At 64.1% G+C, this 55,221-nt stretch carries 56 protein-coding genes (2 of these 56 running past the window's edge); 25 read left to right on the top strand and 31 right to left on the bottom strand.

Annotation, left to right across the window (positions count from 1 at the left end; translation table 11 throughout):
* Positions 1-1,001: the 3' portion of a 4-hydroxythreonine-4-phosphate dehydrogenase PdxA gene (pdxA, locus tag ACHMW7_RS21265; protein ID WP_395447460.1), read on the top strand. Its footprint begins 19 nt before the window's first position; the window shows 1,001 of its 1,020 coding nt (coding positions 20-1,020); its start codon lies off the left edge, out of view; it ends in the stop codon at positions 999-1,001.
* Positions 1,002-1,101: 100 nt separating this feature from the next.
* On the top strand, positions 1,102-1,932 hold the full coding sequence (rsmA, locus tag ACHMW7_RS21270) for a 16S rRNA (adenine(1518)-N(6)/adenine(1519)-N(6))-dimethyltransferase RsmA (RefSeq protein ID WP_395447461.1): 831 nt from the start codon (positions 1,102-1,104) through the stop codon (positions 1,930-1,932).
* Positions 1,933-1,974: 42 nt separating this feature from the next.
* Here the strand turns inward: rsmA and gmk are convergent, their stop codons facing one another.
* The 7 genes from gmk to fabD form a co-directional block, all read right to left on the bottom strand.
* Positions 1,975-2,628, bottom strand: coding sequence for a guanylate kinase (gene gmk, locus ACHMW7_RS21275; protein ID WP_395447462.1), 654 nt, complete (start codon positions 2,626-2,628; stop codon positions 1,975-1,977).
* A gap of 3 nt (positions 2,629-2,631) precedes the next feature.
* Positions 2,632-3,522: a YicC/YloC family endoribonuclease gene (locus ACHMW7_RS21280; protein ID WP_395447463.1), complete on the bottom strand. Its 891-nt coding sequence runs from the start codon at positions 3,520-3,522 to the stop codon at positions 2,632-2,634.
* Between the two features lie 66 nt (positions 3,523-3,588).
* Positions 3,589-4,791 (bottom strand): endolytic transglycosylase MltG, encoded by a 1,203-nt coding sequence (gene mltG / locus ACHMW7_RS21285; protein WP_395447464.1) that lies wholly within the window; start codon positions 4,789-4,791, stop codon positions 3,589-3,591.
* Between the two features lie 106 nt (positions 4,792-4,897).
* Complete coding sequence (gene fabF / locus ACHMW7_RS21290) at positions 4,898-6,160, bottom strand: beta-ketoacyl-ACP synthase II (RefSeq protein ID WP_395447465.1); 1,263 nt, start codon at positions 6,158-6,160, stop codon at positions 4,898-4,900.
* A gap of 29 nt (positions 6,161-6,189) precedes the next feature.
* Complete coding sequence (locus tag ACHMW7_RS21295; RefSeq protein ID WP_055978681.1) at positions 6,190-6,426, bottom strand: acyl carrier protein; 237 nt, start codon at positions 6,424-6,426, stop codon at positions 6,190-6,192.
* Positions 6,427-6,622: 196 nt separating this feature from the next.
* Positions 6,623-7,360 carry a 3-oxoacyl-[acyl-carrier-protein] reductase gene (gene fabG / locus ACHMW7_RS21300; protein WP_395447466.1) on the bottom strand — a complete coding sequence of 246 codons (738 nt, stop codon included), beginning with the start codon at positions 7,358-7,360 and terminating at the stop codon, positions 6,623-6,625.
* A 56-nt stretch (positions 7,361-7,416) separates the two neighbouring features.
* Entirely contained in the window at positions 7,417-8,358 is a 942-nt protein-coding gene (fabD, locus tag ACHMW7_RS21305) for an ACP S-malonyltransferase (RefSeq protein ID WP_395447467.1), read from the bottom strand.
* Between the two features lie 428 nt (positions 8,359-8,786).
* Here fabD and ACHMW7_RS21310 point away from each other — a divergent pair, with 428 nt between their 5' ends.
* The 6 genes from ACHMW7_RS21310 (at position 8,787) to ACHMW7_RS21335 (ending at position 14,322) form a co-directional block, all read left to right on the top strand.
* Positions 8,787-10,643, top strand: a complete 1,857-nt coding sequence (locus ACHMW7_RS21310; RefSeq protein ID WP_395451398.1) for an LTA synthase family protein — start codon at positions 8,787-8,789, stop codon at positions 10,641-10,643.
* Positions 10,644-10,949: 306 nt separating this feature from the next.
* On the top strand, positions 10,950-11,438 hold the full coding sequence (gene rpsF / locus ACHMW7_RS21315; protein WP_184773813.1) for a 30S ribosomal protein S6: 489 nt from the start codon (positions 10,950-10,952) through the stop codon (positions 11,436-11,438).
* Positions 11,438-11,686 (top strand): 30S ribosomal protein S18, encoded by a 249-nt coding sequence (gene rpsR / locus ACHMW7_RS21320; protein ID WP_018427106.1) that lies wholly within the window; start codon positions 11,438-11,440, stop codon positions 11,684-11,686. The genes rpsF and rpsR overlap by 1 nt, the downstream gene beginning before the upstream one ends.
* A 216-nt stretch (positions 11,687-11,902) precedes the next feature.
* A complete protein-coding gene (gene rplI / locus ACHMW7_RS21325) occupies positions 11,903-12,481 on the top strand; it encodes a 50S ribosomal protein L9 (RefSeq protein ID WP_395447468.1) in 579 nt (192 codons plus the stop codon).
* 143 nt (positions 12,482-12,624) lie between these two features.
* On the top strand, positions 12,625-13,914 hold the full coding sequence (locus ACHMW7_RS21330) for a class I SAM-dependent methyltransferase (RefSeq protein ID WP_395447469.1): 1,290 nt from the start codon (positions 12,625-12,627) through the stop codon (positions 13,912-13,914).
* 84 nt (positions 13,915-13,998) lie between these two features.
* Positions 13,999-14,322, top strand: coding sequence for a YnfA family protein (locus ACHMW7_RS21335; RefSeq protein WP_395447470.1), 324 nt, complete (start codon positions 13,999-14,001; stop codon positions 14,320-14,322).
* Positions 14,323-14,355: 33 nt separating this feature from the next.
* Here ACHMW7_RS21335 and ACHMW7_RS21340 read toward each other — a convergent pair whose 3' ends face one another.
* Complete coding sequence (locus ACHMW7_RS21340; protein ID WP_395447471.1) at positions 14,356-17,025, bottom strand: autotransporter outer membrane beta-barrel domain-containing protein; 2,670 nt, start codon at positions 17,023-17,025, stop codon at positions 14,356-14,358.
* A gap of 403 nt (positions 17,026-17,428) precedes the next feature.
* Here ACHMW7_RS21340 and ACHMW7_RS21345 point away from each other — a divergent pair, with 403 nt between their 5' ends.
* The 4 genes from ACHMW7_RS21345 to purF all read left to right on the top strand — a co-directional run bounded on the left by ACHMW7_RS21345 (position 17,429) and on the right by purF (position 22,780).
* Positions 17,429-18,928 (top strand): replicative DNA helicase, encoded by a 1,500-nt coding sequence (locus ACHMW7_RS21345; protein WP_395447472.1) that lies wholly within the window; start codon positions 17,429-17,431, stop codon positions 18,926-18,928.
* 250 nt (positions 18,929-19,178) lie between these two features.
* The gene (gene radA, locus ACHMW7_RS21350; RefSeq protein ID WP_395447473.1) at positions 19,179-20,582 is read left to right on the top strand and encodes a DNA repair protein RadA; all 1,404 of its coding nucleotides are present in this window, start codon (positions 19,179-19,181) and stop codon (positions 20,580-20,582) included.
* Between the two features lie 28 nt (positions 20,583-20,610).
* Positions 20,611-21,228 carry a CvpA family protein gene (locus tag ACHMW7_RS21355; RefSeq protein ID WP_395447474.1) on the top strand — a complete coding sequence of 206 codons (618 nt, stop codon included), beginning with the start codon at positions 20,611-20,613 and terminating at the stop codon, positions 21,226-21,228.
* An 82-nt stretch (positions 21,229-21,310) separates the two neighbouring features.
* Positions 21,311-22,780, top strand: coding sequence for an amidophosphoribosyltransferase (gene purF / locus ACHMW7_RS21360; protein ID WP_395447475.1), 1,470 nt, complete (start codon positions 21,311-21,313; stop codon positions 22,778-22,780).
* A gap of 28 nt (positions 22,781-22,808) precedes the next feature.
* On the opposite strand, the gene ACHMW7_RS21365 is transcribed toward purF, so the two are convergent.
* On the bottom strand, positions 22,809-23,231 hold the full coding sequence (locus tag ACHMW7_RS21365; RefSeq protein ID WP_395447476.1) for a DoxX family protein: 423 nt from the start codon (positions 23,229-23,231) through the stop codon (positions 22,809-22,811).
* Positions 23,232-23,419: 188 nt separating this feature from the next.
* Between ACHMW7_RS21365 and ACHMW7_RS21370 the strand changes: the two genes are divergently transcribed.
* From ACHMW7_RS21370 to ACHMW7_RS21380, 3 genes are all read left to right on the top strand, one after another.
* Positions 23,420-24,166, top strand: a complete 747-nt coding sequence (locus tag ACHMW7_RS21370; RefSeq protein WP_395447477.1) for an SDR family NAD(P)-dependent oxidoreductase — start codon at positions 23,420-23,422, stop codon at positions 24,164-24,166.
* A 167-nt stretch (positions 24,167-24,333) separates the two neighbouring features.
* Positions 24,334-26,100 (top strand): SLC13 family permease, encoded by a 1,767-nt coding sequence (locus ACHMW7_RS21375; protein WP_395447478.1) that lies wholly within the window; start codon positions 24,334-24,336, stop codon positions 26,098-26,100.
* Positions 26,101-26,185: 85 nt separating this feature from the next.
* Positions 26,186-26,812: a hypothetical protein gene (locus ACHMW7_RS21380; RefSeq protein WP_395447479.1), complete on the top strand. Its 627-nt coding sequence runs from the start codon at positions 26,186-26,188 to the stop codon at positions 26,810-26,812.
* A 10-nt stretch (positions 26,813-26,822) separates the two neighbouring features.
* Here the strand turns inward: ACHMW7_RS21380 and ACHMW7_RS21385 are convergent, their stop codons facing one another.
* Complete coding sequence (locus ACHMW7_RS21385; protein WP_395447480.1) at positions 26,823-27,329, bottom strand: OsmC family protein; 507 nt, start codon at positions 27,327-27,329, stop codon at positions 26,823-26,825.
* Positions 27,330-27,442: 113 nt separating this feature from the next.
* Between ACHMW7_RS21385 and ACHMW7_RS21390 the strand changes: the two genes are divergently transcribed.
* Positions 27,443-28,357, top strand: coding sequence for a DMT family transporter (locus ACHMW7_RS21390; RefSeq protein WP_395447481.1), 915 nt, complete (start codon positions 27,443-27,445; stop codon positions 28,355-28,357).
* Positions 28,358-28,641: 284 nt separating this feature from the next.
* Positions 28,642-30,816, top strand: coding sequence for an AMP-binding protein (locus ACHMW7_RS21395; RefSeq protein WP_395451399.1), 2,175 nt, complete (start codon positions 28,642-28,644; stop codon positions 30,814-30,816).
* Between the two features lie 50 nt (positions 30,817-30,866).
* Here the strand turns inward: ACHMW7_RS21395 and pssA are convergent, their stop codons facing one another.
* From pssA to ACHMW7_RS21420, 5 genes are all read right to left on the bottom strand, one after another.
* Positions 30,867-31,676, bottom strand: a complete 810-nt coding sequence (gene pssA, locus ACHMW7_RS21400; RefSeq protein WP_395451400.1) for a CDP-diacylglycerol--serine O-phosphatidyltransferase — start codon at positions 31,674-31,676, stop codon at positions 30,867-30,869.
* Positions 31,677-31,756: 80 nt separating this feature from the next.
* On the bottom strand, positions 31,757-32,455 hold the full coding sequence (locus tag ACHMW7_RS21405; protein WP_395447482.1) for a phosphatidylserine decarboxylase: 699 nt from the start codon (positions 32,453-32,455) through the stop codon (positions 31,757-31,759).
* Between the two features lie 162 nt (positions 32,456-32,617).
* Complete coding sequence (locus ACHMW7_RS21410) at positions 32,618-34,516, bottom strand: ABCB family ABC transporter ATP-binding protein/permease (protein ID WP_395447483.1); 1,899 nt, start codon at positions 34,514-34,516, stop codon at positions 32,618-32,620.
* A 14-nt stretch (positions 34,517-34,530) separates the two neighbouring features.
* Positions 34,531-34,866: an ArsR/SmtB family transcription factor gene (locus tag ACHMW7_RS21415; RefSeq protein WP_395451401.1), complete on the bottom strand. Its 336-nt coding sequence runs from the start codon at positions 34,864-34,866 to the stop codon at positions 34,531-34,533.
* Positions 34,867-34,934: 68 nt separating this feature from the next.
* Positions 34,935-36,344 carry a LysM peptidoglycan-binding domain-containing protein gene (locus ACHMW7_RS21420; RefSeq protein WP_395447484.1) on the bottom strand — a complete coding sequence of 470 codons (1,410 nt, stop codon included), beginning with the start codon at positions 36,342-36,344 and terminating at the stop codon, positions 34,935-34,937.
* Positions 36,345-36,454: 110 nt separating this feature from the next.
* Between ACHMW7_RS21420 and ACHMW7_RS21425 the strand changes: the two genes are divergently transcribed.
* The gene (locus ACHMW7_RS21425; RefSeq protein WP_395447485.1) at positions 36,455-37,066 is read left to right on the top strand and encodes a TIGR00730 family Rossman fold protein; all 612 of its coding nucleotides are present in this window, start codon (positions 36,455-36,457) and stop codon (positions 37,064-37,066) included.
* A 159-nt stretch (positions 37,067-37,225) separates the two neighbouring features.
* Here ACHMW7_RS21425 and rarD read toward each other — a convergent pair whose 3' ends face one another.
* The 9 genes from rarD to cysS all read right to left on the bottom strand — a co-directional run bounded on the left by rarD (position 37,226) and on the right by cysS (position 44,992).
* Positions 37,226-38,134 carry an EamA family transporter RarD gene (rarD, locus tag ACHMW7_RS21430; RefSeq protein ID WP_395447486.1) on the bottom strand — a complete coding sequence of 303 codons (909 nt, stop codon included), beginning with the start codon at positions 38,132-38,134 and terminating at the stop codon, positions 37,226-37,228.
* Positions 38,135-38,262: 128 nt separating this feature from the next.
* Entirely contained in the window at positions 38,263-39,876 is a 1,614-nt protein-coding gene (gene cimA, locus ACHMW7_RS21435) for a citramalate synthase (protein WP_395447487.1), read from the bottom strand.
* A 202-nt stretch (positions 39,877-40,078) separates the two neighbouring features.
* A complete protein-coding gene (gene pip, locus ACHMW7_RS21440) occupies positions 40,079-41,041 on the bottom strand; it encodes a prolyl aminopeptidase (RefSeq protein ID WP_395447488.1) in 963 nt (320 codons plus the stop codon).
* Complete coding sequence (locus ACHMW7_RS21445; protein ID WP_395447489.1) at positions 41,038-41,514, bottom strand: GFA family protein; 477 nt, start codon at positions 41,512-41,514, stop codon at positions 41,038-41,040. Before ACHMW7_RS21445 ends, pip begins: the two co-directional genes overlap by 4 nt.
* A complete protein-coding gene (locus ACHMW7_RS21450; RefSeq protein ID WP_395447490.1) occupies positions 41,511-41,984 on the bottom strand; it encodes a GFA family protein in 474 nt (157 codons plus the stop codon). The genes ACHMW7_RS21445 and ACHMW7_RS21450 overlap by 4 nt, the downstream gene beginning before the upstream one ends.
* Complete coding sequence (locus tag ACHMW7_RS21455) at positions 41,981-42,475, bottom strand: GFA family protein (RefSeq protein ID WP_395447491.1); 495 nt, start codon at positions 42,473-42,475, stop codon at positions 41,981-41,983. Before ACHMW7_RS21455 ends, ACHMW7_RS21450 begins: the two co-directional genes overlap by 4 nt.
* A gap of 12 nt (positions 42,476-42,487) precedes the next feature.
* Positions 42,488-42,868, bottom strand: a complete 381-nt coding sequence (locus tag ACHMW7_RS21460) for a VOC family protein (protein WP_395447492.1) — start codon at positions 42,866-42,868, stop codon at positions 42,488-42,490.
* Positions 42,865-43,254: an endonuclease domain-containing protein gene (locus ACHMW7_RS21465; RefSeq protein WP_395447493.1), complete on the bottom strand. Its 390-nt coding sequence runs from the start codon at positions 43,252-43,254 to the stop codon at positions 42,865-42,867. The genes ACHMW7_RS21460 and ACHMW7_RS21465 overlap by 4 nt, the downstream gene beginning before the upstream one ends.
* A gap of 301 nt (positions 43,255-43,555) precedes the next feature.
* Positions 43,556-44,992 carry a cysteine--tRNA ligase gene (gene cysS, locus ACHMW7_RS21470; protein WP_395447494.1) on the bottom strand — a complete coding sequence of 479 codons (1,437 nt, stop codon included), beginning with the start codon at positions 44,990-44,992 and terminating at the stop codon, positions 43,556-43,558.
* Positions 44,993-45,341: 349 nt separating this feature from the next.
* Between cysS and ACHMW7_RS21475 the strand changes: the two genes are divergently transcribed.
* A complete protein-coding gene (locus ACHMW7_RS21475; RefSeq protein ID WP_310324593.1) occupies positions 45,342-45,497 on the top strand; it encodes a transcriptional regulator in 156 nt (51 codons plus the stop codon).
* Here the strand turns inward: ACHMW7_RS21475 and ACHMW7_RS21480 are convergent.
* Both ACHMW7_RS21480 and ACHMW7_RS21485 read right to left on the bottom strand, forming a co-directional pair.
* Positions 45,480-46,088 (bottom strand): LysE/ArgO family amino acid transporter, encoded by a 609-nt coding sequence (locus tag ACHMW7_RS21480; protein WP_395451402.1) that lies wholly within the window; start codon positions 46,086-46,088, stop codon positions 45,480-45,482. The two genes, ACHMW7_RS21475 and ACHMW7_RS21480, sit on opposite strands and share 18 nt — an antisense overlap.
* A 118-nt stretch (positions 46,089-46,206) precedes the next feature.
* A complete protein-coding gene (locus ACHMW7_RS21485; protein WP_395447495.1) occupies positions 46,207-46,983 on the bottom strand; it encodes an SOS response-associated peptidase in 777 nt (258 codons plus the stop codon).
* A gap of 114 nt (positions 46,984-47,097) precedes the next feature.
* Here ACHMW7_RS21485 and ACHMW7_RS21490 point away from each other — a divergent pair, with 114 nt between their 5' ends.
* The 4 genes from ACHMW7_RS21490 to ACHMW7_RS21505 all read left to right on the top strand — a co-directional run bounded on the left by ACHMW7_RS21490 (position 47,098) and on the right by ACHMW7_RS21505 (position 49,349).
* Complete coding sequence (locus ACHMW7_RS21490; RefSeq protein WP_395447496.1) at positions 47,098-47,520, top strand: NUDIX hydrolase; 423 nt, start codon at positions 47,098-47,100, stop codon at positions 47,518-47,520.
* A gap of 59 nt (positions 47,521-47,579) precedes the next feature.
* Positions 47,580-47,957, top strand: coding sequence for a TIGR02301 family protein (locus ACHMW7_RS21495; protein WP_395447497.1), 378 nt, complete (start codon positions 47,580-47,582; stop codon positions 47,955-47,957).
* A 133-nt stretch (positions 47,958-48,090) separates the two neighbouring features.
* Positions 48,091-48,348, top strand: a complete 258-nt coding sequence (locus ACHMW7_RS21500; protein WP_395447498.1) for a hypothetical protein — start codon at positions 48,091-48,093, stop codon at positions 48,346-48,348.
* A 176-nt stretch (positions 48,349-48,524) separates the two neighbouring features.
* Entirely contained in the window at positions 48,525-49,349 is an 825-nt protein-coding gene (locus ACHMW7_RS21505; RefSeq protein ID WP_395447499.1) for a hypothetical protein, read from the top strand.
* A 121-nt stretch (positions 49,350-49,470) separates the two neighbouring features.
* Here ACHMW7_RS21505 and ACHMW7_RS21510 read toward each other — a convergent pair whose 3' ends face one another.
* A complete protein-coding gene (locus ACHMW7_RS21510) occupies positions 49,471-50,802 on the bottom strand; it encodes a dihydroorotase (RefSeq protein WP_395447500.1) in 1,332 nt (443 codons plus the stop codon).
* Between the two features lie 71 nt (positions 50,803-50,873).
* On the opposite strand from ACHMW7_RS21510, the gene ACHMW7_RS21515 reads away from it, so the two are divergent.
* Complete coding sequence (locus ACHMW7_RS21515) at positions 50,874-51,728, top strand: YgfZ/GcvT domain-containing protein (protein WP_395447501.1); 855 nt, start codon at positions 50,874-50,876, stop codon at positions 51,726-51,728.
* Entirely contained in the window at positions 51,725-52,345 is a 621-nt protein-coding gene (locus ACHMW7_RS21520) for a hydrolase (RefSeq protein ID WP_395451403.1), read from the top strand. Before ACHMW7_RS21515 ends, ACHMW7_RS21520 begins: the two co-directional genes overlap by 4 nt.
* A gap of 53 nt (positions 52,346-52,398) precedes the next feature.
* On the opposite strand, the gene ACHMW7_RS21525 is transcribed toward ACHMW7_RS21520, so the two are convergent.
* The 4 genes from ACHMW7_RS21525 to ACHMW7_RS21540 form a co-directional block, all read right to left on the bottom strand.
* On the bottom strand, positions 52,399-54,300 hold the full coding sequence (locus ACHMW7_RS21525) for a low temperature requirement protein A (protein WP_395447502.1): 1,902 nt from the start codon (positions 54,298-54,300) through the stop codon (positions 52,399-52,401).
* 102 nt (positions 54,301-54,402) lie between these two features.
* Positions 54,403-54,786, bottom strand: coding sequence for a DUF4087 domain-containing protein (locus tag ACHMW7_RS21530; RefSeq protein ID WP_395447503.1), 384 nt, complete (start codon positions 54,784-54,786; stop codon positions 54,403-54,405).
* A 97-nt stretch (positions 54,787-54,883) separates the two neighbouring features.
* Complete coding sequence (locus ACHMW7_RS21535) at positions 54,884-55,156, bottom strand: DUF3303 domain-containing protein (RefSeq protein WP_395447504.1); 273 nt, start codon at positions 55,154-55,156, stop codon at positions 54,884-54,886.
* 58 nt (positions 55,157-55,214) lie between these two features.
* Positions 55,215-55,221, bottom strand: the 3' portion of a protein-coding gene (locus ACHMW7_RS21540) for an SDR family NAD(P)-dependent oxidoreductase (protein WP_395447505.1). The gene runs 785 nt beyond the window's last position; the window shows 7 of its 792 coding nt (coding positions 786-792); its start codon lies off the right edge, out of view; it ends in the stop codon at positions 55,215-55,217.

The raw sequence follows: 55,221 nt of genomic DNA on the forward strand, positions 1-55,221 counted from the left end.
CACTGGCGCTGACGTCAGGCGATCCCTCTGGCATTGGTCCCGAAATCGCTGTCGCCGCCTGGCGGCTGCGCAACGGGGCGGATGTGCCGCCCTTCTACCTCCTCGCGGACCCAAGGCTGATTGCGGCGCGCGCGCGCGCCCTGGGCATCGATCTCGCCATTGTCGAAACCGACCCCGCCGGCGCCGCAAAAGCCTTTGCCAACGCCCTGCCCGTCGTTCCGCTCGAAGCTGCGTTCGTCGATGCGCCGGGCCTGCCTGACAAGCGCAACGCTGCCGGCATCATCGAGGCCATCGACCGCGCTGTTGCTGATACCTTTGCAGGTCGCGCGGCCGCCGTCGTCACCTGCCCGATCGCCAAGAAGCCGCTCTACGATGCCGGCTTCCGCTTTCCCGGCCACACCGAGTATCTCGCCCATCTGGCAACGGAAAAGACCGGCGCCGCAGCGACGCCCGTCATGATGCTCGCCGGGCCTGAACTGCGCGCCGTGCCCGTGACCATCCATATCGCTCTGGCCGAAGTACCGAAGGCGCTGACCACGGCTGCCATCGTCGAGACCGTGCGGATCACCGCACATGACCTGCGGGCCCGCTTCGGCATTGCCCAGCCGCGTATCGCCATATCAGGGCTCAATCCGCATGCCGGGGAAGGTGGCGCCATGGGCCACGAGGACGAACGCGTCATCCGCCCGGCCGTCGAAGCACTCAGGGCGCAAGGCATCGATGTTTTCGGCCCCCTGCCCGCCGACACCATGTTCCATGCCCGCGCCCGTGCCGGCTATGACGCTGCCATCTGCATGTATCACGACCAGGCGCTGATCCCGGCCAAGGCGCTCGCCTTCGACGAGACGGTCAACGTCACGCTCGGCTTGCCCTTCATCCGGACATCGCCCGATCACGGCACCGCTTTCGACATCGCTGGCAAGGGCATCGCCCGGCCTGACAGCCTGATCGCCGCACTCAAGCTGGCGCGACGACTGGCTGACGTCGAGGCCACAGCATGATCCCGAAGAATGGGAACCGGTTTTCGAAAGAGATCATGCTCCAACAAAAGGACAGAGCCCCGTTCCGGTTCAACCGGAATGGCACAGGCTCCAGGACATTATGAGCACCAGCATCGACGGCCTGCCGCCGCTTCGCGACGTCATCGAACGCCACGGCCTTCAGGCCAAGAAGGCGCTCGGCCAGAATTTCCTGCTCGACCTCAACCTCACCGGCAAGGTGGCGCGCGCCGCCGGTGATCTCTCCGGCGTCACTGTCATCGAGGTCGGGCCCGGTCCCGGCGGCCTGACCCGCGCTCTGTTGATGCATGGCGCCAAGCGCGTCATCGCCATTGAGCGTGACGAGCGCTGCCTGGCGGCACTGGCTGAAATTTCAGACCACTACCCGGGCCGACTGGAAGTGGTATCAGGCGATGCGCTGAAGACCGACTTTGCGGCGCTCGCGGGCGGCGAGCCGACAAAGATTGTCGCCAACCTGCCCTACAATATCGGTACCGAATTGCTGGTCCGCTGGCTGACCGTCGAAGCCTGGCCGCCCTTTTACCAGTCGCTGACCCTGATGTTCCAGCGCGAGGTTGCCGAGCGCATCGTGGCAAAGCCGGCGAGTTCGGCCTTTGGCCGCCTCGGCGTTCTCGCGGGATGGCGCACCGATGCGCGCATCGCCTTCGACGTACCGCCACAAGCCTTCACGCCGCCGCCCAAGGTCATCTCGTCGGTTATCCATCTGGAACCGCGCAGAGAGCCGCTGACAGCCGATGTGAGGGTGCTTGGCCGCGTCACCGAGGCGGCATTCGGCCAGCGCCGCAAGATGCTGCGCCAGAGTCTGAAAAGCATGGGTGGCGAAAAGCTGCTGGTGTCAGTCGGCATCGACCCGACGCGCCGCGCCGAAACGCTCAGCGTCGAAGAGTTCGTGGCGCTGGCAAAGGCCGTCTGAGCGCAGATTTTACCCTCCCCTGTGAGGAGGCTAAAAACGGGCTCAGACCTTTTCTTCAAGCAATTTCGAAACAAAATCGAACAGGCCGGGCCGGCGGTCGCGACGCAGGCGCTCGGCCGTGACGATCGACTTGACCGAGGCAAAAGCCTTGTCGAGGTCGTCGTTTACGACGACATAGTCGTAGTCGCGCCAGTGCTCGAGCTCGACGCGCGCGTTGTGCAGCCGGGTTTCGATCACCGCGTCCTGGTCCTCTGCCCGCCGGCGCAGGCGCGCCTTCAACTCGCCCATCGACGGCGGCAGGATGAAGATCGACACGATGTCGGCGCGCATTTTTTCCTTCAACTGCTCGGCACCTTGCCAATCGATGTCGAACAGCATGTCACGGCCTTGCGCCATGGCGATTTCGGCGGGCTCGCGCGGTGTAGCGTAGTAGTTGCCGTGCACTTCGGCCCATTCGAGCAGTTCGTCGGAATCGCGCAGTCGCTCGAAGTCGCGCATCGAGCGGAAATGGTAGTGCATGCCGTCGATCTCGCTGCCGCGACGGGCGCGGGTCGTCACGGAGACCGACAGCTCGAGGCCCGGGTCGCTTTCCAGCAGATTGCGCGCGATAGTCGACTTGCCGGCGCCCGAAGGCGAAGACAACACCAGCATCAGGCCGCGGCGCCTGATGGCGTTTGAGGGGTTTTCGGCGCTCATGCGCTACTCCAGATTCTGAACCTGTTCGCGAAACTGATCGACTACGGCCTTCAGTTCCAGCCCAATTGCGGTCACTGCGGCGGCGTTCGACTTCGAGCACAGAGTATTCGATTCGCGGTTGAATTCCTGCGCCAGAAAATCGAGCTTGCGGCCGATAGCACCGCCGCCCGCAATCAGCGCCCGCCCCGAGGCGATATGCGTCTTCAGCCGGTCGATCTCCTCGCGGATGTCGGCCTTGGTCGCCAGAAACGCCGCTTCCATGTTGAGCCGGGTCTCATCAAGCGCAGGTGATGCCTCAAGCAGCAGGCGCACCTGTTCAGCCAGGCGCTGGCGGATCTGCGCCGGCTCGCGCGACGGGTCGGCTTCGGCCTGCAGCGTCAGCGTCTCGATGGTCGAGATATGGTCAGACAGCAGCGCCTGCAGCGCCTCGCCCTCGGCTTTGCGTGCATCGACGAGACCAGTGAGCCCGGCTTCCAGGCAATGCATGATCACGGCATCGATCGCCGCACGCTGCTCGTCCGTCTCGACCGCTTCCGGCACGTCGAACACGCCGCGCAGCGCAAGCAGGCCGTCGGCGCTGGCAGGCGCTGCGCCATATTGCTTGACGAGACGCGTGGCAAGCTCCGCCACGTCGCGCAGGAACACCTCGTTGATCACTGGCTGTACCATCGCACCGCCGGTGCGGCTGACGGTCAGCGTCGCCTGCACATTGCCGCGCGAAAAACGTTTTTGGATGGCCTGCCTGACGGACGGTTCGAGCCGCTCGAACCCCTGCGGCAGGCGCAGGCGCACGTCGACGCTCTTGCCGTTGACCGACTTCACTTCCCAGGCGATTGCCGTTCCGTCGTGCTCCGCCGCCACGCGGGCGAAGCCTGTCATGCTCTGCAGGTTCATCTGGCAGCGCGTCCCTGTTCTTGCAGCGTCCTTTGTACCCGAATGGTGCAAAGGCGAGGCTTGTTCTTACTTCTTGACGGCGTTGGTTGTCGCTGCGTCTTTCTTGGCCGGATCGGCCTCGTCAGCCGCCTTCTCGTCCTCGACGACCTTGCGCTGGAAGGCGCGCCAGCGGGCGACGTTCTCATTGTGCTCGTCCAGCGTCTCGGCAAAGACATGCCCGCCCGAACCGTCGGCAACGAAATAAAGGTCCTTGGTCTTGGATGGATTGGCCACCGCCTCGAGCGAGGCCTTGCCTGGATTGGCGATCGGCGTCGGTGGCAGGCCCTTGATGGAATAGGTGTTGTAGGGCGTCGGCTTGTCGATGTCGGAGCGGAAGATCGGCCGGTCGGCCGGCTTACCCTTGCCACCGAAGATACCGTAGATGATCGTCGGATCCGACTGCAGCCGCATGCCCTTGTTGAGGCGGTTGATGAAGACGGCCGCCACGCGCGAGCGTTCGTCGCCGCGGGCCGTTTCCTTCTCGACGATCGAGGCCAGCGTCACGAATTCGTTGACGTCGGCAAGCGGCAGGTCGGCAGTGCGTCGTGCCCAGATGTCTTCGACAAGTTCCTTCTGGTCGGCCAGCATCTTGTTGACGATCTGCTGGCGCGTCAGCCCGCGTGTGAAACGCTGGGTGTCGGCAGCAAGCGTGCCCTCGGCAGGCATCTCGGCCGGCATATCGCCGCTCAGTGCCTCGTTGTCGGCGATGCGCTTCCACGCCTGCTCGACGGTCAGGCCTTCAGGGATCGTCAGCGAGTACTGCACCGACTTGCCGCTCTTCAGCAGTTCCATGATGTCGTGCATCGAAGCACCGGCCTGGATCTCGTATTCGCCGGCCTTGAGTGCACCGTCATTGCCGTAGGCGCGTACGCCCATGCGGAAGACGCGCGCGTCGCTGATCAGGCCGCGCCGCTCGAGCTGGTCGGCAATGTCCTGCACGCCGGTGCTCGGCTTGACCAGGAAGGTTGCCGGCACCGTCGAAGGGCCTGTGCCGCCGAACTCCTGCTTGCCGAAATAGAGTGCCGCACCGCCTGCCAGGATGACCAGCATGACGAGCGAGATCATGAAGTTCATGAACACGACGATCTGGTTGCGCGAGGCGCGCGAGCGCTTCGGCGGCGGCGTACCGATTTCGGGTCGCAACGCTTCCTGCGCGGTCTTTGGAACGATTGGATTGGCCGGTGCGGCGCGTGGCGCACCTTCTCCCGAACCAGGCGTATTGATGCTCATCTTGCCTCGCCACTCCCTCTTGCGTCGAATCCCCGCCGGGAGACTAGGCTTGAATGTGGCAAAAATCACGGCAAAGGGCCCTCAAAGGGCCCCTTCCCACAGCCTATCAGCCGTTGAAGCGCTGGAAAACCAACGAGGCGTTGGTGCCGCCAAAGCCGAAGGAGTTCGACAAGGCGACATCGACCTGCCGGGCGCGTGGCTTGTTCGGCACGAGATCGATGGCCGTCTCACGCTCGGGATTGTCGAGATTGATCGTCGCCGGAACGATGTTGTCGCGAATGGCGAGGATCGAAAAGATCGCCTCCGCGGCACCGGCAGCACCGAGCAGGTGACCGATCGACGACTTGGTCGACGACATCGACACCTTGGAGGCGGCATTGCCGACGAGACGCTCGACGGCGCCGAGCTCGATCGTATCGGCCATGGTCGAGGTGCCATGGGCGTTGATGTAGTCAACGTCAGCCGGCGACAGCTTGGCGCGCTTGAGGGCGGCCGTCATGCAGCGGAATGCACCGTCGCCATCCTCGGCGGGTGCCGTGATGTGATGGGCGTCTCCAGTCAGGCCGTAGCCGACGACTTCGGCATAGATCCTGGCGCCGCGCGCCTTGGCGTGCTCGAGCTCTTCGAGAACGACAACGCCGGCACCTTCGCCCATGACGAAACCGTCGCGGTCGCGGTCATAAGGGCGCGAGGCCTTTTCGGGCTCGTCGTTGCGGTCGGTAGACAGCGCCTTGCAGGCGGCAAAGCCGGCAAGCGACAGACGCGTCACCGGAGCTTCGGCACCACCGGCCAGCATCACGTCGGCATCGCCGAACATGATCAGGCGGGCGGCGTCGCCGATGGCGTGCGCGCCGGTCGAACAGGCGGTGACGACGGCATGGTTGGGGCCCTTGAGCCCGTGCCTGATCGAAACCTGGCCCGAGACCAGATTGATGATCTGGCCTGGAATGAAGAAGGGGCTGATGCGGCGAGGGCCGCGTTCCTTGAGGATCAGGGCGTTTTCGGCGATGCCGTCGATGCCGCCGATGCCCGAGCCGATCATCACGCCGGTCGCGTATTGCTCTTCCGGCGTCTTGGGTTGCCAGCCCGAATCCTTCAATGCCTCGTCGGCAGCGGCGATCCCGTACAGGATGAAGTCGCCGATCTTGCGCAGTTCCTTGGGCTCAAGGAACGCTTCGGGATTGAAGCTATTGTCGCTGCCGTCACCCCTGGGGATGACGTTGGCGATCTTGCAGGGGAGATCTTCGACCTCAAACTCCGAGATACGCCTTGCGGCGCTCCGGCCGGAAAGAAGCTCCTTCCAGCCGTGCTCGTAGCCCATGCCGAACGGTGAAAGCAGGCCAAGGCCCGTGACGACCACACGCCTCATCGCAGGCATCCCTGACAATTCGCGATCGCTCAGGCCGAAGCCTTGTCGATGTACTTCACGGCGTCGCCAACGGTGAGGATGGTCTCGGCCGCGTCATCGGGGATCTCGACGCCGAATTCTTCTTCGAAAGCCATGACGAGCTCGACCGTGTCGAGGCTGTCCGCGCCCAGGTCGTCGATGAAGCTTGCAGCTTCCGTCACCTTGTCGGCGTCAACGCCAAGATGTTCAATGACGATCTTCTTGACGCGCTCTGCGGTGTCACTCATGTGGGCATCCTCAGTCTGGTGTTGTTAGGTCTTCGTTAGCGGGCGGATTGCCGCTAATCAAGCTGTAATCTGCGCTTTCCCAAGCGCTCGGGTGGCGGTCCGGTCTCGGCCCGGCCACCTGATGGAGCGCGGCAATACACGAAAAATTCTCCGCGTCCAAGGCAAAAGGCCAGGTTATCCCGGCCTATCGGCCCAATCAGATCATCGCCATGCCGCCATTTACATGGATCGTCTGGCCGGTGACATAGGCAGCCTCGTCCGAAGCGAGATAGGCGACAGCGGAGGCGACTTCCTTGCCGGTGCCCATGCGCTTGGCCGGGATCGCCGCCATGATCGCCTCTTTCTGCTTGTCGTTCAGCTTCTCGGTCATCGCCGATTCGATGAAGCCCGGCGCCACGCAGTTGACGGTGATGTTGCGCGTCGCGATCTCCTGGGCCAGCGACTTCGAAAAGCCGATCATCCCCGCCTTGGAGGCGCAATAATTGGTTTGGCCGGGATTGCCGGTGACGCCGACGATCGAGGTGATGTTGATGATGCGACCATGGCGGCGGCGCATCATCGGGTGCGTCAGCTCGCGCGTCAGGCGGAACATCGCCGTCAGGTTGATCTCGATGACGCTGTCCCAGTCGGCGTCCGACATGCGCACGAACAGGCCATCCTTGGTGATGCCGGCATTGTTGACCAGGATGTCGACGCCTTCGAGATCAGCCTCGGCCTTCTGGCCCAGCGCCTTGACCTCGTCGCGGTCAGCGAGATTGGCCGGGAACAGCTTGACGCGGTCGCCAAGCTCGTTGGCTAGCGCCTCGAGCTTCTCTATGCGGGTGCCGTGCAGGCCGACGATGGCGCCCTGCTTGTGCAGGATACGGGCGATTTCTTCGCCGATGCCGCCGGATGCACCGGTGACGAGCGCCTTGCGGCCAGTCAGATCGAGCATTTTGCTACCTTCCTTGAAGAGCGCACCCTTCACACGGGTGGGGTCGTTTGAATTGCTCAGGCGAGCGCGGCGATGGCCGCCTCGACGTCGACCGGGTTGTTGACGGCTGATGTCGCGATGTCCTTGTTGATACGACGGGCGAGGCCCGACAGCACCTTGCCGGCACCCACTTCATAGAGCGTGGTCACGCCATTGTTGCCAAACCACTCGACGGTCTCGCGCCAGCGGACACGGCCGGTAACCTGCTCGACGAGGCGGGCGGCGATCTCTTCCGGATCGGTGATCGGCTGGACCGAGACGTTGGCAACGACAGGAACAATCGGCGCATGCTTCTTCACACTGGCCAGCGCTTCGCGCATCTTCTCGGCAGCTGGCGCCATCAGCGCCGAATGGAAAGGCGCGGAGACCTGCAGCATCAAAGCGCGCTTGGCGCCCTTTTCGGTGCACAGCTTTGCCGCGCGCTCGACTGCTGCCTTCTCGCCTGAAATGACCAGCTGGCCGCCGCCATTGTCGTTGGCGATCTGGCAGACGGAACCCTCGGCCGCTGCTGCGCAGGCCGCGTCGACGTCGGCCTGTTCGAGGCCGATGATCGCAGCCATCGCGCCCTGGCCCGCCGGCACCGCCGCCTGCATGGCATCGCCGCGGATGCGCAGCAGGCGCGCAGCATCGGCGACCGAGACAAAACCAGCGGCGGCAAGTGCGGAATATTCGCCGAGCGAGTGGCCGGCGACGTAAGAAACCTTGTCCTTCAGCGACAGGCCGCGCGCTTCCAGCGCCCGGAAGGCAGCCATCGACACGGCCATCAGCGCCGGCTGGGCGTTGGCCGTCAGCGTCAACGTCTCTTCAGGACCTTCCCAGATCAGCTTGGACAGCTTTTCGCCCAGCGCATCGTCGACCTCCTCGAACACGCGGCGCGCCTCGGGAAAGGCATCGGCAAGTTCCTTGCCCATGCCGACGGCCTGGCTGCCCTGCCCCGGAAAAGTGAATGCAATGGCCATGTCGGTCTCCTGGCTACTTGCCGCATCGGCCCGAACCGGAATCGGTTTCTGAGGGCGCGATGCGCAGACTTATCACGTGGAGCGCCCCTTGCACGTTCGGGAACAAGCAGCACGCCATATCGTTGTGCCTCTGGCGCAATGGATGGCGTGAAGTCAAGTCTTGAGGGCTTTGGGGCCTGTTTGGGGCAAATAATCACAGAGAATTAATGCGAAACACGTTTTGTTTGCCCCATCCTTCTCAATTTTGCCATATGCGCTAGGTTTTCGATGACAGTTTCGTGACGGTTGCGTGACGCCGCCGTCCAGCGTTCGAGGAAGTTGAGTTGGCCAAGCTAATCGCGACCGGCAAGGCCGTCGCCAATGACGGGGAAAACGAGGCTGAATTGCTCAGCCGGCGTGCCTATGCCTTGGGCGTCCTGCGCTCGGTCATGATCACGCTTGCTGTTTCGGCAGCCCTGGTCTTTGCCATCGAGTTCGTCGCGCGCGGTTCGTTCGTCGACACCCTCAATTTCTTCCAGCAGCCGTTCAAGCCGAGCTGGACGACGGTTGCGTTGTTTGCCCTGTTGATCATTGGCTTCGATGCGCTGCTCGGGCGCCCCTACAACGGCCTCTTGATCGTCGCACCGGTGGCGCTGATGCTGGCCTTCGTCGGCCACCAGAAGTCGCTGTATCTCGGCGACCCGCTCTACCCGACCGATTTCCTCTATGCCCGCCAGATCGTCGAGCTGATGCCGCTGCTGGTGCGCGAGCGGCCGCTTGCCGGCATCGGCATTGCAGTTGGCCTCATCGCCGGCATCTCGCTGCTCGTGCTCGCCTGGCGTTACTGGCGCCGCCGCATGCCGGCGCTGTCGTTCTGGGCACGCATGTCGCGCCTGGCCATCGCCATTCCTGCCCTCGCCTTCTTCGTCTCGATCATGGATTACGCGACCTTCTCGTGGACGCGCGACCGCCTGCAGATCATCCCGATGATGTGGGACCAGAAGGAAAACTACGCTTCCAACGGCTTTGCCATTGCCTTTGCGCTCAACGTGCCGATGGCCAAGGTCAAGGCGCCGCACGACTATTCCGACAAGGCGATCGACGCCATTGCCAGGCCCGAGCAGGCAGCCGCAGTCCTGCCCGAGGAAAAGCCCGACGTCATCATCGTGATGAGCGAATCCTTCTGGGATCCGACGCTTCTGCCTGGCGTCAAGATCACGCCCGATCCGATCCAGAACGTGCGCGCCTCGCAGTCCGGCCACGTCTTTTCGCCCGAATTCGGCGGCATGACCGCCAATGTCGAATTCGAGGCCCTGACCGGCTTTTCCAACGCCTTCTTGCCGGCCGGATCGATCCCGTACCAGCAATATGTCCGCGCGCCGGTGCCGTCGCTCGCCACCTTCTTCAAGAGCGAAGGCTACGAAACCAAGGCCATCCACCCGTTCGGCGGCTGGTTCTGGAACCGCGCACCCGTCTACAAGGCCTTCGGCTTCGACCAGTTCATGTCGGAAGAAAACCTGCCGCCACTCGAAAAGCGCGGGCCGCTGGCATCCGACGCCGCGCTGACGGAAGAGATCATCCGCGAGGCGGACGCCACCGAGCATCCGTTCTTCTTCTTTGCGGTCTCGCTACAGAGCCACGGCCCCTACGAGCCGAACCGCTACAGCGACACGACCCACAAGGTCGACGCGGCAACGACGCCGTGGGCGCGTGATTCGATCCTGACCTATGCCGAAGGCGCGTCTGACGCCGACCGTGGCCTCAAGCGCCTGATGGACTGGGCGAGCAAGCGCGAGCGTCCGACCGTAATTGCCTTCTTCGGCGACCACCTGCCGCCGCTCGGTCCCGTCTATGTCGAGACCGGTTTCATGAAAGAGCCGGTCGCCAAGCGCAAGGCGCCGATCGGCGAGATGCTGGTCCAGCACGAGACACCGCTCGTCGTCTGGTCCAACCGTACCGGCCCGGCGCGCGACATCGGCTCGATCAGCCCGGCCTTCCTGCCGCTGCATGTGCTCAAGACCGCCGGCATCAGCCACCCCTATTACACCGGCTTCCTCGGCGACCTGCATGACCGCTTCCGCGTGGTCGACCGCAACATGCTTTTGCCGCGCGAGGGCGAGTCGGTGTTCGACTGGTCGCGCCAGAAGGAACTCGACCCGGCGATCCGCGATTTCCGCTGGCTCCAATATGACATGATGTTCGGCAAGCGCCGCGGCGCCAAGGGCTTCTTCCCCGAGACTGTCGACAAGGTCGTCGCCAACCGCACCCGCTCGCCGCTTTTCCTCCGCGACGAGGCTTTCGGCTGAGCCAGAACTGGCCGGAAAAGGCCGGTTTTCCTGAGAATCTCGGCCTCGCCCCTTGCCTTGGCGGCACTTAGCATGTAGACGCCCGCCATCTGCCGGTCCCAGCTGGGGGCTGAACGGAGGGCCGGAGGCTTCCTTGGAAGTCGCCGTGTGAAGCGAAAACGCTTCCGCCTCCCGTGTCTCCGCTCTCGACCGTCTCGTCGTGCTCCTTTCTTCTCCTGAGATGGCCTAGGCCTTCGATGGATCAGGGAGGTCGCAGAGGCTCTAGCCGCCGGGACCGGAAGATGGAAACGAAGAAAGGCAAAAACTATGGCTCTTTATGAACATGTGTTTCTTGCCCGCCAGGACCTCTCGCAGCAGCAGGTCGATGCACTTGTCGAACACTACAAGGGCATCATCACTGCAGCAGGCGGATCGGTTGGCCGGGTCGAGAACTGGGGACTGAAGTCCCTCACCTACCGCGTTAACAAGAACCGCAAGGCGTACTACACGCTCATGGACATCACCGCTCCGTCGGCTGCCGTCAAGGAAGTCGAGCGCCAGCAGGGCCTGTCCGAAGACGTTCTGCGCTTCCTGACCATCAAGGTCGATGCGCATGAAGAAGGCGTCTCCGCCATGATGCAGAAGCGCGAAGAGCGCTCCGAGCGTGGCGAACGCGGTGGCTTCGGCGACCGTCCGCGCAGCTTCGGCGACCGCGACCGCGGTGATCGCGGCCCGCGCAGCTTCGGCGACCGCGATGGCGGTGGTGATCGTGGCCCGCGCCGTCCGCGCGAAGGTGTTGAAGGGGGTGCAGAATAATGGTCGACATCAATCAGATCCCGACCCGTCGTCCCTTCCATCGCCGCCGCAAGACCTGCCCGTTCTCCGGCGCCAACGCTCCGAAGATCGACTACAAGGACGTGCGTCTGCTGCAGCGCTACATTTCCGAGCGCGGCAAGATCGTTCCTTCGCGCATCACCGCCGTCAGCCAGAAGAAGCAGCGTGAACTCGCCCAGGCGATCAAGCGCGCCCGCTTCCTCGGCCTGCTGCCCTACGTGGTGAAGTGATATCAGTTCCGGCCCAGGCGCTTCGTCGCTTGGGCCGGAATTTTCCTGCTCCGACGGGCGTGGCAGGTTAGGTCTCAAAATCCCGGGTTGGATTTCCCAGGAAATCCTAACTGCCGCGACAGGCAGGACAGCGAAACCGGCGGCAACGCCCTTCCCTGCTTCCTTGCCCGTTGAAATCATTTCGCTGCCTTTGCAGCCAACGAAAGGACAAGGAAAATGGACGTCATTCTCCTCGAACGTATTTCCCGCCTCGGCCAGATGGGCGACACCGTCAAGGTCAAGGACGGCTTTGCCCGCAACTTCCTGCTGCCCAAGGGCAAGGCGCTCCGCGCCAACGAAGCCAACAAGAAGAAGTTCGAAGGCCAGCGCGCTCAGCTCGAAGCCCGCAACCTCGAGCGCAAGTCGGAAGCCCAGCAGGTTGCCGACAAGCTCGACGGCAAGTCCTTCGTCATCGTGCGTTCGGCTGGCGAAACCGGCCAGCTCTACGGTTCGGTCTCGACCCGCGACATCGCCGATCTGCTGATCGCCGAAGGCTTCACGGTTGCCCGCAACCAGGTCGAGCTCAACCAGCCGATCAAGAACATCGGCCTGACCAACGTAGCGATCGCCCTGCACGCCGAAGTCGAAGTCACCATCACGCTGAACATCGCACGCACGGCCGACGAAGCCGAGCGCCAGTCGAAGGGCGAGACGCTGACAACCGCCGAAGCCATCTACGGCGACGACATCAACGAAAACGCCCGTCCGGACAGCTTCTTTGATCCGAACGAAGACGGCGAAGGCGACGAGGGCTGATCCAGGCCTCTGTCTCAATCCAGTTTTCTGGACCAAGCCCGGATGGCAACATCCGGGCTTTTTTTGTGCCAGGCGTGGAACTTGGCAGCGTCGTTCCTATGTTCAAGATCGGACTACACGACTGACCTTTTCGCGAGCACGCCATGAACATGTTGTTGCAACGCATCGTCGGGAAGCTTGTGCGCACCGGCAGCCTGACAGTCACCGGCCCCAATGGGCGGTCGCATCGTTTCGGCGATGACACAGGCGATCCGGTCCATCTCCTCATCAAGACACGGCGCGCCGAAAGCGCCATCACGCTCGATCCCATGCTCGCCTTGCCCGAAGCCTATATGGACGGCGATCTCGACATCGTCGAAGGCGACGTGCTTGGGCTGATGCGGGTCGTGTTCCAGAACCTCGGCAACGGCAGCATCGACACCGCCTGGACCAAGGCGCTCGATAAGTTCCGGCTCGCCTTCCGCCGTTTCCAGCAGGTCAACACCGCCGCCCGTGCCAAGCGCAACGTGCAGCGCCACTACGACCTGTCGGGCGATCTCTACCGCCTCTTCCTCGACACCGACATGCAATATTCCTGCGCCTATTTCGCCGACCCCGACATGACGCTGGAAGAGGCACAGATCGCCAAGAAGGCGCATATCGCCGCCAAGATGCGGCTCAGGCCCGGCCAGTCGGTGCTCGACATCGGCTCCGGCTGGGGCGGGCTCGGGCTCTATCTCGCCCGCACCTTCGAGGCCCAGGTACTCGGCGTCACGCTGTCGACCGAACAGCACGCGGTCGCGACCGAACGGGCCCAGGCCGAAGGGCTTGAGAACCAGGTCCATTTCGAGATCAGGGACTACCGCGACCTCGTCGAACGCTTCGACCGCATTGTCTCGGTCGGCATGTTCGAGCATGTCGGCGTCAACCACTACCGCACCTTCTTCGACAATGTCGCCAAGCGGCTCAAGCCCGATGGCGTGATGGTGCTGCACTCGATCGGCCGTGCCGGTCCACCGGCCTCGACCAGCGCCTTCATCCGCAAGCACATCTTCCCCGGCGGTTACATCCCTGCCCTGTCGGAGGTGCTGCCGGCGATCGAAAAGGCCGGCCTGATGGTCACCGACGTCGAGATTTTGCGGCTGCATTACGCCGACACGCTGAGGCACTGGAGTATTCGTTTCGCCGCCAATCGCGACAGGGCCAAGGCGATCTATGACGAGCGTTTCTGCCGGATGTGGGAGTTTTATCTCGCGGCATCCGAGGCTGCCTTCCGATGGCAGGACCTGATGGTCTTCCAGATCCAGCTCGCCCACCGCAACGACACGCTGCCATTGACCCGCGACTACATCGGCAAGTGCGAAAAGGCGCTAGCCATGCACGAGATAGCGCATCGCCAGACCGAACCTGCCGGCAAGACCAGCCGCCGCAGGAAGGTGGCTGACAAGGAGTAGGATCGCGCCAGCTGATGTTGGCCCTTGCGCCTCATATGGATGGCATAGGAAAAAGCCCGTCTCTCCACGAGCCGGGCTTTTTTCATGACCTATGCCATCTACGCCACTGCTGCCCTTGCCGAGATCGCCGGCTGCTTCGCCTTCTGGGCGTGGTGGCGGCTTGAGAAATCACCACTTTGGCTCGTGCCCGGCCTCGTCTCGCTGGTCGCCTTTGCCTGGCTTTTGGCACTGGTCGAAGCCAACGCCGCAGGCCGCGCCTATGCCGCCTATGGCGGCATCTACATCGCCGCGTCGCTCGGCTGGCTGTGGCTCGCCGAGGGCATCAGGCCCGACCGCTGGGACATGGTCGGCGCCGCGATCTGCATTCTCGGCGCCTCGATCATCCTGTTGGCGCCAAGAGGCGCGTGAACAAGGCGACAAGGCCGACCGGAGCCGTGTTCCCTACCATTTGACGCTGAGACCGATATTGCCTTCGAAGATGCGCTTCTTCTCGCCGCCGATATTGGTGGTGTAGTCAGCGGTGGCAAACAGGCTGGTCTGTTCGGTTAGCTTTGCGATCACGCCGCCGCCAAACTCGACGGATGTTCCTCCGGTCTCGACGGCAATCGGGTCGCTGCCGAGGCTGATGCCTCCCTCACCGTCGAATTCATGCCAGATGTTGGCCTTGAGATACGGCTTCAGCGTCGCGGCTTCGGTCTGGAAGAGACCTTGCAACCGTACACCCAACCGCCCGGTCAGCACATCGTCGGAATTGAACGCCACAGTCGAGAAGCTGTCGGCCTGGTCGTCAAGCGACAGATGCTGCCACACCAACTGGCCCTGCGGCTCCAACGTCCATTCCGGCGTCAGGGCAATGGGGTAGCCGCCCTCGAGCGAAGCAGTGACTCCAGTTCCGCCGACATCGAGGCTTTCGCCGCCGCTGGAGGTGACATCGCCACCGAACCAGGTGCCCATCAGGACGCCGTCGAGGTACCAGCCGCCGGGGCCGACATGGGTCCAACTGGCGCCGAGGCTGGTACCGTTGGCATTGATGTCGCCGAAATCTGCCACCGGTCCCGCGATCGTCGGCGACTTCACGTCGCCGCTGACACGCGTGTGGCCGACAAACAGGCCGATGCGGTCGTGATGGCCGCTATCCGTCTCCCAGCCATAGATGTCGAGGCCGGCCTGCATGCCAAACAGCGTGCCATCGAAGTTCGGCGTCAGGGTTCCGGTCCAGGACATGTCGACACTCTGTCCGAAGACGCGGCCCCATACCGCCGGCATCTGCCCGGCACCTTGCACTTCGGGCTGCTCGCCGCGGCGCTCGTGGAATGTGCCCAGTGTCGACATGGCGAGGTAGTGGGCGAGTGGCGAAATGACCGCGTAGGTCGGAACCTCGCCACGGAAGAGCGGCATTGCGCCACCTACGAGCCGCTCCGGATTGGGCAGCGGCATCACAGCGGCTGGATTGTCCACCAATTGCGGCGTCTCGGTCAGTGGCGGTGGTGTCGGCTCGCCAGTGACCGGTGGCGCTGGCGGTGCCTCGGGCTCCGGATCCGTGGGCAGCACCGGCGGGGTCGGGTCAACAGGCGGTGTGACGGGGTCGCCCTCGCCCGGAATCACCACCGGCGGTATCTCTGACGTCGGCGGCGGTGACGCTGTTTCGGGGTCGACGGGCGCAGGTTGGGGATTTGGTTCGATCGGAGAAGGCCCCGGCGCCGGCTCTGGACTGGTCGCGGACATCGTCGAGCGCAGATACCAGTTCTCGCCGGCACCAGCGAAGTCGCCCTTGAACAAGAAGTACTCGTAAGCGCCTGCGGCCACTCGACCGGCGAGGGCGAAAGCACCTCCGGTCGTCGCACCGCCGATCGCCTCGACCACCAATATGCCGTCCGCGACGGTCAAACCGCCGGCACCGCCGGCATTGACAATTTCGATGCCCGTCGAGCCCGTCGCGTTGCCGCCCGATATGACCAGCTTGTCCGAGGCCGAGCCGTCGATGCCGAGTTCAGTGTCGAGGAACAGCAGTCCGCCGTTGCCCTGGTAATTCCCATTGATCGTGAACGTATCGCCGGTGCCCCCGCCGCCATTGGTCAGGTCGATGCGACCGGCATTGATGACATTTGCCAGCCCACTGACAGCCAGCACGCTTGCATCTTGACCACCGCCGAACAGGGTGCTGGTGGCGTCGACCGTCAGCGTGCCAGTGCCGGTGCCGGCGTCGCCGAGCACAAGATTGCCGTCGAAGGTCAGTTCGGTGTCGTTGGTGGCGTCGATCGTTTCCCAATTCTGGAACCGCGCAATGCCGGCTGCCGAGACATTGTCGAATGTCAGACTGTCCGTGCCGTCCCCGCCATTGACCGCAACCGTCGCACCGATATTGGCGTTGCTGAGATTGCTGAGCTTTGCCGTGTCATTGTCACCGCCAAGATCGACAGTGCCGTAGATGATGCCGCCGCCGTCCCAGGTGAAAGTGTCCGTGCCGACGCTCAGCAGCACGCTGCCGCCGACGGAGCCGCCTGTCACCGTCACGCTATCGGTGCCGCCACTGACGCTGATGTTGCCGCCGATCGTACCGCCTGAAAGGATGATGGTGTCATTGCCGAAGCCGGTGACCAAGTTCTTGTCGATCGTGCCGCCAGACATGTCGAACAGGTTGTCGTCGAGCTTCATGTTGACGCGCCCGATGCGGCCGCCGGTCATGTATGCCGTGTCGCCATCTTCGAAGAAATCGACGATACGCCCGCCAGACATGAAGAATGTGTCGAGACCGTCGCCCTGGCTGAGCGACTGAATCTGGCCGCCGCTCATCAGAAAGCCGTCGATTCCGCCGCCTTGCTGGACGTTGCCGGTGATGGCGCCGCTATGGACTTCAACCCGATCGACAAAACCGCCAAAGACAACGTTGCCATTGATCGTGCCGGTACCACCACCTGGCAAGGTCAGCGTGTTGGTGCCATCGATGTCGGTAAGCCCTGCACTCGCACCGCTGTCGCAGACATAGATGCTGTTGCCGGCAGTCGGTGTCAGATCGCAGGCGGCAAAGCCGGCCTGAGTCGAACTCAACAAGACCATGGCGGTGGATGCCAGCCAGCCGATCCGAGCCGGTGCAGGGCGAAGAATGTGCATGTTGCCTCCTCAAGCAGATGAGGCCAATGCCGCCACGGCGCGGATTTCGGCCCCTGGGACCCTCCGAGCATATGCATCGCCATGTGCCGCATCGCGATGAACAGGCTCTTGGGAAGTTGAAGATCACCGAATGCTCAAGTAAAATCAACAACTCAATGTATACAAATTACCCTTTGATTGTGCTGGACACTTTCTTGGTAAATTCGCGGCCGGATTGAATTTTCCCGTTTTGTTCCTGTCGGTACACGGGTAGAATCTCCGCGATTCGCGTCAACCGGATTTCGCCTTCGTGCCGCCCGTCCCTGTGGACGAGTGTGGATAGCGTGGCCAGTTGAAATGACGATGGGCGGTTTTGGTCCGGGCTCTGCTACTGGGAACGTTCGGCAACGGATTGGGGACGACATTGGCAGAGGCAGCGCGCAAGTTCGAAGTGGCGGAAGCGACCCCACTCTATCGGGAAGCCCCCAACAACATCGAGGCTGAACAGGCCTTGCTCGGCGCCATGCTGGTCAACAATGACGCCTTCTACCGCGTCTCCGACTTCCTCAAGGCGACTCATTTCTACGAACCGCTGCACCGCAAGATCTTCGAGGTTGCGTCCGAGCTCATCCGCATGGGCAAGATGGCGAACCCGGTGACCCTCAAGACCTTCCTGCCGGCCGACGAGAAGGTCGGCGACATGACGGTCATGCAATATCTCGTTGCGCTTGCCGCCAACGCCGTCACGGTCATCAACGCTTCCGACTACGGCCGCGCCGTCTACGACCTCGCCACCCGCCGCGCGCTCATCACCGTCGGCGAGGACATGGTCAACATCGCTTATGACGCGCCTGTCGACATGTCGCCGTCCGAGCAGATCGAAGATGCCGAGCGGCGTCTGTTCGAACTCGCCGAAACCGGCCGCTACGACGGCGGCTTCGAAAGCTTCTCCGACGCGGTCAAGACCGCCATCGACATGGCCAGCGCCGCCTACATGCGCGACGGCCATCTCTCCGGCGTCGCCTCCGGCCTGCAGGATCTCGACGCCCGCATGGGCGGCTTACAGTCTTCCGACTTGATCGTGCTCGCCGGCCGCCCCGGTATGGGCAAGACCTCGCTTGTCACCAACATCGCCTTCAACGTCGCCCACGCCTATGTCCCGGCGCAGCAGGCAGACGGCTCTTTCAAGGCCGAAAACGGCGGCGTCGTCGGCTTCTTCTCGCTCGAAATGTCGTCCGAGCAGCTCGCCACCCGTATCATTTCCGAGCAGGCCGAGGTGCCCTCCTCCAAGATCCGGCGCGGCGATCTCACCGAGGCCGATTTCGAAAAGCTGGTCAGCTGCACCCAGACGCTGCAGAAGATCCCGCTGTTCATCGACTCGACCGGTGGTATCTCCATTGCCCAACTCGCGGCGCGCGCTCGCCGCCTCAAGCGCCAGCGCGGCCTCGACGTCATCATCATCGACTATATCCAGCTGATGCAGGGCTCGTCGTCCAAGTCGTCGCAGAACCGCGTCCAGGAAATCACCGAAATCACCACCGGCCTCAAGGCGCTGGCCAAGGAGCTCAATGTTCCGATCATCGCGCTGTCGCAGCTGTCGCGTCAGGTCGAAAGCCGCGACGACAAGCGCCCGCAGCTCTCCGACCTTCGTGAATCGGGCTCGATCGAGCAGGACGCCGACGTCGTGCTGTTCGTCTACCGCGAGGAATACTACCTCAAGAACAAGGAGCCGAAACCCGGCACTGACGAATATCTCAAGTGGGAAGGCGACATGGCCGAGGTGCGCGGCAAGGCCGAGGTCATCGTTGCCAAGCAGCGTCACGGCCCCACCGGCACCGTCAGCCTTGGCTTCCAGGGCGAATTCACCCGCTTCTTTGACCTCGCGCCCGAGCATCATTTGCCGGAGAGGTTTGGAGAAGAGTAGCGCATGCCAGAGCTTGCGCTCGTCGTTGGTGATGGTGGCGGGACAGCGCCCCCCTCTGTCCTGCCGGACATCTCCCCCACAAGGGGGGAGATTGGCTGGCCGCTCACCCTTCGCCAATTTGGAGCGCCGCAGATTGAGGCACCGTCGCGCCTGACGGCTGATCTCCCCCCTTGTGGGGGAGATGTCCGGCAGGACAGAGGGGGGCAACGTAGAACTCTGCCTTTCCATTCTTCCGAAAGGCACCCCGCCCATGGCTAAAGCCCGCATTCAATTCATCTGCCAGAACTGCGGTTCAGCGCATCAGCGCTGGGCCGGCAAGTGCGATTCCTGCGGCGAGTGGAACACGCTCGTCGAGGAAGGCACATCAGGCGGCATCGGCTCCGGCCCCGGTTCGCTCAAGAGCGCACGCAAAGGCCGCCCCGTTACCCTGACTTCGCTCGACGGCGACATCGAAGACGCACCGCGCATCGTCTCGGGCATCGGTGAACTCGACCGCGCCACCGGCGGCGGCTTCGTGCGCGGCTCCGCCTTGTTGATCGGTGGCGATCCCGGCATCGGCAAGTCGACGCTGCTGACCCAGGCAGCGGCGGCGCTCGCATCACGCGGCCACCGCGTGGTCTATGTCTCGGGCGAAGAAGCCGTCGCCCAGATCAGGCTGCGTGCCCAGCGCCTCGGCGTTGCCTCATCGCCGGTCGAACTTGCCGCCGAGACCAATGTCGAAGACATCCTCGCCACCATCGCCGACGGCAAACGGCCTGACCTCATCATCATCGATTCGATCCAGACGCTGTGGACCGACCTTGCCGATTCAGCGCCCGGCACCGTCACCCAGGTGCGCGCCTCGTCCCAGGCGATGATCCGCTACGCCAAGTCGACCGGTGCCGCCGTGGTGCTTGTCGGCCACGTCACCAAGGAAGGTCAGATCGCCGGCCCTCGCGTCGTCGAGCACATGGTCGACGGCGTGCTCTATTTCGAGGGCGAAGGCGGCCACCACTTCCGCATCCTGCGCACTGTCAAGAACCGCTTCGGCCCAACCGACGAGATCGGCGTCTTCGAAATGTCCGACAAGGGCCTGCGCGAAGTCGCCAACCCTTCCGAACTGTTTTTGGGCGAACGCCATGCCAAGGCGCCGGGAGCTGCGGTCTTCGCGGCAATCGAAGGCACCCGGCCGGTGCTGGTCGAGATCCAGGCGCTGGTCGCCGCTTCTACGCTGGGCACGCCGCGCCGCGCTGTCGTCGGCTGGGATTCGTCACGCCTGTCGATGATCCTCGCCGTGCTCGAAGCCCATTGCGGCGTGCGCTTTGGCCAGCACGACGTCTATCTCAACGTCGCCGGCGGCTACCGCATTTCCGAGCCGGCTGCCGATTTGGCTGTGGCTTCCGCACTGGTTTCATCGCTCACCGGTATTGCCCTGCCTGCTGATTGCGTCTATTTCGGCGAAATCAGCCTTTCTGGCGCCGTGAGGCCAGTTGCGCATGCGCAGCAGCGCCTTAAAGAGGCCGAAAAGTTGGGCTTCGGAAGGGCCGTGCTGCCCTCCGGCAGTGGGGAGCTCGCAGGTGGAATCGGAGCCGGATCGTTCCAGCCGACCGCACTCGCGGATCTGGTGGCGCGGATAGCCGGCTCAAGGCGAAGCCGCGCGGAAGAGACGGACTGAAACCGTCGTCATGGAGTGAGTGGACACGATGCCGATTACGCTGCTTGACGGAATTCTTGTCGGCTTCACCCTGGTCTCGGCGATGCTCGCCATGGTGCGTGGGTTTTCCCGCGAGGTGCTGTCGGTTGCCTCCTGGGCCGCTGCAGCCGCTGCCGCCTTCTTCTTCTACAAGCCGGTGGTGCCCTACGTTCAGCCCTATATCGACAACGAAAAGATCGCCATGGCAGCTGCTGCCGGCGTCGTCTTCGTCATCGCGCTGATCGTCGTCACCATCATCACCATGAAGATCGCCGATTTCATCATCGACAGCCGCATCGGCGCGCTCGATCGCACGCTCGGCTTCCTCTACGGCGCTGCCCGCGGCATCCTGGTCGTTGCCGTCGGCCTTTTGTTCTTCAACTGGCTGGTCGGCCCCAACGCGCCGGCCTGGGTTGCCGATGCCAAGTCGCGACCGCTGCTCGAGAGCATCGGAACGTCGATCGAGAATCTTTTGCCCGAGGACCCCGAGAACTCGATCCTCAAGAAGCTCAATTCGCAGGGCGGCGAGCCCGAGGCCGGCACGGCCACGCCGCCGGCCGAAGCTCCGGCCGAAGGCGCTCATGCCGAAGGCGACACGCCCGCCGAACCGGCGCCGACGAACAACTGATTTCGCATGAGGCGGGATGGCGCGTTGCCCTTCCCGCCTCATCGCACTATATAGCGTTTTTACGACAAGAGGCCGCCCCCCGATGGCAGACGCAGCTGACGTGCTTTCCGCGGAAGCCGATGATCATTTCCACGACGAATGCGGCGTGTTCGGCATTTTCGGCCGACAGGACGCTGCGGCAATCGTCACGCTGGGGCTGCATGCGCTCCAGCATCGCGGCCAGGAGGCCGCCGGCATCGTCAGCTACGACGGCAGCCAGTTCCACGTCGAGCGCCATGTCGGCCTGATCGGCGACACCTTCACCAAACAGCGCGTCATCGACAGCCTCAAGGGCAACCGCGCCATTGGCCACACCCGCTACGCCACGACAGGCGGCGCAGGCGTCCGCAACATCCAGCCTTTCTTCGCCGAGCTCGCCGATGGCGGTTTCGCGGTTGCGCATAACGGCAACCTGACCAACGCCATGACCGTGCAGCGTGCACTGCAGAAACAGGGCTCGATCTTTTCGTCGACCTCCGACACCGAGACCATCCTGCACCTGGTCGCCACGTCTAAGGAACGCGACCTCAACGCACGCTTCATCGATGCGGTGCGCCAGGTCGAGGGTGCGTTCTCGCTGGTAGCCCTGTCGTCGAAGAAGATGATCGGCTGCCGCGATCCGCTCGGCATCCGCCCGCTTGTGCTCGGCGATCTTGACGGTTCCTGGATTCTCGCCTCCGAGACCTGCGCGCTCGACATCATCGGTGCGCGTTTCGTGCGCGACCTCAAGCCCGGCGAGATGGTCATCGTCACCTCCAAGGGCATCGAGAGCATCTTCCCGTTCGAGCCGCAGAAGTCGCGCTTCTGCATCTTCGAATATGTCTATTTCGCCCGTCCCGATTCCTCGGTCGAAGGCCGCAACGTTTATGACGTGCGCAAGAGCATCGGTGCGGAACTCGCCAACGAAAGCCCTGTAGACGCCGACATCGTCGTGCCGGTGCCGGATTCCGGCACCCCTGCCGCTATCGGCTTCTCGCAGCAGGCGGGCATACCCTTCGAGCTTGGCATCATCCGCAACCACTATGTCGGCCGAACCTTCATTTCGCCCGGCGATTCCATTCGCCACATGGGCGTCAAGCTCAAGCACAACGCCAACCGCCGCATGATCGAGGGCAAGCGCATCGTGCTGGTCGACGATTCCATCGTGCGTGGCACCACCAGCCAGAAGATCGTGCAGATGGTGCGCGACGCCGGCGCCAAGGAGGTGCACATGCGCATCGCCTCGCCGCCCACCCGCGCCTCGTGCTTCTACGGTGTCGACACGCCGGAAAAGTCGAAGCTTCTGGCCTCGCGCATGACGATCGAGGAAATGGCCGAGTTCATTCGCGTCGACTCGCTCGGCTTCCTGTCGATGGACGGCCTGTACCGCGCCGTCGGCGAGGCAAGCCGCAACGACGAGCAGCCGCAATATTGCGATGCCTGTTTCTCCGGCCAGTACCCGACCCGCCTGCTCGACCTCGAAGGCGCCGACAATGTGCGCTCGCTGTCGCTGCTGGCGACGGGCGGGCTGTAGAACCCGCGCATTCAACGTGCTTCCGCGTTCAATGCGCGGAACCCGCCTTGTCCTTCCAGATGAAGCTTTGCCGCAGCGCCAGCTTTTTGCCCTGGCCGTGGACGGCTGCATAAAGCAGTCCGGCCAGGAAGGTGAAATGATCGATAAAGAAGCCGAATTCGGCCTGGTTGCCCTGCCAGTGCGACGGGCCGTGGAAGGCGAAGGCCAGCAAGATCACATAGGCGCCGGCAAGCAGCGCGGCTTCGGAGAAGAAGGCGCCGGTCAGGAAGGCCAGCACCATCCCAAGTTCAAAGAATGCCGCCAGCCAGGCCAATGGCAGGGCGAAGGGAAAGCCGGCAGCGGAGATGTAGGCGGCGGTGTCGGCCATTCCGGCAAACTTGAAGAAGGCCGCCATGGCAAAGACACCAGCGAAGATCAGTCTGGCAACGAGGATTGCAACGCTTCTGCCCATGGGTCTCTCTCCCGTGTCGTTGGCATTCTCAACCTAGGACGCATGGCATTCGGCAGCACCGACAGCCGCTCGCGAAAATTTCACCCAGTGCGGCACCGAGTCGACGTTCAATCAGCCTTGCGGGGTTTTGTTCCAGATAAAATCGTCCTATCAGGCAGCGGACCGACCAGTTCGAATTGGATGCTCTGATGACAACCACCCCCGACCTCTCCGGCCGCATCGCCCTTGTCACCGGCGCATCGCGCGGCATCGGCTACAACACGGCCAAGCAACTGGCCGCGGCGGGTGCCCATGTCATTGCTGTCGCGCGCACCGTCGGCGGGCTGGAAGAGCTCGACGACGAGATCAAGGCAGCCGGTGGCCAGGCGACGTTGGTGCCGCTCGACCTCACCGACATGGCCGGCATCGACCGCCTCGGCGGATCGATCAACGAGCGCTGGGGCAGGCTTGACATCCTGGTCGCCAATGCAGCCGTGCTCGGCGTCATCGCGCCGATCGGCCATGTCGAAGCCAAGGTCTTCGACAAGGTCATGGCCGTCAACGTCACCGGCACCTGGCGGTTGATCCGTTCGGTCGATCCGCTGCTGCGCAAGTCGGACGCCGGCCGTGCCGTCATCGTCAGCTCCGGTTCCGCCCACTCCGCCCGTGCCTTCTGGGCCCCCTATGCCGCCTCCAAGGCAGCGGTCGAAGCGCTCGCCCGTTCATGGGCGGATGAGACCAAGAACACGGCATTGCGCGTCAACATCTTCGATCCCGGCACCAGCCGCACCGCAATGCGCGCGCTGGCGGTGCCCGGCGAGGATCCGGCGACCGTCACCCATCCGTCGGAGACGGCGAGCCACATCCTGCAGATGGTCGACCCCGCCCTCACCCGCACGGGCCAGATCTACCAGATCCGGGAACAGCGCTGGGTTTCCCACCAGAAGCCGGCCTGACGCCACCTTTCCTCGCGACGCATCGCGGCGGCGACGCCGCGACCCAAGCAACGATGTTGCTGCTGTCGCGTTGACCACCGCTTGAGCGCATCAGCGATGCGTGGAATGGAAGCAGTTCAGCCGCCCGTCCGGGCGTGCCGCGCCGTAATGTGGGGGACATCGGCCGCATGACCACCGACCAGCTGATGTCCTTCGCCATCATTGCGCTGATGATGGTGGCATTCGTCTGGGGCCGGTTCCGTTACGATCTTGTCGCCTGCGGCGCTCTCATTTCAGCCGTTGCGATCGGCATCGCGCCGCAGGCCGAAGCCTTCAGCGGTTTTAGCGACGACATCGTCATCATCGTCGGTTCGGCACTGCTGGTCAGCGCCGGCGTCGCGCGCTCCGGTATCATGGAATATGCCATCCAGCGCTTCGCCCCCGACGTCTCCAGCGTCAGGGCCCAGCTGGCGCTGCTCGTCATCATCGTCACCATCTTGTCCGCCTTCGTGAAAAACATCGGCGCGCTGGCGATCATGATCCCCATCGCCTTCCAGTTCGCCCGCCGCTCCAACACCTCGCCCTCGGTGTTCCTGATGCCGATGGCCTTCGGTTCGCTGCTCGGCGGGCTGATGACGCTGGTTGGCACCTCGCCCAACATCGTGGTGTCGCGCGTGCGCCAGGAGATGACCGGCGAAGCCTTTTCGATGTTCGATTTCACGCCGGTGGGTGCTGCACTTGCGGTCTCCGGCCTTGTTTTCCTGGTGCTGTTTTACTGGCTTCTGCCCATCCGCACCCGCGCATCGGCCTCGATCCACGAAGCCCTCGACGTCAACAACTATGTCACCGAAGCGCGGCTCGTCAGCGATTCAACCGTCGTCGGCAAGACGCTGGCGGATCTGCTGAAGCTCGGCGGCAGCCGTGCTGTGGTCACCTCGATCCTGCGTTCGCGCGCGCTGCATGTCACGCCGTTCCCCGACGTCGTGCTACGCGAAGGCGATATCCTGTTGATCGAAGGCGCGCCGGAAGCGCTGGACCGCATCGTCACCCAGGCCAAGCTCAGCGTCACCGGCAGCCGCGATTCCGCCGGCGGCAAACACGCGGCGGCGGCTGTCGAGGCGGTCATCGGTGAAAACTCCAACCTGATCGGCGGCTCGGCGCAGCGCCTGGCGCTTTACGACCGCTTCAACGTCAATCTGCTCGCCGTCAGCCGCAAGGGTGAGCGTATCCAGGAGCGTCTGGGGGCAGTCACGCTGCGCCTGGGCGACGTCGTGGTGCTGCAGGGCAATCCACAGACAATGCCCGACATCCTGCGCGAACTCGGCTGCCTGCCGCTGGCCGAGCGCCCGATCCTGCTCGGCAGTTTCAGGCGCGGCATCGTCCCGCTCGCCATCCTCGTCGCGGCGATGGGCGCTACCGCGCTCGGCCTGTTGCCGGTGCCGCTTGCCTTCTTCACGGCTGCGGTCGCGATGGTTCTGTTCCGCGTCATCCCGCTGCGCGAGGTCTATGACGCCATCGACGGCCCGATCCTGGTGATGCTGGCCGCCCTCATCCCGGTCAGCGACTCGCTGCGCAGGACTGGCGCCACCGAGATCATTTCCGCCTGGCTCGCCGAATTCGCCTCAACGCTGCCGCCCGCCGGCGCGCTGACGCTCATCATGGTCGTGGCGATGGCGGTCACCCCGTTCCTCAACAATGCGGCCACGGTGCTTGTCGTTGCCCCTATTGCCGCGGGATTTGCCACGACGCTGGGCTATCGCCCCGAAGCCTTCCTGATGGCGGTGGCGATCGGCGCCGGCTGCGATTTCCTCACCCCCATCGGTCACCAGTGCAACACGCTGGTAATGGCCCCCGGCGGCTACCGTTTCTCCGACTATCCGCGCCTCGGCCTGCCCCTATCCTTGCTGGTCATCGTCGTCGCCGTACCGATGCTGATGCTCGTCTGGCCGATGTAGGCGACACGCAAGCGTGATTGGCCGGTGATTTCCGCCGGTCCTAGTTTTGCGGCCCTCTAACAAAAAAATCAGGGAGGACCACTCGATGAAACGCATTCTCGTCATGTCTGCGCTGCTGTTTGCCGGTCTGTCGGCAGCCAGCGCCCAGGACGGCACGATGAGCTTCTTCGTCACCAGCGCCGGCCTCGGCAAGGGCGCCAATCTCGGCGGCCTCGCCGGTGCCGACGCGCATTGCCAGAGCCTGGCCGAAGCCGCCGGCTCGACCGGCAAGACCTGGCATGCCTATCTCTCGACCAGCGACACCGATGCCAAGGACCGCATCGGCAAAGGCCCATGGGTCAACGCCAAGGGCCAGAAGATCGCCGACGACGTCGCCTCGCTGCACAGCGACGCCAACAACATCAACAAGGAAACCGCCCTCGACGAGAAGGGCAACACCATCAATGGCCGCGGCGACCAGCCCAACAAGCACGACATCCTGACCGGCTCGAAGCCCGACGGCACCAGGATCGCCGACCAGACCTGCGGCGACTGGACCCTGGATGGCACCGAAGGAGCGGCAATGATGGGCCACCACGACCGCATGGGGCTCGACGATTCGGCCGCCGCCAAGTCGTGGAACTCCTCGCATGCCTCGCGCGGCGGCTGCAGCCAGGAGGCGCTGAAGGGAACCGGCGGCGACGGCCTGTTCTACTGCTTCGCCGCCAATTGAGCCTGCACCTCTAGCGTTCGGCCGAAACGGACAGTTCCGGCCGGACGTTCAGCGTCTGGAACACCACGCAATAGCGTTCAGTCAGCTTGACCAGCGCATCGATACGCTCCTGCGGCTCGTCGGTGTCGAGCTTGAAGGCAAGCCGGATGGCGCGGAAGCCGACCGGCGCATCCTTGGCGACGCCCAGCGTGCCGCGAAAATCGAGATCGCCCTCAGCCGAAACCACGGCCTCGCCGAGGCGGAATTCGAGTGCCGTCGCCACCGCCTTCAAGGTCACGCCGGCGCAGGCCACCAGCGCCTCGAGCAGCATGTCGCCCGAGCACAACTCCATGCCACTGCCGCCCGTCGCCGGATGCAGTCCGGCGGTGACGATCGCACGCCCGGTATCGACCTTGCAGGAAATCGACTGGTCGTCGACGGCGCCACGTGCCCGAAGCGTGATCAGCGCGCGCCCGGCATCCTCGCGATAGCTCTCCTTCATCGGCGCCTGCAGCGCCTTCAGTTGTACGGCGTCCATCTTTCCTCCCAACAGACTGTTGCACCATCTTAGCACAGTGGCACGGGTCTACTGACAACAGGCTGGCAGGTGCGCAGGGATAGGATAGGCTCATGTTCAAGGAGGCGAGGATCATGACCGCGACCGACACCGCTGCGCAGCACCGGCTTGGCATGGTGCTCGTTGCCTCGTCAGCTGGCGTTTTCGGCCTTGCCGGCATCCTGACAAAGTCGATCGACGCCGATCCGCTGACCATCACCTCCTGGCGGGGGTTGATCGGCGGCCTGCTGATGTCGGCCTATGTCTTGTGGCGCCGCCGCGGCGCTGGCGGCGAAAGCCTGCACCTCGGCTGGCAGGGCTGGCTGCTCGCCGTCCTGGGCACCATCTCCAGCATCACCTTCATCGCCGCCTTCAAGAACACCTATGTCGCCAACGTCGTGGTCATCTACGCCACCGTACCGTTCGTCGTCGCCCTGTTCGCTTGGCTGATCGTCGGCGAGATGTTCCGGCGCCAGACGGCAATTGCCGCAGCCATATGCCTTGCCGGTGTCGCGGTCATGGTCTGGTCCGGGCTTGGCGGCGGCCATGGCTTCGGCGACGGCCTGGCGCTGCTGATGACGTGTCTTTTTGCGCTCTATGCCGCCCTTGTCCGCCGTTTCCGCGACGCCCCGGTCGTCTGGGCTGGAGCCGTGTCGGCCTTTCTCGGCATCATTCCGGCGTGGTTCGTCGCCGATCCGCTCACTGTTCCGCCGGCCAGCATTCCACCTGTTATCACCTTCGGCTTCACCTTCGCCCTTGCCGTCATCTTGTGGACCGAGGGCGCGCGCCGCATTCCCGCCGCTGAAGCCGGCCTGCTCGGCACCGCCGAAGTGCCGTGCGGCATCTTCTTTGCCTGGCTGTTCCTGGCTGAGCTGCCACCGGCAGCGAGCCTCATCGGCGGGGCGATCGTGCTTGCGGCGGTGTTCTGGCACGCCTGGCGTGACTGGGCCAACGCCCGCAATGCGGCCATGCCATCCCGCCTGATCGAAAAAGAATCACAAAAAGCCTGATCGGCGTGGAACCAAATGTTAGCAACCGCGTTCTTGTGCTCAGGACGGGTTGCCCCATCCCCCATCCCCTCCACCCGTCCCTTTGCTTTAAGCCGGTCGCAAGACCGGCTTTTTCCTGTGCTGATGCCAAGGGGATGGTGGCCAAGGGGTTGGCGGGATGACGATGCGCATTGACCTTGCGTCGTCATCGTCTAGTTTCGGTGCGCGCGGTGGGCTTCGCGCGCATTGGGAGGTGCGGCATGGTCCTGGCCAGTGCAATTGTGCTCGGCTTCATCGCGGCATGGATGTTTGCCGCCGGCATTTTGGCGCACGGACGCAGCATCCGCTTTCGCCAGGCGCTGCTGTATCTGCCACTCAAGCTGATCTACCGGGTGCAGGACAACGCCCTCAGCCAGGTGCGCGACGCCGACGCTCCCGTCATCTACGTCATTTCGCACCAGTCACGCCTCGAACCGGCCTTGATGCTGTCGCTGTTGCCGGAGCAGACGCTGCACATCCTCGACGACGCCTCCGCCAAGGCCTTCTGGCTGGAGCCATGGCGTGAGCTTGGCCGCACCATCGCGTTCAACGCCGAGCATGTCTTTGTTAGCCGCCGACTGGTGCGCGTGTTGCGCGGCAAGGGCCGCCTCGCTGTCTACTTGCCCGACACGGTCGAGCCCGACGTCAAGGCGTTCCGGCTGTTCCGTGCCGTCGCCCGCATCGCCATGCAGGCCGATGCCCGCATCGTGCCGATCTTCGTCAGCGGTGCCCGCCATCTGCCGTTCTCGTTGACACCTGCCGAACGCGCTCCGCGCCACTGGTTCCCGCGTCTCAGGATCGCTGCCCTTGCCCCAATGACCATGGCCGAGCTGCTTCAGCGCGCCGGCTACAACCAGACGACCACGGCCAACGCCCTCTTCGACCGCATCGCCGAAGCCCGCCTTGCTGGCACCGACCTCAGCCGTGGCGTGTTTGGTTCGATGTGCGACGCCGCCAGCCGCTACGGCGCCTCGCGCACGATCGTCGAGGACGTGGTCAGCGGCGCCTTGAGCTACCGCAAGCTGCTGACCGGCGCCCGCGTGCTCGGCAAGCGTCTCAAAGCCATATCCAGCCCAGGCGAGGCCGTCGGCATCCTGCTGCCCAACGCCAATGGCGTGGTGCTGGCCATGCTCGGTCTGATCTCGGCGGGCCGCGTGGCGGCGATGATCAATTACACCGCTGGCAGCACCAACGTCGCTTCGGCGGTGAAGACAGCCGAAATCAAGACCATTGTCTCCTCTCGGGTCTTCGTCCAGAAGGCCGATCTCAGCGACATCATCGCCGCTGCCGAACAGGCCGGTGCGCGCATCGTCTGGCTGGAAGAGCTGCGCGACAGCATTTCGACCTCGGAAAAGCTCTCCGCCGCATTGCAATGGCGGCGCCCGTTGCATCAGCAGGACGCGTCGAAGCCCGCCGTCATCCTGTTCACCTCGGGATCGGAGGGCACGCCCAAGGCCGTGGTCCTCTCACACCGCAACCTTGTTGCCAACGCCATGCAGGCCGAGGCACGCATCAGCATCTCGCCGGTCGACAAGCTGCTCAACGTGCTGCCCGTGTTCCATTCCTTCGGCCTCACCGGCGGCACCATCCTGCCGCTGCTGACCGGCATCAGGCTGTTCCTCTACCCCTCGCCGCTGCACTACAAGATCATACCCGATGTGGCGCGGAAGATCCGGCCGACAATCATGTTCGGCACCGACACCTTTCTCGCTGCCTATGCCCGTACCGCCGAGGATGGCGATTTCTCCAGCCTGCGCTTCGTCGTCGCTGGCGCCGAGCCGGTCAGGCCGGAAACGCGGCGGGTCTGGCGCGAACGCTTCAACGCCGAGATCATTGAGGGCTTCGGCCTGACCGAGGCTGCCCCGGTCGTTGCCGTCAACACCGCAACGCATGGCCGCGATGGCACCGTCGGACGCCTGCTGCCTGCTATGCGCATGCGGCTCGAAGAAGTCGAGGGCGTCGCCGAAGGCGGCCAGCTCTGGCTCGCCGGCCCCAATCTGATGATGGGTTACATGACTGCCGACCGTCCGGGCGAATTGCAGCCGCTCGAAGGCTGGCACGACACCGGCGACATCGTTTCGGTTGATCGCGAGGGCTTCATCACCATCCGCGGACGCGCCAAGCGTTTCGCCAAGATCGCCGGCGAGATGGTGTCGCTCGGTGCCGTCGAGATGCTGGTGCAGGCGCTATGGCCGGAGGAACGCCATGCCGCGGTCGCCGTGCCCGACAAACGTCGCGGCGAACGCATCGTGCTCGTCACCACGGCCGGCAATGCCGATCCCGAGATGCTGCGTGTCTACGGCAAGCAGGCCGGCGTTGCCGAGCTGATGGTGCCGCATGACATCATCAAGGTGCGCGAGATCCCGGTGCTCGGTTCGGGCAAGACCGACTATGTCGCTGCGCGCCGCCTGGCGCTCGACCAGCTCGGGCTGGCGGCCTAGCGCATCGACCCGGAAATCAGACCGATTTTTGGAAGGCGCGATGCGCCAACTCAAGATGTTGGAGCGTCCCCAGGCGAACGCGCGGCGCCCTGGGCTTCCGGCTTGGTCTCGACGGGAGTTTCTGCGGCAGCCGCAGCTTCAGCGGCGGCAACTCCCTCGATCTTGGCACGACGCGCATAGGCACTGGCGCTGAGCGGCAGGAAGAGCAGATACGCGCCCACAGACGCCGACAGTGTCTGCCAGGGATAGACGGTCACAAGCAGTACGTAGAACACCGCCAGCAGCATCACCGGCAGCAGATGCTCGCGCTTGATCTTCAGTTTCTTGCCGGAATAGATCGGCAGGCGGCTGACCAGCAGGAAGGCGATGAGAATGGTGAACGCGGTGGCGATATAGGCCAGCGTACGGGTGCCCTCGACGCCGAGGAAGCCGATATACATCGGCAGCATCACCACAAGGGCGCCCGCCGGCGCCGGAATGCCGACGAAATACTCCGCCTGCCAGGCCGGGCGATCGAGGTCCTCGTCGAGCACGTTGAAGCGCGCGAGCCGCAGGCCGCAGGCGATGACAAACAGCAGTGTGCCGATCCAGCCCAGCGAACCGGCCTTGTCGAGCAGGTAGGCATAGAGCACCAGCGCCGGCACGACGCCGAAATTGACGATGTCGGCGAGCGAATCCATCTGCGCGCCGAATTTCGACGTCGCCTTCAGCATGCGTGCCAGGCGGCCGTCGATGCCGTCGAGGAACGCTGCCAGCAGCACCATCACGACAGCCGATTCGAACCGGCCTTCAAAGGCGAGCCTGATCCCGGACAGACCGGCGCAGATCGCCAGCACGGTGATCAGGTTGGGCAGCACCATGCGCAGCGGGATCTCGCGGATGCGCGGACCACCACGGCCATGCGGTTCAAAGGGTTTGAAGGATGACACCGCCGCCGTCCTCAGGAAACCCGCACCAAAGGTGCGTGGCTCACGCCGCCGAATTCGGCGAGGATGGTTTCACCTGCGACTGCGGTCTGGCCAACGGCGACACGGGCAACCGCATTGGTGGGCAAGAACACGTCGACGCGCGAACCGAAGCGGATCAGGCCAAAACGCTCGCCAACGGCGATGTTGCCGCCGACATCGGCCCAGCACAGGATGCGGCGGGCGACGAGACCAGCGATCTGCACTGCCGCCACCTGGCCGTTAGGGCTGTCGATGACGATGCCGTTGCGCTCGTTTTCCTGGCTTGCCTTGTCGAGCTCGGCGTTGAGGAATTTACCAGGACGGTGCTCGATACGCACGATCTTGCCGCGCACCGGGGCACGGTTCACGTGGACGGAAAAGACGTTCATGAACACCGAGATGCGGGTCATTTCGGCGGTGCCGAGGCCAAGCTCGCGCGGTGGTACAGCGGGGCCGACGGCCGACACCACGCCGTCGGCCGGGCTCACCACCAGCTTGTCGTCGACCGGCGTCACGCGCTCGGGGTCGCGGTAGAAATAGGCGCACCAAGCGGTCAGAATCGCCCCGATCCAGAACAGCGAAGTAGAAAAGAAGCCCAGCAGAACGGCAACCGCCGCAAATCCGGCAATGAAGGGATACCCCTCGCGATGGACCGGAACGAAGGCGTTGCGGATCGTGTCGGCTATGCTCATGAAGTGGAGGCCGCTGCTGTTGAAGTCCCGGAGTGCTTACCGGAAACGACCGCCAGCCGCAACGCGGCATTGGCAACGCCCACCGCTATCGCAGGCCGCAAGCGGCGCAACCGCCGCTCGCATTACAATTGATCACGTGAGCCGGCGGCCTGGAACGGCCGCTCACTCCGCCTCGTTGGCGACTTCCGGCGTGCGGCGGCGAACCACAACACCAAGCTCGTCGCCCTCGCGGGCCTGGCGCAGGCGCTCCTCGGCCTCGGTCGCCTCGCGCTGGCGATCCCACATCGAGGCATAAAGCCCGCCCTGCCCCAGCAACTCGGCATGGGTGCCGCGCTCGGCGATGCCACCGTCGGCGAGTACGATGATCTCGTCGGCGGAAATCACCGTCGACAGGCGATGCGCGATGACGATCGTCGTGCGCCCCTTGCTGACCAGGTCGAGCGCACTCTGGATCTCCTGCTCGGTCTGGGTGTCGAGCGCCGAGGTCGCCTCGTCGAGCATCAGGATCGGCGGTGCCTTCAGGATCGTGCGGGCAATCGCCACGCGCTGCTTTTCGCCGCCCGACAGCTTCAGCCCGCGCTCGCCGACCATCGCCTTGTAGCCCTCAGGCAAGCGCTGGATGAAGCTGGCGATCTGGGCCAGCTCGGCCGCCTTGCGCACATCCTCCTCGTCGGCGTTCACGCGGCCATAGCGGATGTTGTAGGCGATGGTGTCGTTGAACAGCACCGTGTCCTGCGGCACCATGCCGATCGCCCCGCGCAGGCTTTCCTGGCTGACATCGCGAATGTCCTGGCCGTCGATCAGGATCGCCCCCTGCTGGATATCGTAGAAGCGGAACAGCAGCCGCGAAATCGTCGACTTGCCGGCACCCGAAGGACCGACGATCGCCACCGTCTGGCCGGCCGGCACCTCGAAGCTCACGCCCTTCAGGATCTGGCGGTTCGGATCATAGGCGAAATGCACGTCGCGGAACTCGACCCGGCCGGAGCCGACGACAAGCGCCTTGGCGCCGGGCTTGTCGACCACCTCCTGGCTCACGTCGAGCAGGTCGAACATCTGCTCGATGTCGGTCAGGCCCTGGCGGATTTCGCGATAGATGAAGCCGATGAAGTTGAGCGGCACCGACAGCTGCATCAGCATGGCATTGATGAAGACGAAGTCGCCGACGGTCTGGGTGCCGGCCATCACCTCCATCGCCGACATGGCCATGACGATGGTCATGCCGATGCCAAAGATCACGCCCTGGCCGAAGTTTAGCCAGCCGAGCGATGTCCAGATGCGGGTTGCCGCCGTCTCGTAGCGCGCCATCGAGCGGTCGAAGCGCTCGGCTTCCATGGCCTCGTTGTTGAAGTACTTCACCGTCTCGAAATTGAGCAACGAATCGATCGCCTTGGTGTTGGCGTCGGTATCGGAATCGTTCATCTCGCGGCGGATGCCGATGCGCCAGTCGCTCGCCCACACCGTGAACCAGGTGTAGAGCCATACCGTCACCGCCACCACAGCCACATATTTCCAGCCATAGGCGAAGCCGAAGATGCCGGCGGTCAGCGCGAATTCCAGCACCGTCGGCGCCGTGTTCAGGATGGTGAAGCGGACGATCGTCTCGATGCCCTTGGTGCCGCGCTCAATGATGCGCGACAGCCCGCCGGTGCGGCGCTCGAGATGGAAGCGCAGCGACAACTGGTGCATGTGCACGAAGGTGCGATGGGCAAGCTGCCGCACCGCATGCTGGCCGACGCGGGCAAACAGCGCGTCGCGCAGCTGGTTGAAGCCAAGCTGGACGATGCGCACGACATTATAGGCGATCACCAGCATGACCGGCGCCACCAGGAAGGCAGGCAATGGCAGCGGCGTGCGCTGATCGCCGGCGAGCGCGTCCGTCGCCCATTTGAAGAAGTACGGCCCAGCCACCAGCGTCAGCTTGGCGACGAACAGGAACACGGTTGCCCATACCACCCGCGCCCTGAGGTCCGGCCTGTCTTCCGGCCACATATAGGGCCAGAGGTTCTTGATGGTGCTGAAGGTCGAACCGCGTTCGGCGGATACGGTTTTGCTGGCCACTGTGCTTGCCTTGATTAGATGTCCACGCCGTCGACGGCGCAGCAGGATTCGACGAGCGCCGATACGGACGCGGAAACGGCGGCCAGTGCCGCCTGATCGATCTGATAGCGCGAGCGTTGCCGCTCCGCCGCATAGCTGACCAGGCCGGCTTCGACGAGGATTTTCAGATGTTGCGAGACTGTCGACTGGGCGAGATCGAGATGCTCGACCACTTCCTTGCAGCAGCATGACCTGCCGCCAGCCAGGCATCTCAAGATTTCGAGCCGTGCCGGGTGCGACAGCGCGGCAAGCTTCTGCGTCACGTCCTTGACGGGGGCGCAGCAGGATGACGTGGTGGAGAACGAATTCATCGTCCATCGACGATAGACGATGAATTCCATCCACGCAACCCGGGCTGGCTGAAATGCCGTGCTCGAACCTAAGGCTTGGGCGCGGGCATTGCCTGCTCGCCCATGGCGCCCATGTCGGCGGCCTCGCCCTCCTTGGACTTCTCCGGCACGCGGAACACCTGACCCGGCCAGATGCGGTCGGGATCGCGGATCTGATCCTGATTGGCGAGATAGATGTTCGAATAGCGCACGCCGTGACCGTAGACGCGGCGCGAGATACGCCACAACGAATCGCCACGGCGAATGATGACGGCACCATCGACCGCTTCGAGCTTGGGCGCCGTGGTCTCGGGCGTCGCCGGTGCGGCGGCGACTTCAGCCGGCTTGTCGGCAGTTGCTGCCGGTGCGGCTGGCTGGGTCGGTGCCGTCGCTTCGGCAGCCGGGTCGGCAGGCTTGGCCGGCACTTCGCCCGCCATCGCCGTCTTGGCTTCGGCCGCGGCTGGTGCTGCGGGGGCCGTCGGCTGCGGCGCAACCGCTGCCACCGCCTCGCCCGGCTCGCGTTGGAACGGCACGGCAGCGCGGGCCACGACCTTGGCGCCGTTCGGCTCGAGCGCGTCGACGCGGATGATGTAGTCGCCGACAGGCAATTCGCGCTCGGCCTCGATCAGGAAGCGGCCCTCGGGTGAGGTCTGCGTCTCGCCGATCAGGATCTCGTTGGCGTAGGCGCGGACCTTGCGCCCAGCATCGGCGGAGCCGGCGATGAATATCTTCTTGCCTTCGATCTCGACGGCCTCGACGGCCACCTTGACCTGTGCGACTGGCACTGCCGATTTCGCCGGCGCGGGTTGCGTTGCCGCTGGCGCTGCAGGAGTAGCGGGCGCGCTGGCCTGCTGCTCGGGAGCGGCCGGCGCCGATGGCGCCTCGGCCGGCTTCGGAACGGTGATCAGCTGCGACGGCTTGCCCGGCTCCTCGACCAGGGCCAGCACCTGCCCGCCCGGATCCGATGGCACCGAAACCACTGCCGTCTCGGTCGATGTCGCCACGACATTGTCAGGGGCTGTCGCGCGCAGCACGAGCTGGTAGTCGCCAGGCTTCAGCGGATCGTCGAGCACGACGGCGAAATCGCCGTCGGCGCCGGCAACCGCAGCCCCGATGACCTTGGAGCCAGTCACAATTTCGACCTTGGCGTTGCCCGCCGCCTTGCCGGCGACCACCACGGAGCCGTTGTTTTCGACACGCACGACATCGAAGGATGGCGCCACAACGGCAGGCGCTGCAGGTGGCGCGACCGTGGTCGTCGCCTCGGCTCCGGCTGCCGGCTTGGCCGGATCTGCCGGCTTGTCGCCGGTCGGCGTCGTGGCCGTCGGTGCCGGCAATGATGCGATCGCTGCGGGCGGCGCAAGATAGGGATCGAGTGCCCCGGACACATACGCAACAGTCGCAGCAGCGGCCGAGCCACCTGCTGCGAGTAGGAATATCTTCAACGGATTAATTGCCATATTTCCCTGCCCCTAGCCGCGCAACGGGTCTACCTTGTTTTGCCGGCAGCGACAAGAAAAAGCCCCGCCTGGGCTTGACCCTGCCGGTGGAGGCAATACCCAATCAGACCATGAACACGATTCGATCCATTTGCGTCTATTGCGGCTCCTCGCCGGGCCGCGATGAGGTCTATATCAAGGCCGGTCATCTGCTCGGCCATTCGATCGCCAAGGCCGGCCTGAGGCTCGTCTATGGCGGCGGCACCAAGGGCATCATGGGTGCGGTCGCCGATGGCGCGCTGCGCGCCGGCGGCAAGGTCACCGGCATCATTCCGCGCTTCCTGATGAACAAGGAAGCGACCGAAAGCGCGCTGACCCGGCTCGACGAACTCGTCATCACCGACAACATGCACGAGCGCAAACATCTTATGTTCGAGAAATCGGACGCATTCGTGGCACTGCCCGGCGGCATCGGCACGGTCGAGGAGATCGTCGAGATCATGACCTGGGCCCAGCTCGGCCATCACCGCAAGCCGATCGTCTTCGCCAACGTCAAGGGCTTCTGGGATCCGATGCTGTCGTTGCTCGATCACATGAAGACCGAGGGCTTCGTCCACACCTCCCATCTCGTCCAACCGCTGGTGGTCGACGAGCCGGAAGCGGTGGTCTCAGCGATTATGGTCGCCGCCGGCTCCGACTCGACGCCGACCGAAGGCGTGCAGTCGCTCATCGACAAGATGTAGGTTTCCAAGTCGGATCGAGCCGGAAGCACGCTCGGCCTGTTTCAGGTCAGGCCGAGCCGAAAATGGCTGTTACCGAGAACCGGAACAGAGCGTACATTCAGGTACGCGAGTACCGGAAGCGCAGGTATCAGGCATTTGCAGGCCGGCCTCACCTGAAACTCAGCCGTTCCTGGCCCGCTCGGAAAACATCGACCAGGTATAGATCGCCAGTGCCGCCCAGATCAGGGCGAAGGCGACCGCGCGTTCGCTTGAGAACGGCTCCTTGAAGATGAAGATTGCAATGACGAAGATCATCGTCGGGGCGATGTACTGCATGATGCCGATGGTCGACATGCGGAGCAGCTTGGCGCCATTGGCAAACAGGATCAGCGGCACGGCGGTGACAATGCCGCAGCCGAGCATCAGCCAGACGTCGGTCATCCCGGTGGTGCCGAAATGGCCGACACCGGTTCCCTGCAGATAGGCGATGTAGACCAGCGCCGGGATGCCGAGGATCAGCACTTCGAGGAAGAAGCCCTGCGCCGGTCCGATCGGCAGCGTCTTCTTGAACAGGGCGTAAAAGCCCCAGGACAGCGCCAGCACGATCGAAACCCAGGGCAAGCCGCCGCTTTCCCAGGTCAAGAGCGCAACCGCGATCACCGCAAGCCCGATCGCCACCGTCTGCGCCCGCGTCAGCTTCTCGCCCAGAACGACAGCGCCGAGGAACACCGAAAACAGCGGATTGATGTAGTAGCCGAGTGCTGTTTCGAGCGCCCGGTCGTTGCCGATCGCCCAGACATAGACACCCCAGTTGATGGTGATCAACGTCGCCGTCAGCGTGCCCATGGCAAGCGTTCGCGGGGTGCGCAGCGCGGTCTTGATGTCCGATGTACGGCCAAGCCACCACAACAGCAGCGCCGCGATCGGAATCGACCAGGTGATGCGATGCGCGATGACCTCAGGCGCGGGAATGTGCGCCACAGCCTTCATGTAGAAGGGCAAGAAGCCCCACATCAGATAGGCCGAAAGGGCAAACAGGAAGCCGCGTGTAGCGTCGTCCTTGGTGATCGCAGGCGTGTTGATGCTCATGGCGCGATCCTATGCGCCCGCGCGGCCGCGCAAGCCATTTCAAAATACTGATGGTCCAGCCGCTTTTCGTTGATGGATCAATCAATCGGGCCAGCTTGCAGCGCTGGCCCATGTAAGCTGGGCGCTGGCTATTCCGCCGCCACCAGCCCGGCCATCTCGCGGTTCTTCATCAGCTTGTAGATGATCGAATCCATCAGCGCCTGGAACGAGGCGTCGATGATGTTGGTCGACACGCCAACCGTCCACCAGCGCGCGCCCGTGCTGTCATGCGATTCGATCAGCACGCGGGTGATCGCCTCCGTACCGCCATTGAGGATACGCACCTTGTAGTCGACGAGCTCGAGGTCGCCGATCTCGTCCTGGAACTTGCCCAGATCCTTGCGCAGCGCGATGTCGAGCGCGTTTATCGGGCCGTCGCCCTCGGCCACCGACATCTTCTCCTCGCCGTCGACCATGACCTTCACCACCGCTTCCGACACGGTCTTGAGGTTGCCGTTGGCGTCGAAACGCCGCTCGACGAGGCAACGGAACGAGGTCACGCGGAAGAATTCGGGCACGCTATGCAGCATGCTCCGCGCCAGAAGCTCGAAGCTGGCATCCGCCCCTTCGTAAGCGTAGCCCTCGGCCTCGCGCTCCTTGACCACCGCAATCAGCGAATCGAGCCGGCGGTCATCCTTGGGCACGTCGATGCCGCGCCGCTTCAGCTCGGCGATGAAGTTGGCCTTGCCGCCCTGGTCCGACACCATCACCTTGCGGCGATTGCCGACCATCTCCGGCGGCACGTGCTCGTAGGTCTTGGGTTCCTTGGCAATGGCCGAAGCGTGGATGCCTGCCTTGGTGGCGAAGGCCGACGCCCCGACATAAGGCGCCTGTGCCTCGGGCGCGCGGTTGAGCAACTCGTCGAACGCCCGCGACAGCCGCGCAATGCCGGCCAGCGCCTCGCCCGAGACGCCTGTTTCGAAACGTTCGGCAAAATGCGGCTTCAGCGCCAGCGTCGGGATGATGGTGATCAAATTGGCGTTGCCGCAGCGCTCGCCGATGCCGTTGATCGTGCCCTGCACCTGGCGCACGCCGGCTTCGATGGCGGCCAGCGAATTGGCCACCGCCTGGCCTGTGTCGTCATGGGCATGGATGCCGAGATGGGTGCCCGGAATGCCCGAAGCGATCACCTTGGCGACGATCTCGCGCACTTCCGACGGCTGGGTGCCGCCATTGGTGTCGCACAAAACCACCCAGCGCGCGCCGGCGTCATAGGACGTCCGCGCGCAGGCCAGCGCGTAGGCGGGATTGGCCTTGAAGCCGTCGAAGAAGTGCTCGCAGTCGACCATCGGCTCCTTGCCGGCCACGCCTGCCGCCTCGACCGAGGCGCGGATCGACTCCAAATTCTCCTCGTTGGTCACGCCGAGCGCGACGCGGACATGGTAGTCCCAGCTCTTGGCGACGTAGCAGATGCCGTCGGCCTTCGCTTGCAGCAACGTGGCAAGGCCGGGATCGTTGGACGCCGACACCCCTGCCCGCTTGGTCATGCCGAAGGCGACGAACTTCGCGAGCTTCGTACGCTTTTCCTGGAAGAAGGCCGTGTCGGTCGGGTTGGCGCCGGGATAGCCGCCCTCGACATAATCGAGTCCGAACTCGTCGAGCATCGACGCAATCGCGATCTTGTCCTCGACCGAAAAGTCGATGCCCGGCGTCTGCTGGCCGTCGCGCAATGTGGTGTCGAAGAGATAGATGCGTTCTTTCATGGCAACACCTTGGGGGCTAGCGCCCTATGGCGCCCCCCTCTGTCCTGCCGGACATCTGCCCCACGAGGGGGGAGATCGGCAGTATTGACGCCTCGCTCCATCCTGCAACGCCGGCGATTGGCGAAAGCCGGCATGCCAGCTGATCTCCCCCGTGGGGGAGATGTCCGGCAGGACAGAGGGGGGCAACGTAGGGCGGAAGCGTTCACGAACTTTTCCCTGCGAACCTGTCGGTCGCCCTGATGAGCTGGTCCAGTATGCCCGGTTCCGAATAAGCGTGACCGGCGCCCTCGATCAGGTGGAACTCCGCCTCGGGCCAGGCCTTGTGCAGCGCCCAGGCATATCTAGCCGGGCACGGCATGTCATAGCGCCCATGGACGATGACACCGGGAATGTCGCGCAGCTTGTGGGCGTCGCGGATCAACTGGCCTTCCTCCATCCAGCCGGCATGGACGAAATAGTGGTTCTCGATGCGGGCGAAAGCCACGGCGAAGTCGTCCTCACCAAACTTGCCTGAAGTGTCGGGGTCGGGCAGCAGCGTGATCGTCTCGCCTTCCCACAGGCTCCAGGCCAGTGCCGCCTCGACCTTGGCCTTACGGTCGTCGCCGACGAGGCGCTTGCGGTAGGCACCCATCATGTCGCCGCGCTCGACTTCCGGGATCGGAGCGACGAAACGCTCCCACTTGTCGGGGAACATTTCGGAGACGCCGAACTGGTAATACCAGTCGAGCTCGGCGCGGGTCAGCGTGTAGATGCCGCGTACCACCAGTTCGCTGACGCGGTTCGGATGCGTCTCGGCATAAGCGAGCGCCAGCGTCGATCCCCAGGAGCCGCCGAACACCAGCCACTTGTCGTGGCCGGCCATCTCGCGCAGCCGCTCGATGTCGGCGACCAGGTGCCAGGTGGTGTTGGCGTCGAGCGAGGCATTCGGCGCCGACTTGCCGCAGCCGCGCTGGTCGAACAGCATGATGTCGTACAAAGCGGGATCGAACAGGCGGCGATGCTTGGGCGAGGTCGCGCCGCCCGGGCCGCCATGCAGGAACACCGCCGGCTTGCCGCCTTTGGTGCCCGAGCGCTCCCAATAGACCTGGTGGCCGTCGCCGACATCGAGCATGCCGCTGTCGAAGGGTTCAATCTCGGGATAGAGGCCGCGCAGTTCGTCGCTCATAGTTTCAGTCCATGCTCCGGCCAGTTGGCCGTTTCTTCATCGGGATGCTGGAAGGAGATGATCTGCTCCTGCCGCTGGTAGTAGTCGGGATTGTCGAGCACCGGCTGGTCGAAGATCGTCGCGACCCACGGCAAGCGGAAGCCGTGGTTGATCTGGATCGTCGGTGCGAGGTCGGAACGGTCGTCAAACGAGCCGATCGAGAGCTCCAGGCCCTCCGTGTGCCGGTATGCCATCGGCGTGCCGCAGCGCTGGCAGAAGCCGCGCGATATGTTGATCGACGACTGGAAATAGCTCGGCTCCTCGCGGATCCACTCGACGCCATCCAGCGGCACCGCGACGAAGGCGCCGAAGAACGAGCCGAACTGCTTCTGGCACATGCGGCAATGGCAGATCGAGCTGCGCCCCAGCGCGCCATGGATACGGAAACGGACTGCGCCGCACTGGCAGCCGCCTGTCCTTGCAGTCTCGGTCATGACCTTTTCTCCGCTGGCCATTGTTCAGTGTCGTGGTCGGGGTGCTGGTTGTTCGAAGGGGCGACCGCCGCATACCAGGCGCTCTCGTCGGCCGACAATTCCACCATGTCGAGCTCGCCGAACCATGGCATCTTCTCGGCCGATCCGCACTGGAACGTCGGCTTCACCGCTTCCGGATCGTCGAGCGCACCAAGAACGACATTGATCGTGTCGCGGGCGATCACGTCGAACAGAAGCGGCGTACCGCAGTCGCGGCAGAAGCCACGACGCACGATGTCGGACGACTGGAACCAGCCGATCTCGCCGCGCGTGACCGAAAACTTCGCCTTGGGCGTGCGCGCCAGCGGCTGGAAGTAGTTGCCCGATGCCTTCTGGCACATGCGGCAATGACAGATATGCGCATTCTCCAACGCCTGGTCGATGCGGTAGCGCACGGCACCGCACTGGCAACCGCCTGTCGTGACAGTCATTTGCGCTCCTCCGGCGGCCAGGTCTCGGTGTCGTGGTCCGGGTGCTGATAAGAGACGATGTCGTTGACGAAGTCGGCCGCCTCGGGGTCGTCCTCGGTCGAATAACCCTTGAGCTCGTGGACATGGTCGACATAGGGCAGCTTGCCCTCGAGCCCCCACTGCACCGTCGGCGCGATCTCCTCCGGTTCGTCGAAGGCAGCAATCGCCAGCGCCACCCCGTCGGGCGCCTCGAAGCTCAGCGGCGTGCCGCAGTCGCCGCAAAAGCCGCGCAGGCCGAAGTTCGACGAGCGGAACCGCTTCGGCTCGCCGCGTGTCCAGACAAGCTTGGAGTTCCGATGCACCGAAACCAGCGGCGCATAGAAATTGCCGAACGCCTTCTGGCACATGCGGCAATGGCAGACCGAGGCGCCACCAAGCTTGCCGTCGACATGGAAACGCACGGCGCCACACTGGCACCCGCCGGAATAATGCGGCCTGTTGTCGAGGCTCATTGCGTCAAACCCTCACGCTGGGGCATGGCACACCGCCTCGATGTTGTTGCCGTCGGGATCGAAGACAAAGGCGGCGTAATAGTCGGGATGATAATGCGGCCGTGGCCCCGGCCCGCCATTGTCCCGCCCGCCGGCGGCGATCGCTGCGGCATAAAACGCGTCGACCTCGGCCCGGCTACGCGCCGTGAACGCATAATGCCGCCCCGGCCCGGCTTCCGCTTCGTGCAGCCAGAACACCGGCCGCTCGCGGCCATAGCCGCCAACCTTGACCCCGCCGGTATATTCGCCCGGCACCATCATCAGAAGCGACGCACCAAGCGGTGCGAAAGCCTTGTCGTAGAAAGCCTGCGCCTTGTCGAAATCGGCGACCGAAATTCCAGTATGGTCGATCATTGCACGAACTCCTCCTTCATGCGGACGGCCGTTCCGGCCGAGATCACAATGTTCTGGCAGACGTTATCCATATCGCGAACAACGTCGTCGTTCCAGAAGCGGAGAATGGTCCAGCCGTCTTGTTCCAGGCGCTGGGTTCGGATGGCGTCGACCTCTGCATTGGCCGGCTCAGCATGCTGCGGGCCGTCCAGCTCAACGATCAGCTTGTGTGCCGGGCAAGCGAAATCGACGATGTAGCCTGCAACAGGATGCTGGCGACGAAATCCGAGCCCCATCAACCGGTGTGCGCGCAGCTCATTCCACAGCTTCAACTCGGCATCGGTCATCTTCCGACGCATCGACTTGGCATTCTTGCGGTTGGCAGGCGCGACCGGCGTGTGTGGCATCAGCAATGCCCTCCCGGCGAGGTTGAGCCCCTACGTTGCCCCCCTCTGTCCTGCCGGACATCTCCCCCACAAGGGGGGAGATTGGCAGCGGCCCTCGAACCGCCCCTTCTGCAACGTTGGCGATTGGCGAAGGCCGGCGTGACAGCTGATCTCCCCCCTTGTGGGGGAGATGTCCGGCAGGACAGAGGGGGGCGCTGTCCCGCAGCCCTCTCCGTCAAAACGACAGCCCAAAGCGCGACCTGCCCGGCAGGGCAGAGGGGGGCGTGCAGCCCCGCCTTATCCATGCCGCGCAGCACCATCATCACCGCTTCACTTCCCAAGTCGTCACGCGCTCGCCTGAAACCGGGTCCTTGCCGTCCTTCAGCTGCACGCCCTGGGCCAGCAGCTCGTCGCGGATACGGTCGGCTTCGGCCCAGTTCCTGGCGTTGATGAGCTCCAGCCGGCGCGCGATGGTTGCTGCGACTGCCACCTCGTCGACCTCTGCCGCCTCGAGCCCGAAGCCGAGGAACAGGAGTGCTGCCTTGAGTTCGGCCGCGGCCTTGGCGTTGCCACCCGCCTCGCCGGCCAACTGCGACAGGCCCTGGAAGACGCTCGACGTGGCGAGGTCGTCGCCGAGAGCCGCGATCAGTACCGCGGGTACCGCTGCCTCGGTATCACCGGCGCCGTCGGCCGCGCGCTTCCATTTGCGCAGCGTGTTTTCGGCCTCCTCCAACTTGCGCAGCGAGAAGTCGATCGGCTCGCGATAATGCGTCATCAGCATCGCCAGGCGCAGCACCTCGCCCGGCCATTTGCGGCCGCCGAAATTGTCCGTCGCGAGCAGTTCGTGGATCGAATAGAAGTTGCCCAGGCTCTTGGACATCTTCTGGCCCTCGACCTGCAGGAAGCCGTTGTGCAGCCAATAGTTGGCCATCACCTCGGTGCCGTGGGCGCAGCGCGACTGGGCGATCTCGTTCTCGTGGTGCGGGAAGATCAGGTCGAGCCCGCCGCCATGGACGTCGAAGACCTCGCCGAGATAGGCGGCCGACATCGCCGAGCACTCGATGTGCCAGCCCGGTCGGCCGCGGCCCCACGGGCTGTCCCAGCCCGGCTCTTCCGCAGAGGATGCCTTCCACAAAACAAAATCGCCGGGGTTCTTCTTGTGCGCCTCGACCTCGACGCGCGCGCCGGCCTGCTGCTCGTCGAGATTGCGCTTCGAGAGCTGGCCATAGTCTTCCATCGAGCCGGTGTCGAACAGCACTTCGCCTTGCGCTTCATAGGCATGGCCGCGTTCGATCAGGCGTTGAATCAAGGAAACCATATCGGTTTTGCCGTCCGGCCGCGCGAGCACGAACTCGGTGGCGCGCGGCTCGACGGTCGGCTGCAAGCAGCCCAGTGCCTTGACGTCGGCATGGAACTGGTTGGCCGTCTTCTCCGTCACCCGCCTGATCGCCTCGTTCAGCGGCAGGTCGGGGAAATCGCGCAAGGCGCGTGCGTTGATCTTGTCGTCGACGTCGGTGATGTTGCGCACATAGGTGACGGCCTCTTCGCCATAGACATGGCGCAGCAGCCGGAACAGCACGTCGAAGACGATCACCGGACGCGCATTGCCGATATGGGCGAAGTCGTAGACCGTCGGGCCGCAGACATACATCCGCACGTTTTGCGGATCGATCGGCACGAAGTCCTCCTTCGTGCGCGTCAGCGTGTTGGTAAGGCGCAAGCCCTTGAATGCCTCGGACTTCAACGTGAGATCAGACATAACTCTCCCCTGGCCTGCTGGCCCGGGCGTTCAACCTGTCTCGTGTGAAGATGAGGCGAAAACGTCCTGACCAGCGCGAACGCTAGCCAATAATGCAAATGCCGGAAATGGCGAAAGACGTTTTCATCACGGGCTTTATCGCCTCACCGAGCTGTTGCCGTCAAGACGCATCGACATGAAACTTTACCGCCCGGACCGGAACGGAAGCAGTACTGAAACACTTTGTTAAACATCCCGGCACCGTAATGAAACATCGCCCGGATAAAAGGCGCCGCACTGCCACGAATTCGACCGAATCCGTAAGCAAATGCAGCCGCTCTCAACAGAGCTGACTTTAGGGAAGAGACCGATGAAACGAAAACAATCCGACCAGGACCGAGCGCGTAGCCAGTACGCGGAACTGACCAAGCACTACCGGGCCATCGGCCCCGCCGCAATTCTTGCCGCGCTGATCTGCGCGCCGAAGAAAGAAAAGACAGCCCCCAAGCTAAACAAGGCTGCCTAACAGGCTGAGGCCGATCGCAGCCATTATCAGGCCGATCAGCACATCGAGCACGCGCCATGCGGCAGGCCGGGCAAACACCGGCTCAAGTAGCCGGGCGCCATAGCCGAGCCCGAAAAACCAGACGAACGAAGCCGAAGCTGCGCCGATGCCATAGGCAAGGCGCGCCTGTCCTTCATGGGCTGCCGAAAGGCTGCCCAGCAGCACCACAGTGTCGAGATAGACATGCGGGTTGAGGAAGGTGAAGGCGAGACAGGCGGCGACCGCCGGCCAGAGCCTGGCCTCGCCGCTCTTTGCCGCTTGCAGCACTTCCGGCTTCATCGCGCGCCGGAAGGCAATGAAGGCGTAGGCGAACAGGAACAGCGCGCCGCCCACCGTCACCACTGATATCAGGCGCGGCGACTGCGAAATCAGCGTACCGAGGCCGGCGACGCCAAGGCCGATCAGCAGCGCATCCGAGGCCGCACAGATCAGGCTCAATATGAAGACATGCTGGCGCAGCAGGCCCTGGCGCAGGATGAACGCATTCTGCGCGCCGATCGCGATGATCAGTGAGGCACCAAGCAGGAATCCGGAGATGGCGGCGGAGAAAATGGGCGTGGTCACGCCGCTCTTCTAATGCACCGCTCCGAAAATCGAAATCGATTTTCGGAAGGCAGGATGCAGGGATTCATGATGCCAGAGCGCCCTGTAGCGCGCTGTTCCGCTGCAATCAGAACAGCGTCATCTGGCCGTCGTCAGGCTTGCTCTTTTCAGCCTTCGGCTTCGCTGCCCGCTCAGGTGCCGCCTCAGGCAGCGGCTCGACCCGCGCCTGGATTTCCGGCCCGACATTGGCGACCTTGTTGACCAGTTCCGACACCGGGATCTGCTCGAAGAAATCGGGCTGCGCCGGACGCATCAGATCAGCGACGTCGCGCGGCTCCTGGGTGCGGCAGTCGAGCCAGCGGGTGAAATCCTCGGGCTGGATCACCACCGGCATGCGGTCGTGGATGTGCAGGATGTCTGCGCTCGCATTGGTGGTTAGGATCGCCGCCGTGTCGATCTCCGAACCGCCCGGTTCGCTCCACGTTTCCATCAGCCCGGCCAGCGCCACCAGCCCGCCCTTGCGCGGCTTCAGCCAATAGGGCTGGCGCCGGTTGCCCGGCAGCTTTTTCCATTCGTAGAAGCCGGAGACGGGGATCAGCGCCCGGCGGTGGCGCATCGCCGTCTTGAACGAGGCTTTTTCGATCGCCGATTCGGAACGCGCGTTGAACAGAAGCGGCATATCGGCCGGGTTCTTGGTCCAGGCGGGAATCAATCCCCAGCGCGCCAAAAGCGCCATGCGGTCGGGCAGGTTCGAGCCCGGCGGACGCTGCGGCCCGGCCATCACCACCAGGATCGGCTGGGTTGGCGCCACATTGTAGCGCGGCGGAAAGCTCTCGAGATCGCCAACGCCCAAAAAGGCGGACGTCTCGACGGGCGATGCCAGTACCGCTATGCGTCCGCACATCAGTTCAAGTTCCGGTTCATCGCCTGAAAGTGGCGATGGATCGCACCTGCCGCAACCGCTAAAGCGGATATGGTCGACTGTTCCACAATGGAACGCGTTTCCGGGCAAAAATTGATGATCGAAGCAACCATCGTCCCCGCCGTCTCGGTCGCCGTCCTGCGCGACCGCTCGGTCATGCTCGTCCGCCGCGGCCGCGCTCCGTCGAAGGGCCTCTATGCTTTCCCCGGCGGACGGGTTGAACCAGGCGAAACGCTGGAGGACGCCGCCCGCCGCGAACTGATGGAAGAGACCGGCGTCGCCGTCGGCGCGCTGTTGCCATTGCGCGAACTCCTCATCGACAGCCGCGCCGAAGGTGCTTCGGTCTACCTGCTCACCGTCTTTGGCGCCCGCCATGTCCATGGCGAACCGATCGCAGCCGACGATGCCGACGAAGCCGCCTATTTCGAGCTCGCCGAGATCGAACGCCTGCCGCTGACCGATTCGACGCTGGAGATCGTGCTCGAACTGCTCGGCGGACAGGTCGCGTTGCCAGCATAGCCTTGGGATAGCCGCGCCTGCGGCCTTGCGGGCGACAAATTGTTTCGCCACAAAAGCTTATGATGCGCGCGTCGACTTACATCATGGCTATCACGCTTGCCGCGAGCACGGTGCTTGCTGCTCCCGCGCGCGCGGTCGAAGCGCCGTTCGAACCCGGGCTGATGCGTCTCGCCGAGGTTCTGGGCTCGCTGCATTTTCTGCGCAATCTGTGCGGCGAAAAGGGCACCCAGTGGCGTGGCGAGATGGAAAAGCTGCTCCAGGCCGAGAACCCCTCGCCCGAGCGCCGCGCCCGGTTCATCGCTTCCTTCAACCGCGGCTACCGCTCCTTCGACGGCACCTACACCGCCTGCACGCCTTCGGCGACCGAAGCGATCAGCCGCTACATGAAGGAAGGCGAAGCGCTCAGCCGCGACATCGCTTCGCGCTTCGGTAATTAACAGGCTATTTACTTTCCCGGCATTGCCTGCCGTACACGGACGGGCGATTGTGTTAGGTGTCTTAACGGGACATTAAAGGGATAGCTCAAGTTGATCCGAATCATCGGGTCATTGGGCAGGGTGAAAGACCGCAATGGAACAAAGCGTAAGCGACATCGACGCCCTGGTTCGGGAAGAAAAGCGCCTGACCGCCGTCGAGAGCCACAATGAGGCGTGGGCCGAAGGCCTGTCCGCCGGCATCGAGCCCGAAATCATCGCCGAAGCAGCCCTTGCCACCGCTTTTGCCGAGATCGTCGCCGCCAATGGCGAACGCGCGGCCATGGCCATGCTCGACCGCATGCGCGCCAAGGTGGAAGCCGGCGAGTTCGAGCCTCTGCGCCTGCGGCATTGAGCCCACTTCGGTTCTTTGACTAGCCGATACGGTTTCGGCATCATGCCGGCACATTGATGGCGTAGCCACACGCATCTGGAATCAGTTTTCGGTGCACGGGTTATGCGGATTGAAAGTGTTGGAGCGCCCGCCCGAGAGGGGGCATGGCGCGTGAGAGTACCGGAGCCTGGAAATTGATGCGGCCAAAGACTGAAACTGCGCCCCGCGGCGCATTGCGACTTGCCGCTATCGGCCTGGCCGCATCGCTCGTCCTGCCGCTTCATACGTCGACTGCGTTTGCGCTCTCGGAAATCAAGCGCGAAGAAATCCCGGCCCCGGTCACACCACCGAAGCCCGCTACCGATCAAAGCGCGACGCCGGAAAAGTCGGTGCCGATGCCCGACCCGATCCAGTCGCCGTCCAGCAATCCGCCCGCAAATACGAATACGGAAGAACCGGCGGAGGAACAGCCGGCCGAGCCTCAGGACGCCACGCCAACCGAACCGGGCGACGCCACCGGCCCTGCCGCGCCTAACCTCGATCCCGACGGCCCGCTTCCCGAGATCGTCTATGATCTCAGCCGCCTGCCTGAGCCGGTGGCGCGCATGCGCACCTTGCTCGTCGAGGCTGCCAAGACCGGCGACATCGAAAAGCTCCGGCCGCTGGTCGGCCAGGGCGAGGCGATGCCGCAATTGTCGTTCGGCGACATCGAAGGCGATCCGATCGCCTTCATCAAGGGGCTGTCCGGCGATGGCGAAGGCCAGGAAATCCTCGCCATCATGGAAGAGGTGCTGAACGCCGGCTACGTCCATCTCGGCGAAGGCACTGACGAAGACCTCTATGTCTGGCCCTATTTCTTCGGCATCCCGCTCGACAAGCTCGATCCGCGCCAGAAGGTCGAGCTGTTCAAGATCGTCACCGCCGGCGACTATGAAGACATGAAGCAATATGGCGCCTACGTCTTCTATCGCCTGGGCATCACCCCCGAAGGCCGCTGGGCCTTCTTCGTCGCGGGGGATTGAGGGTTTTTACCCTCCCCCTTGTGGGAAGGGGCGACGCGTAGCGTCGGGGTGTGGGTCGACGCGACGCCATACCCCCCACCCGGACCTTTGGTCCGACCTCCCCACAAGGGGAGGTAGAAAGCTACCGCACCACCGCTTCCGAAAACTCCACCGCCCTGCCCTGCGACGGCGTGGCGATCTCGGCTTCCCACATGACGCGGATGCCGCGGACGATGGTGCCGACCGGCCAGCCGGTGACCTGCTTGCCGTCATAAGGCGTCCAGCCCGCCTTGGAGCCGGCCTGGGCGTTGGTGATCGTCTCCTCGCGCTTCATGTCGACGACGGTGAAGTCGGCGTCGTAGCCGGCGGCGATGCGGCCCTTGCGCGCCATGCCGAAGATACGGTTGGGACCGTGGCTCGAAAGATCGACGAAGCGCTCCAGCGAAAGCCGACCTGAGTTGACGTGGTCGAGCATGATCGGCACCAGCGTCTGCACGCCGGTCATGCCCGATGGCGAGGCCGGATAGGGTTTTGCCTTCTCGGCCAGCGTGTGCGGCGCATGGTCGGAGCCGAGCACGTCGACGACGCCGTGGCTGATGCCGTGCCAGATGCCGTCGCGGTGGCGGGGGCCACGCACCGGCGGGTTCATCTGCAACAGCGTGCCGAGACGGGCGTAATCGTCCGAGCTCATGGTCAGATGATGCGGCGTCGCCTCGCAGGTGGCGACATCCTTGTGCTGTTCGAGGAAGGTGATTTCTTCCGCCGTCGAGATATGCAGCACGTGGATGCGGGCGCGCACCTCTCGGGCAATGCGCACCAGGCGCTCGGTGCACTGAAGGGCGGCGATCTCGTCGCGCCAGATCGGGTGCGAGGACGTGTCGTTTTCGACGCGCAGGTTCTGGCGCTCGCGCAGGCGGAACTCGTCCTCCGAGTGGAAGGCGGCGCGGCGGCGGGTGTTGCGCAGGATCGAAGCGACACCCTCGTCGTCCTCGACCAGAAGGTCGCCGGTCGACGAGCCCATGAACACCTTGATGCCGGCGGCACCCGGCAGGCGCTCCAGTTCGGCGACGTCCCGGGCGTTCTCGCGCGTGCCGCCGACCCAGAAGGCGAAGTCGCAATGCATGCGCGCGGTCGCCCGGCTGACCTTGTCGGCAAGGGTCGCCTCGCTCGTTGTCAGCGGGTTGGTGTTGGGCATCTCGAAGACAGCTGTGACGCCGCCCAGCACGGCCGCGCGCGAGCCACTCTCCAGGTCTTCCTTGTGCTCCAGCCCCGGCTCGCGGAAATGCACCTGGCTGTCGACCACGCCGGGCAGGATGTGCAGGCCGCGGCAATCGATGGTCTCGCCGGCCGAGGCGCTGCCGAGATCGCCGATGGCGGCGATCCTGCCATTGGTGACGCCGACGTCGCGGACGCCGCTGCCGTCATGATTGACGACCGTGCCGCCCTTGAGGATGAGATCGAAGGTGGTAGCCATGTCGCGCGTGCCCTTGTCTGGGAATTGCCTGCGGCTTACGTAATGGCTCTCCGAAATGCAAGATCAGGTCCATGCCGACAGCCACCCTCGCAGACCGCGCCATCATCGATGTTTCCGGCCCAGATGCCGAGCATTTTCTGCAGAATATCCTGACGCTCGACCTGGATGCACTTGGCCGGAGCGAGGCCAAACCCGGCGCGCTGCTTGCCCCGCAAGGCAAGATCATGTTCGATTTCCTGGTCTCGCGCAGCGGCGACAATGCGCTCAGGCTGGAATGCCGGGCCGACATAGCCGACGATTTCGTCCGCCGCCTGATGCTCTATCGGCTGCGCGGCAAGGCCGATATTTCGAAGCAGGATCAACCAGATATCGCTGTTACGTGGCAAGATGATTCAGCTGCTTCGCAATCTGATTCAACTGTCCGCGACAGCCGCTTCCAGCAGCCTGTGTTCCGCCACTACGGTACGCCCCCCGCAGTCAGCGCCTCCGAGACCGACTGGCACAGCTTCCGCATCGACAACGGCGTCGCCGAAAGCGGGCCCGATTATGCCTTGGCCGATGCCTTTCCTCACGACGTCCTGCTCGACCAGATGGGCGGCATAGGTTTCAAGAAAGGCTGTTTCATCGGCCAGGAGGTCGTGTCGCGCATGCAACATCGTGGCACCGCCCGCCGTCGCGTGCTGCTGGTCTCCGCCGCATCCGGCCTGCCGGCGCCGGGCACCGAACTCAGGGCCGACGGCAAGGTCATCGGCACGCTCGGCTCCGTCGACGGCAGCAATGGCCTCGCCATCGCCCGCATCGACAGGGTCAAGGCAGCACTCGATGCCGGCAGCGCCATCACCGCTGACAACGTCACAGTGGCGCTTGCCATTCCCGCCTGGGCCAGCTTCACCTATCCCGAAGCCGCCAGCGCGGAAGACGCCTGATGGCCGACCGTCCCGGCGCCCCGCCCCGTGCCTGGCAGCGCATGCTGTCGGGGCGACGCCTCGACCTGCTCGATCCCTCGCCGCTCGACGTCGAAATCTCCGACATCGCGCACGGCCTCGCCCGCGTCGCGCGCTGGAACGGCCAGACCTCGGGCGACCACGCCTTTTCGGTGGCGCAGCACTCGCTTCTGGTCGAGCAGATCTTTCGCAGGATCGTGCCTGATGCGGCGCCGGAGGCGCTGCTGGCAGCGCTGCTGCATGACGGGCCGGAATATGTCATCGGTGACATGATCTCGCCGTTCAAGTCGGTTGTCGGCGGCGGCTACAAATCCTGCGAGGAGCGGCTGCAGCACGCCATCCACCTGCGCGTCGGCCTGCCGGCCGAGATCGGTCAGGGCCTGAAGAAAGACATCAAGCGCGCCGACCAGATATCGGCCTATTTCGAGGCGACTTTGCTTGCCGGCTTCTCAATTACCGAGGCGACCGAATTCTTCGGCCGCCCGCGTGGCATCACCGCCGATGGGCTCGACCTAACGCCGCAACCGGCAAAGCGCGTGCAGGATGGCTTCCTCAAGCGCTTTGCGGCAATCGAGAAGCTGCGCGCCGGCCGGGCGTGATCGAGAAAACCGCACGCCGGTTTTCGGGGCGGATCATGCGCTGCTAGCAATCTTCATGCCGGCGGGATGAACTCCTGGCTGATCTCCTTGAACACCGGCATCGCCTCCAGCCGTGCCGCGTCGGCGGCAAGTGCAGGGAATTCGGCCATGTCGAGAAGGCCCTGATGCGCGTCGTTGATGAAGCGCAGCACGGCAACAACGGCAATGTCGGCATGGCCAATGCGGTCGCCGAACCAGTAGGTGCCGCCGCGCTGGGCGCGCTCGGCCTCGAGCACCGCCAGCACCGAGGCGATCTGCGTCCGGCAGCGCTCGACCCAGACTTCCGAGACATGGGTGTGCAGCCGCTTCTCGTAGAACAGGCTGACCGCCTTTTCGCCGACGCCGGTGGCCAGTGTCGTGATCTTCAGCGCCTGGTGCCGGGCCGGCTCGGACTTCGGGAACATCACCTCGCCTGAAGGCGCCAGGCTGTCGAGATAGTCAAGCATCATGTGGCTGTCGATCAGCACCTCGCCATTGTCGAGCACCAGCGTCGGCACCCGGGTCAGCGGGTTGTAGGCGCGGATCTTGTCGGCGTCGCCGAACGCCGACCACGGCTCGTGCCTGAACGGCAGGCCATAGAGCCGAAGCGCGATGCCGACGCGGCGGACGAAGGGGCTGTCATACTGGCCGATGAGGATCATGTCGTAACGTCCCGGAGCGAAACCTCCGGGGATACTACACGAGGCAGTGTCCCGATCCAGAAGCCTGGCCGCTCCGGTTCTTCGTCCAGCCCTATCGCGCGTGATGTTTGGCCGGCTGCCCCTGAGTTCGAGCACCGCAACCAGCACCATCACGACAGTTGTCGCCGCCCCGATCGCCAGCGGCGACATGTGGCTGGCAAATGGCACCATGGCCGCGAGCACAGCAATGCCGATGACGTGCGACAGCGGCGCGCGGCCGACGACATAGAACTTGAACAGCAGATTGCCGGCGAGATAGAGCGCCGAGCCGCCGATGGCGGTCCAGATCAGCGCCGGCTCGGCATGGCCGAGCGGATGGGCGAGCACCAGCTCGTCCGAAACCGCCACCACGATGATGCCGGCGACCAATATGACCGGGATGTAGGTGTAGGCGACACGGGCGATCCGCCCGGTGTCGGCGGCCTCCGATATCTTGTGGTGGGCGAGCTCCTGCCCGACGTTGAAATAAACCAGCCACATCGCCACCGAGGCGAAGAAGGTGGTCAGGAACGCCGCCAAATTGACCCAGGTCCATTCGAGTTCGGCGAAGGTTGCGCCAGACACCAGGATCGATTCGCCAAGTGCGATGATGATGAACAGCGCCGAGCGCTCGGCCATGTGGCCGCCCTCGACGTCCCAGCCAGTGGTCGACGAAGCGCCGTGCCAGGGTGTCCAGAAGCCGAGCGCCGGCGACACCAGTTCGATCAGCAGTGCCACCGCCCACAAGGCGAAGCGGTTCTCGGGTGCCGCCAGTCCGCCAGCGATCCAGAACACCCCTGAGAGCGCCAGCCACAGGCCGATGCGGACGAAGTTGAGATAGTTGTCGCGGTTGTGATTCTTGAGCGCCCACAGCATGAACAGCGTGCGCCCGACCTGCATGCCGACATAAGCGAGCGCGAACTGCAGGCCGCGCCCCTCGAACGCCTCGGGGATCGAGGTCGACAGCATCAGGCCGGCCAGCATGAGGGCAAACAGCATGCCGCGCACCGGCGCCTTGCCGGGATCGAGCCAGTTGGTCACCCAGGCGGTGTAGTTCCACACCCACCAGACGGCGACCAGCATCAGCAGGCCTTCGAAGGCGCCATCGACGGACAGGTCCTTGAGCAGGAAATGCGACAGCTGCGTCACCGCGAAGACAAAGACGAGGTCGAAGAACAGCTCGACGAACTCGACCCTGGCGCTCTCGCCCTGCCGCCGCTTGCGCTGGTAGTCGTTGCTTGCCCCGCTCAATGCCATGCCTGTTTCCTTTGACGTTCATTCATCGATGCCCTCGCGGGGCATCCCATTCAGTCAGGCCAACGCAAGGGCTGACTGGCCGTCACTGCCGAAACCTGGGGCTCAATCCGGCGGCGGTGGCAACGACTTGTCGGCCCTGCACTTGTTCAGCGGCAGGATGTCGCCGGCAAAGACCCTCTTGATGCGCTGGTTTTTGGCGTCGGTCTCGACGGTCATGCAGGCACAGCCATAGCCATAGCCGGCCCCCGGCACATTGGTTTCGACGAACTGCCTGGGGTTGAAGTCAGGCGCCTTGTCGGCGCCGGCCGCGTCCGGCCCGTCAGCCTCGCCCTGCGAGGTGATCGTCCAGGTCGCGTCCTTGTCGATGAGCCAGAGATTGCCCGGCGTCGGGTTGGCGTACCAGCCGCAGCGGCGCTCGGCCGCCGAGGCATCACCCAGCGACGCAACGACGAGTGCTCCAACCGCCGACAAGAGAATCCGCCGCATGCCTGCCTCCAATGCATCGGCAGGAAAACAAGCCGCCCAGTCATTTGCAAGCGTCATTTGCAAGCGTCGATTGATACGTCGCGCGACCACACGCAGATCAGAGATGAGGCGCCAGCCCCGCTGCGGTGTCCTTGCTTGATGCCACCGGCACGATCTCGAAACCGACGAGGTCGGCCCATTCGACGACCCAGCGCTGCAGCAGCGTCACGTCGTCGGCTTCGACCAGCATGAAGCAGCGGCTCATGTCGGCGGCGATCCAGCTGTGGTGAACGATGAAGCCTTCGGGCGCCAATCGTCCCTTGTCGCGGAAACGACGATAGATCGCCTTCGGGTCACGTCCGCGAAAATCCTCGATGACAAAGAAAAGCATGCTGTCTGTGCCCCTGCTCTCCGTCGGAGAAGATCAGGGGCGACGGGAATTGGCAAGGTTAGTCG

The organism is Aminobacter sp. UC22_36, from assembly GCF_044056035.1.
Classification (GTDB): Bacteria; Pseudomonadota; Alphaproteobacteria; order Rhizobiales; family Rhizobiaceae; genus Aminobacter.

Excerpts from the sequence above, each read along its gene's own strand:
- ACHMW7_RS21505 (WP_395447499.1), top strand. The coding sequence starts at position 48,525 with ATGCGGCCAAAGACTGAAACTGCGCCCCGCGGCGCATTGCGACTTGCC.
- fabD (WP_395447467.1), bottom strand. The coding sequence starts at position 8,358 with ATGGCCATTGCATTCACTTTTCCGGGGCAGGGCAGCCAGGCCGTCGGC.
- ACHMW7_RS21535 (WP_395447504.1), bottom strand. The coding sequence starts at position 55,156 with ATGCTTTTCTTTGTCATCGAGGATTTTCGCGGACGTGACCCGAAGGCG.
- pip (WP_395447488.1), bottom strand. The coding sequence starts at position 41,041 with ATGAGCGACGAACTGCGCGGCCTCTATCCCGAGATTGAACCCTTCGAC.
- ACHMW7_RS21455 (WP_395447491.1), bottom strand. The coding sequence starts at position 42,475 with ATGAGCCTCGACAACAGGCCGCATTATTCCGGCGGGTGCCAGTGTGGC.
- purF (WP_395447475.1), top strand. The coding sequence starts at position 21,311 with ATGGCAGACGCAGCTGACGTGCTTTCCGCGGAAGCCGATGATCATTTC.
- ACHMW7_RS21495 (WP_395447497.1), top strand. The coding sequence starts at position 47,580 with ATGATGCGCGCGTCGACTTACATCATGGCTATCACGCTTGCCGCGAGC.
- ACHMW7_RS21515 (WP_395447501.1), top strand. The coding sequence starts at position 50,874 with ATGCCGACAGCCACCCTCGCAGACCGCGCCATCATCGATGTTTCCGGC.
- ACHMW7_RS21395 (WP_395451399.1), top strand. The coding sequence starts at position 28,642 with ATGTTTGCCGCCGGCATTTTGGCGCACGGACGCAGCATCCGCTTTCGC.
- cimA (WP_395447487.1), bottom strand. The coding sequence starts at position 39,876 with ATGAAAGAACGCATCTATCTCTTCGACACCACATTGCGCGACGGCCAG.
- ACHMW7_RS21415 (WP_395451401.1), bottom strand. The coding sequence starts at position 34,866 with ATGAATTCGTTCTCCACCACGTCATCCTGCTGCGCCCCCGTCAAGGAC.
- ACHMW7_RS21390 (WP_395447481.1), top strand. The coding sequence starts at position 27,443 with ATGACCGCGACCGACACCGCTGCGCAGCACCGGCTTGGCATGGTGCTC.
- ACHMW7_RS21525 (WP_395447502.1), bottom strand. The coding sequence starts at position 54,300 with ATGGCATTGAGCGGGGCAAGCAACGACTACCAGCGCAAGCGGCGGCAG.
- ACHMW7_RS21500 (WP_395447498.1), top strand. The coding sequence starts at position 48,091 with ATGGAACAAAGCGTAAGCGACATCGACGCCCTGGTTCGGGAAGAAAAG.
- ACHMW7_RS21340 (WP_395447471.1), bottom strand. The coding sequence starts at position 17,025 with ATGCACATTCTTCGCCCTGCACCGGCTCGGATCGGCTGGCTGGCATCC.
- ACHMW7_RS21510 (WP_395447500.1), bottom strand. The coding sequence starts at position 50,802 with ATGGCTACCACCTTCGATCTCATCCTCAAGGGCGGCACGGTCGTCAAT.
- ACHMW7_RS21385 (WP_395447480.1), bottom strand. The coding sequence starts at position 27,329 with ATGGACGCCGTACAACTGAAGGCGCTGCAGGCGCCGATGAAGGAGAGC.
- mltG (WP_395447464.1), bottom strand. The coding sequence starts at position 4,791 with ATGAGCATCAATACGCCTGGTTCGGGAGAAGGTGCGCCACGCGCCGCA.
- rpsF (WP_184773813.1), top strand. The coding sequence starts at position 10,950 with ATGGCTCTTTATGAACATGTGTTTCTTGCCCGCCAGGACCTCTCGCAG.
- pssA (WP_395451400.1), bottom strand. The coding sequence starts at position 31,676 with ATGGTGCTGCCCAACCTGATCACCGTGCTGGCGATCTGCGCCGGTCTG.
- ACHMW7_RS21335 (WP_395447470.1), top strand. The coding sequence starts at position 13,999 with ATGACCTATGCCATCTACGCCACTGCTGCCCTTGCCGAGATCGCCGGC.
- ACHMW7_RS21365 (WP_395447476.1), bottom strand. The coding sequence starts at position 23,231 with ATGGGCAGAAGCGTTGCAATCCTCGTTGCCAGACTGATCTTCGCTGGT.
- ACHMW7_RS21330 (WP_395447469.1), top strand. The coding sequence starts at position 12,625 with ATGAACATGTTGTTGCAACGCATCGTCGGGAAGCTTGTGCGCACCGGC.
- ACHMW7_RS21475 (WP_310324593.1), top strand. The coding sequence starts at position 45,342 with ATGAAACGAAAACAATCCGACCAGGACCGAGCGCGTAGCCAGTACGCG.
- ACHMW7_RS21310 (WP_395451398.1), top strand. The coding sequence starts at position 8,787 with ATGATCACGCTTGCTGTTTCGGCAGCCCTGGTCTTTGCCATCGAGTTC.
- rplI (WP_395447468.1), top strand. The coding sequence starts at position 11,903 with ATGGACGTCATTCTCCTCGAACGTATTTCCCGCCTCGGCCAGATGGGC.
- ACHMW7_RS21485 (WP_395447495.1), bottom strand. The coding sequence starts at position 46,983 with ATGTGCGGACGCATAGCGGTACTGGCATCGCCCGTCGAGACGTCCGCC.
- ACHMW7_RS21370 (WP_395447477.1), top strand. The coding sequence starts at position 23,420 with ATGACAACCACCCCCGACCTCTCCGGCCGCATCGCCCTTGTCACCGGC.
- ACHMW7_RS21405 (WP_395447482.1), bottom strand. The coding sequence starts at position 32,455 with ATGAGCATAGCCGACACGATCCGCAACGCCTTCGTTCCGGTCCATCGC.
- rpsR (WP_018427106.1), top strand. The coding sequence starts at position 11,438 with ATGGTCGACATCAATCAGATCCCGACCCGTCGTCCCTTCCATCGCCGC.
- ACHMW7_RS21295 (WP_055978681.1), bottom strand. The coding sequence starts at position 6,426 with ATGAGTGACACCGCAGAGCGCGTCAAGAAGATCGTCATTGAACATCTT.
- ACHMW7_RS21465 (WP_395447493.1), bottom strand. The coding sequence starts at position 43,254 with ATGCCACACACGCCGGTCGCGCCTGCCAACCGCAAGAATGCCAAGTCG.
- ACHMW7_RS21420 (WP_395447484.1), bottom strand. The coding sequence starts at position 36,344 with ATGGCAATTAATCCGTTGAAGATATTCCTACTCGCAGCAGGTGGCTCG.
- ACHMW7_RS21490 (WP_395447496.1), top strand. The coding sequence starts at position 47,098 with ATGATCGAAGCAACCATCGTCCCCGCCGTCTCGGTCGCCGTCCTGCGC.
- ACHMW7_RS21380 (WP_395447479.1), top strand. The coding sequence starts at position 26,186 with ATGAAACGCATTCTCGTCATGTCTGCGCTGCTGTTTGCCGGTCTGTCG.
- rsmA (WP_395447461.1), top strand. The coding sequence starts at position 1,102 with ATGAGCACCAGCATCGACGGCCTGCCGCCGCTTCGCGACGTCATCGAA.
- ACHMW7_RS21280 (WP_395447463.1), bottom strand. The coding sequence starts at position 3,522 with ATGAACCTGCAGAGCATGACAGGCTTCGCCCGCGTGGCGGCGGAGCAC.
- fabG (WP_395447466.1), bottom strand. The coding sequence starts at position 7,360 with ATGCTCGATCTGACTGGCCGCAAGGCGCTCGTCACCGGTGCATCCGGC.
- ACHMW7_RS21460 (WP_395447492.1), bottom strand. The coding sequence starts at position 42,868 with ATGATCGACCATACTGGAATTTCGGTCGCCGATTTCGACAAGGCGCAG.
- ACHMW7_RS21445 (WP_395447489.1), bottom strand. The coding sequence starts at position 41,514 with ATGACCGAGACTGCAAGGACAGGCGGCTGCCAGTGCGGCGCAGTCCGT.
- radA (WP_395447473.1), top strand. The coding sequence starts at position 19,179 with ATGGCTAAAGCCCGCATTCAATTCATCTGCCAGAACTGCGGTTCAGCG.
- ACHMW7_RS21450 (WP_395447490.1), bottom strand. The coding sequence starts at position 41,984 with ATGACTGTCACGACAGGCGGTTGCCAGTGCGGTGCCGTGCGCTACCGC.
- ACHMW7_RS21530 (WP_395447503.1), bottom strand. The coding sequence starts at position 54,786 with ATGCGGCGGATTCTCTTGTCGGCGGTTGGAGCACTCGTCGTTGCGTCG.
- rarD (WP_395447486.1), bottom strand. The coding sequence starts at position 38,134 with ATGAGCATCAACACGCCTGCGATCACCAAGGACGACGCTACACGCGGC.
- cysS (WP_395447494.1), bottom strand. The coding sequence starts at position 44,992 with ATGTCTGATCTCACGTTGAAGTCCGAGGCATTCAAGGGCTTGCGCCTT.
- ACHMW7_RS21425 (WP_395447485.1), top strand. The coding sequence starts at position 36,455 with ATGAACACGATTCGATCCATTTGCGTCTATTGCGGCTCCTCGCCGGGC.
- fabF (WP_395447465.1), bottom strand. The coding sequence starts at position 6,160 with ATGAGGCGTGTGGTCGTCACGGGCCTTGGCCTGCTTTCACCGTTCGGC.
- gmk (WP_395447462.1), bottom strand. The coding sequence starts at position 2,628 with ATGAGCGCCGAAAACCCCTCAAACGCCATCAGGCGCCGCGGCCTGATG.
- ACHMW7_RS21375 (WP_395447478.1), top strand. The coding sequence starts at position 24,334 with ATGACCACCGACCAGCTGATGTCCTTCGCCATCATTGCGCTGATGATG.
- ACHMW7_RS21355 (WP_395447474.1), top strand. The coding sequence starts at position 20,611 with ATGCCGATTACGCTGCTTGACGGAATTCTTGTCGGCTTCACCCTGGTC.